Here is a 57,530-nt window from a genome sequence, read left to right on the forward strand (position 1 = left end):
AGACCACGGTCAGCGACATGTTCACCAAGAACGGCAAGATCGCCGCCAACGGCCGCATGTTCCACGACATGTATCTGGCCCAGGTGAAGACCCCGGCCGAGTCCAAGGGCCCCTGGGACTACTACAAGATCGTGAAGACGATCCCGGCCGAGCAGGCGTTCCTCGACCCGGCCAAGAGCGGTTGTTCGCTGGTGAAGTAAGGTTCTGAGACGGGCCCCCTCCCGGCCTCCCCCCGCTGACGCAGGGGGAGGAGATAAAGTCCTCCCCTGCGAAGCGGGGGAGGGTTGGGTGGGGGCCCACCCCAAGCACCCAATCAAAAAAACACAAGTCCGATACACAGGGAGGGACGGTCATGTTCGACTTGCTGGGGGTGCCGCCCCAGGTCCTGTTCGGCCAGCTTCTGCTCGGCCTCATCAACGGGTCCTTCTACGCGCTGCTCAGCCTTGGGCTGGCGGTCATCTTCGGCATGCTGAACGTCATCAACTTCGCCCATGGCGCGCTCTACATGATCGGCGCCTTCGTGGCGTGGCTGCTGCTGACGAAGCTCGGCCTCGGCTACTGGTGGGCGCTGGGCCTGTCGCCGCTGATCGTCGGGCTGCTGGGCGTGGTGCTGGAAAAAACCATGCTGTCGCGCCTCTACAAGCTCGACCATCTCTACGGCCTGCTGCTGACCTTCGGCCTCGCCCTGATCATGGAAGGCGCCTTCCGCCATTTCTACGGCGTGTCGGGCCAGCCCTATCCGATCCCGGACGCGCTCAAGGGCGGTCAGAATCTGGGCTTCATGTTCCTGCCCAACTACCGCGGCTGGGTCGTCGTCGCCTCTCTGATCGTCTGCTTCGGGACGTGGTTCGCCATCGAGCGGACGCGGCTCGGCGCCTACCTGCGCGCCGCCACCGAGAATCCGGTGCTGGTCCAGGCCTTCGGCATCAACGTGCCGGTGATGATCACCGCCACCTACGGCTTCGGTGTCGCGCTGGCCGGGCTGGCCGGCGTGCTGGCGGCACCCATTTATCAAGTGTCGCCCCTGATGGGCACCAACCTGATCATCGTCGTCTTCGCGGTGGTGGTGATCGGCGGCATGGGCTCCATCCTCGGCGCCATCGTCACCGGCCTGGGGCTCGGTCTGTTGGAGGGCCTGACCAAGGTCTTCTACCCCGAAGCCTCCAACATCGTGGTGTTCGTCGTGATGGCGATCGTCCTACTCATCAAGCCCGCGGGCCTCTTCGGACGGGAGCGCTGAGCCATGGCCACCCAAAGCAAGACGACCGGCATCAAGGCGGCCGACAGCCAGACGACCACCATCGCGCTGCGCCGACCGGGGCAGGACACCTCGCGGAACGCCATCATCCTCGGCATCGGCCTGCTGATCGCGTTGGCGGCGCCCTTCGTGCTGTACCCCGTCTTCGTGATGAAGGTGCTGTGCTTCGCGCTGTTCGCCTGCGCCTTCAACCTGCTGATCGGCTTCGCCGGTCTCCTGAGCTTCGGCCACGCCGCCTTCTTCGGCGGGGCGGCCTACATCACCGCCCATTCCGCCAAGGTCTGGGGGCTGGGGCCGGAGGTCAGCATCCTGCTTGGCATGGGCTTCTCCGCCCTGCTGGGCCTCGCCTTCGGCGCGCTGGCGATCCGCCGCCAGGGCATCTACTTCGCCATGATCACGCTGGCGCTGTCGCAGATGGTCTTCTTCATGGCCCTGCAGCTCAAGTTCACGGGCGGCGAGGACGGCATCCAGGCGGTGCCGCGCGGGATGCTGTTCGGTCTGATCGACCTGAACCAGCCGCTGTCCATGTACTACTTCGTGCTGGCGGTGTTCCTGGTCGGCTTCGCGGTGGTCTGGCGGGCGGTCCATTCGCCCTTCGGCCAGGTGCTGAAGGCGATCCGCGAGAACGAGCCGCGCGCCGTGTCGCTCGGCTACCGGACGGAGCGCTACAAGCTGCTGGCCTTCGTGCTGTCGGCGAGCCTCGCCGGTCTGGCCGGCGGGACCAAGGCGCTGGTCTTCCAGCTCGCTTCGCTGACCGACGTGACGTGGCAGATGTCGGGCGAGGTGGTGCTGATGACGCTGCTCGGCGGCATGGGCACGCTGCTCGGCCCCGTGGTGGGCGCGGCCATCGTCGTCACGCTGGAAAGCTATCTGGCGGCCACCAGCATGCCGGTTCCGGTGGTGATCGGCGCCATCTTCGTGGTTTGCGTGCTGGTCTTCCGCCGCGGCATCGTCGGCGAGCTTCAGGCCCGCTTCGGCCGCCGCTGAACGCAAAGAAACCGAACGGCATAAAAAGCCAAGAACCAGGAACCGCACGATGGATCAACCGCTCTCTGATCAGCCGCTGTGGACCCCGTCGGAGGCGCGCGTGGCCGCCTCCAACCTGACGGCCTTCCGGCAGGCCGCAAGCGCCCGCTTCGGGCTGCGGCTGGACGATTACGATGCGCTCTACGACTGGTCGGTCGCGGGCAAGGAGGATTTCTGGCGCTTCCTGTGGGAGTGGGCCGGACTCAAGGGCGATCTCGGCGGCGTGGCGCTGGCCGACGGCGACAGGATGCCCGGCGCCCGCTGGTTCCCCGAGGCCAGCCTGAACTACGCCGAGAACATGCTGGCCAACGCGCCGGAAGGCGAGGCCGTCGTCTTCTGGGCCGAGGACAAGGTCAAGCGCCGCTGGTCCGGCGCCGAACTGAAGGCCGAGGTGTCCCGCCTCCAGCAGGCGCTCAAGGCCGCCGGCGTCGGCAAGGGCGACCGCGTCGCCGCCGTCGTGCCGAACATGCCCGAAACGCTGGCGGCCATGCTCGCCACGGCCAGCCTGGGGGCCATCTGGTCCTCCTGCTCCCCCGACTTCGGCGCCCAGGGCATCACCGACCGCTTCGGCCAGATCGAGCCGACCGTCCTCTTCGCCCCGGACGGCTACTGGTACAACGGCAAGAGCCACGTCATCCGGGCCAAGATCGCCCAGGTGCTGACCGAGCTGCCCACCGTCAAGGCCGCCGTCATCATCCCCTACATCGACGAGATGCCGGACGTCTCGGCCATCCGCGGCGGCGTCACCTGGGGTGACTTCATCGCCCCCTTCGCAGCGACGGAGCCGAGCTTCGAGCGGGTGGCCTTCAACCATCCGCTGTTCATCCTCTATTCGTCGGGCACCACCGGCAAGCCCAAGTGCATCGTCCACGGCACCGGCGGCACGCTGCTCCAGCACGTCAAGGAGCACCGGCTGCACAGCGACGTGAAGCCGGGCGACCGGGTGTTCTACTACACCACCTGCGGCTGGATGATGTGGAACTGGCTGGTCTCCGGGCTGGCCGCCGGGGCGACGCTGCTGCTCTACGACGGCTCGCCCTTTGCGCCGGACGGCAACATCCTGTTCGACTACGCCGACGCCGAGGGCATGACCCTGTTCGGCACCTCGGCCAAGTTCATCCAGCAGGCCGAGAAGTCGGGGCTGGAGCCGATGCGCACGCACCGGCTGGACACGCTGCGCGCGCTGGCCTCGACCGGCTCGCCGCTGATGCCGGAGAACTTCGAATACGTCTACCGGGCGATCAAGACGGACATTCATCTGGCCTCGATCAGCGGCGGCACGGACATCGTGTCCTGCTTCGTGCTGGGCAACCCGACGGCCCCGGTGTGGGCGGGCGAGTTGCAGACGGCGGGGCTCGGCATGGCGGTCGCGGCCTTCGACGACGCCGGCCACGCGGTCAGTGGCGAAAAGGGCGAACTGGTCTGCACGCGGCCCTTCCCCTGCATGCCGGTGGGCTTCTGGGCCGACCCGGACGGGGCGAAGTACCGCGCGGCCTATTTCGAGCGCTTCCCCAACGTGTGGACGCACGGCGACTTCATCGAGCGCACGGTGCATGGCGGCTGGGTGATCTACGGGCGCTCCGACGCGGTGCTGAATCCCGGTGGCGTGCGCATCGGGACGGCGGAAATCTACCGGCAGGTCGAGCAGCTTCCGGAGATCCTGGAGGCGGTGTGCATCGGCCAGGAATGGGACGGCGACGTGCGCGTCATCCTGTTCGTGGTGCTGCGCGAGGGGCTGACCCTCGACAAGGCGCTGGAGGACACGATCCGCAAGCGCATCAAGGAGAACTGCTCGCCGCGGCACGTCCCGGCGCGCATCGTGGCGGTCAAGGACATCCCGCGCACGCGCTCGGGCAAGATCACCGAACTGGCGGTGCGCGACGCGGTGCACGGCCGCCCGATCAAGAACACCGAGGCGCTGGCCAACCCGATGGCGCTCGACGAGTTCCGCGAGCGCCCGGAACTGGAAGGCTGACCGGCGTCCAGCCCTCTCCCCGGGCGGGGGGAGGGCACCCGAACCAACAAGACAACAGAGGATAAGCCATGACCTTGACTCAGAAGGTCGCGGTGGTCACCGGCTCGACCAGCGGGATCGGCTTGGGCATCGCGCGGGCGCTGGCCGGAGCCGGGGCGGACGTGGTGCTGAACGGTTTCGGCGACGCGGCCGCCATCGAGGAGCTGCGCGCCGGTCTGGCGGCGGAGTTCGGCGTGCGCGTCGGCTATCACGGCGCCGACCTGTCGAAGCCGGCGGAGATCGCCGCGCTGATCGGCTATGCGGAGGAGACGTTCGGTTCCGTCGATGTGCTGGTGAACAACGCCGGTATCCAGCACGTCGCCCCGGTGGAGGACTTTCCGGCCGACCGCTGGGACGCGGTGATCGCGCTCAACCTGTCCGCCGTCTTCCACGGCATCCACCACGCCCTGCCGGGCATGAAACGGCGCGGCTGGGGACGCATCCTCAACATCGCCTCCGTGCACGGGCACGTCGCGTCGGTCAACAAATCGGCCTACGTCGCGGCCAAGCACGGCGTGGTCGGGCTGACCAAGACGGTGGCGCTGGAAACGGCGGGCACCGGCGTCACCTGCAACGCCATCTGTCCGGGCTGGGTGCTGACCCCGCTGGTGCAGAAGCAGATCGACGCGATCGCCTCGACCAAGAACATCCCGGAGCCGCAGGCGAAGGCGGAGCTGCTCGGCGCCAAGCAGCCCTCCGGCGCCTTCGTCACGCCGGACGAGCTGGGCGGGCTGGCGGTCTTCCTGTGCTCCGATTCGGCGGCGCAGATGACTGGCGCCAGCCTGCTGATGGACGGCGGCTGGACCGCGCAGTAAGGGCTTTGCTGCCCTCTCCCGCCTCGGGGCGGGAGAGGGGCTCATCATCACTTCTGGACGTTGGCGGCGGTCTGGCCGAAGAGGATCTTCTTGCCCTCGTCGGTGACCGACGGGCGCTTGGCCAGTTCCGCACCCTTCTCATAGGCGCGGACGGTCGCCGGGCGAGCCTGGATCGCTTCGAACCAGCGCTTCAGCTCGGGGAAGTCGGCGAGGTTCTGGCGCTGCCGCTCGTGCGGGACGACCCAGGGGTAGCAGGCCATGTCGGCGATGGTCAGCGCGTCCCCGGCGATGAAGGCGCGGCCGGCCAGACGCTTGTTCAGGACGCCGTAGAGACGGTTGGTTTCCTTCACATAGCGGTCGATGGCGTAGGGGATCTGTTCGGGCGCGTACTGCACGAAATGGTGGTTCTGCCCGGCCATCGGGCCGAGGCCACCCACCTGCCAGAACAGCCACTCCAGAACCGTCTTGCGGCCCCGCAGGTCGGCGGGCAGGAACTTGCCGGTCTTCTCCGCCAGATAAATCAGGATCGCGCCCGATTCGAAGACGGACACCGGCTCCCCACCATCGGCCGGAGCGCGGTCGACGATGGCCGGCATGCGGTTGTTGGGGGACATCGCCAGGAAGTCCGGCTTGAACTGGTCCCCGGCGGAGATGTCCACGGGATGGATTTTGTAATCCAGCCCGGCCTCTTCCAGGAACAGCGTGATCTTGTGCCCGTTGGGGGTCGGCCAATAGTGAAGGTCGATCATGGCGGTCCTTCCGGTTTGTCTCCAGCCCCGAAAAGTGATGGAGCGAGCGGTTTCCGGCAACCCGCGCCGTGCGCGGATCAGCCCTCCGGAAGGGGCAGGCGACGGACGCAACGTCGCGGCCCCCGAAATGTTGAATACGCTGAACCGACAATCAGCATGAGGACCGTCATGAGCGACGACCGGACTCCCGCCACCCAGCCCCAACCCAAGGAAGACCGGATCGACGAGGCCCAGGGGGGCACCGTCAAGCCGGACCAGGGTGGCGAGGCTGAGTTGACCGAGAAGGAGGAGCGCAAGCGCGGCGGCACCAATAAGTCCACGCCGGGGCCGATCTACGACGTGTAAGGCCGGCCCTTGACGACCGGCCTATTATGCCAACCGGTCACGAGACGAGCGCCAGGGTGGGGTCGGGTGGTATCGGCGTGGCGTCTTCCAGCGTCCGGGCCACCTCGTCCAACGGGGCGGCGACCACCAGCGGTTCGGAGCGTCCGGCGAAGGTGATTTCAGTCCGCTCCCCCTCGGTGCCGCGCAGGTAGAGAACGCCCGCGGCATTGATCAGGACCGGTGCCCCGGCGCGGTCGGTGAATTCGATGAACTTCATGCAGAACTCCCACGGAGGTTGCATCACGCTTGGACTGTCTCAAACACGCAAAGAGGGTGGCGGGTTCGCTTCTCCGGATGGCACTGCCCATTCGGTGCCCCGCGGGCTCGTTCCATTGCGCGCAATCAGCCCCTTGATTGATGCACCGCATCGACAAACATGGGCGCTGCGGGCCACGTCGGTCCGTGCCGTCCGCCAACAAGGAACAGATGCCGTGAAGTTGCTCGTCGTCGAAGACGACCCGTTGATCGGGCCCGCCATCAAGGCTGTGATGGAGAATGCCGGATACACGGTCGTCGGCCCTCTGCGCGACGCCGCCAAGGCGACGCGGCTGGGGGTCCGGGAACGGCCGGATCTTGCCCTGGTGGACGTCTATCTGGCCGGAGGTGAGAACGGGCTGACGCTTGCCCGCAAGCTGTGGGAGGAGCACAACATCCCCTCCCTGCTGATCACCGGTTTCGACCACCGCGGCGAGGAGGCGCGCGACTTCGCGGTCGGCCTGCTGCGCAAGCCGGTGATGCCCGACGCGCTGGTCGATGCGGTCGGGGCCGTCGGGGAAATCCTGGCGGGGTTGCGCCCGTCCTCCATCCCCCCGGCGCTGGAACTGTTCGGGCGGCCCGAACGCGTGCCCGCCGCAGTGCCGCAGCCGGCGCCGCAGACCGCACCCCAACCCGTGCAACAGCCCATGCGGCGGCAGGGCTGAAGCCCTGAGGCACCGCCCTGCCATTTTCGCATGCTTTAAACAGTGCCCTTAGACAATGACCGTTGGTCAGCGGTCCGGAGTCTCTTCCGGACCGCCCGATGCCGGGGCTTCCGCCGGCTGCGCGGAGTTCTGCGCAGGGGCCGCGGCGGATTGCCCGTCCTGCGGCTTGGTGTTTTCGGAGCCGTTGCTGGGGTCCAACTCGACCCACTGGCGATGATCGCTCATGACTTGTCTCCCGTCCGTCTGTGGTCGCGTCCCGTGGTGCAGGAATGGTCCGATGAGGCGCCTCTCGTTTCTCGATTGGGGGCTCGGTTCGGGCGCCTGTCCTTTGGAATAACGCGTGGCGAAGGGATTCGATCAATCCCGAGCGAAGAAATCGGGTATTTTGTGAGGCAGCCCTGTCCGGTGACCTTCTTCAGGAGCCCCCACGGGCCGGCTTTCAAAAGCCCTCGCGGGCCAGTGCCGGCTCGCCCCGCCGCAACAGCCGCCGGGCCAGCGACAGAGGGGCGCGCAGCAACTGCCGGGCGGCGGCACGGGGTCCGAGCGGCTTCTCGATCGCGTAGTATTTGCGGATCGTCTCCCGCACCTCCCAGACGCCGGTGAAGCCTCGGGGAATGACGAAGGCGTCACCCTGCCCATGCTCCTGCGGCGCACCGTCCCGGGGGGTGATGACCACCCGCCCGGCCAGAAGCACGCAGAACTCCTCATAGGGCCAGTCGGTCATGGCGATGGTGCCCGGCGTGCATTGCCACACCCCGCAGGCGAACCGCCCCCCGCCACTGTCGTAGAGGTTCAGGAAGCTCTCCTGAGGGGCGCCGGACAGCACGGTCCCGAAGACGGCGGGCTTGCCGGGATCGCTCCCGATCAGCCGCTGGTCGATGGGAACGAGCGCGCGGCGCGGCGGCGGGTTGCGGTCCATGGAACTCACCCCTCCCGCACCAGCAGGGCGACGGGGAAGTCCCGGAACAGGTCGGCGGCGGTCACCGCGTCGGCGGCCTCCAGCGTCCCGTCGGTCAGCGCGTTGCGCCAGCGTTGCCCGCGCGGCAGCGGGACGGAGGTGTCGCCCCAGTCCGGGGTCTCGCCCAGCGCCCCCACCAGACGCGGGGCGGCGACCACGACGGTCTCGTCGCCCAGCCGCCGGGCGAAGGCCACCACATGCTCCGCCCGCTCGCCCGTCGCTTCCAAAGGCAGGTACTCGCCCTTGGCGAAGAGGTCGGGCATGGCCCCCCGCAGGGCCAGGGCGCGCCGGGTCAGCGACAGCTTCACGGCACCGTCCTGCCAGCGGTTCAGCAGGCCGCCGATCGCCGCCCCCTCGACCTCGTCGAGCAGGCGGCGGCGGGCGTCGTAGTCCACCGGGCGCCGGTTGTCGGGATCGACGAGGCTGAAGTTCCACAGCTCGCAGCCCTGGTAGATGTCCGGCACGCCGGGGCTGGTCAGCTTCAGCAGGGTCTGGGTCAGCCCGTTGACCATGCCGATGCGGGCAAGCCGCGCCTGGAAGGGCAGGAAGGCGTCGAAGAAGGCGGTGCTGCGCGACACGTCCAGCGCGTCGTGGACGAAGCTGGTCATGGCGCTTTCGTAGGCCTCGTTGGGCGACGCCCAGGTGGTGTGCACCTTGGCCTCGCGCATCGACTTGGTCATGGCGTCGGTGAGGCGTTCCGCGAACTCCGTCATCGCCTGCGGGTCGAGGCCGGCGGGGTCCGCCCCGGTCAGTTCCGCCGGCCAAGCGCCGACGAGGAGTTGGTAGAACAGATACTCGTCGTTGCGGTCGGGCGGTGCGGTGCCCTCCACGTCGCCGCGGCGGGCGCGCAGCAGGCGGCTCCAGGTCTGGATCTGGCGCTCCCACTCCTCCGGCATCTCCGACAGGGCGTAGAGGCGGGCGCGGGTGTCCTCACCGCGCTTGGTGTCGTGGGTGGTGCTGCCCAGCATGGCGTGCGGCCAGCGGGCGGCGCGCTCGGCGTTGGCGTGGTGGAAGTTGGCGGTGCCGACCCCGAAATGCTCGGGATGCCCGCCCACCTCGTTCAGCGCGGCCAGCCGGTTGTAGCGGTAGAAGGCGGTGTCCTCCAGCCCCTTGGCCATCACCGGGCCGCTGTACTGCTGGAAGCGCATGGCGAAGCGCAGCACCTGCTGGCGGCTGTAGCCGCTGCGCGGCTGGGCCACCAGATCGGTGGTCAGCAGCCTGTGCAGGAAGTCGTAGGCGGAGCCGTCGGTGTTGGGGTCGGCCTTGCGCGCCTGGGTGATCGCCCAGTCGATGCTCCGCCGGTCCAGCTCGCTCACGCCGCGCCAGTCCACATAGGTGCGGTAGACCGGGAAGCGGGCAATGGTCTCCTTCAGCGCCTGATGCAGGATGTTGGCGGTGAAGTCGGCGGTGCGCGGGTTGGCGCGGGCGATGCGCGAGGCCTGCCGGGCCAGCACGTGAAGCTCGCTGGACATCTCACTGTCCATGATGCGGATCTTGCTCGTCCGCACCACCTCGTCGAAGCTCTCGCGCCGCCCGGTGAAGTCGGCGTAGAGGCGGGTGAAGGCCTCCTCCCCCCTAGGGTCGACGAACAGCCCGCCCATCAGGTTGGCGAACTCATAGCCGGTGGTGCCGTCGATCGGCCAGTCCTCGCGCAGCCGTTCGTGGCGGGCCAGGATTTTCTCGACCACCAGATAGAAGGGCCGCTCGGTCGCCTGGGCCAGCCGCTCGCAATAGCCCTTGGGGTCGTAGAGGCCGTCGATGTGGTCGATGCGCAGCCCGTCCAGCGTGCCGTCGTCGACCAGCTTGAAGGCCAGCCGGTGGGCGACGTCGAACAGCTCCCGCTCCTCCATGCGCAGGCCGGCGAGTTCGTTGATGTTGAAGAAGCGGCGGTAGTTGATGTCGTCCGCCGCCACCTTGAAATAGGCGGCGCGCCAGTTCTGGGCGGCGATTAGGTCGGTCAGGCGGCGCCAGCTCTCCGGCTCGCCCTCCTCGCCGCGGAAGCGCTTCAGCCGGCGCTCCACGGCCTCGGCGACGTCGAGCTTCTCGGAGACCAGGGCGGCCAGCTCCGCCTTGAGGGCGTTGGCGCGGCGGATCTGGTGCGGGCGCACCTGGTCGAGATGGCGGAGGGCGTCGCCGATGCGCTCCAGGTCCGGGTGGTCGTCGCCGAGGATCGTGCCGTAATCGGCGGGCCGGATGGGCAGCTTGTGGGTGCCGTAGGCCCAGACGGCGAAGCCACCGACCTCCTTGTCGAAGCGCAGCTCCAGCCCGCCGGATTCCAGCACCGCGCCGAACTGGTCGCCCAGCAGTGGCACCAGCACCTTGCCGTGCAGGTAGCGGCGGTCGGGCTCCCACTCGATGTCGAAATAGCCAGCGTAGGGGCTGTCCGGCCCCCATTCCAGCACGTCCAGCCACCAGCCGTTGTCCGACCCGCCAACACCCATGTGGTTCGGCACGAAGTCGAGGATCTGGCCCAGCCCGTTGCGCTTCAACGCCTCGACCATGGCGTGGAAGGACTCCTCGCTGCCCAGCTCCGGGTTCAGGGCGTTGTGGTCGACGATGTCGTAGCCGTGGGTGCTGCCCGGCCGCGCCTTCATGTAGGGCGAGGCGTAGAGGTGGCTGACCCCCAGCCGCGCCATGTAGTCGGCGATTCCGGCGGTGCGGTCGAAGCCGAACTCGGCGCGCAGCTGCACGCGGTAGGTGGCCAGGGGGATCGGCTTATCGGCGTCCGCCGCCATGGGTTGGTCTCCTGAATCAGGAACGGTGAAAGCCCCTCTCCCGACCCGGGAGAGGGAGGGGCCCGCCGCAGAGCGGCGGGAGGGGGAGGGTGCCGGCGACGGGCAAGGGGCTGTTCATCGGCTGTACCCTCACCCGGCCGCTCCGCGGCCACCCTCTCCCGGGGCGGGAGAGGGACGGGCGGCCACCGCGGCCGGCCGGGCGGCGGCCATGATGGCGGCGATGGCGCCGGCCTGCGGGCAGTCGGCCATGTCCTCCAGCGCGAGGCGCAGCTTGCGGCGCCAGTTGGGGTACTGGTCCACCGTGCCGGGCAGGTTCACCTGCTCCAGCTCGGCGGTCAGGTCGTCCATCTGGACCATGGCGATGGCCGAGCCGGTGCGGGCCAGGAAGGCGTGCACCGCGTGGCCCAACGCCTCGCCGTAGGGGCTGTCGGGGCCGAAGCTGGCGGGCAGCGGCAGGAAGGCGTCGGCCAGGGCCTCCAGCAGGCGGGCGCGTTCGGCCTTGCGGCGGTCGCGCTGGCGCTCCGCCTCGCCCTCCGCCGGGTACAGGCCGCGCTCCTCCTTCAGCGTGATGTCGTGCCCCTCCCACCAGCCGCGCAGCGTGGCGAGATCGTGGCTGCCCACCGTGGCGAGCGCCGTGTAGGGGTAGTCGTCGGAGCCGCGGAACCCGCCGTCCTCGGTCCATTCGAAGAACATCACCCGGTAACTCAGGACACCCGCCTCCGCCATGCGCTCGCGGAATCCCTCGGGCACGGTGCCCAGATCCTCGCCGACGACGAGGCAACGGTTGCGCTGGCTCTCCAGGGCCAGGATTCCGAGGAGGTCGTCCATCGGGTAGGCGACGTAGGCCCCTTCGGAGGGCGGATGCCCCTCCGGTATCCAGTAGACGTGCTGGAGCGCCATGGCGTGGTCGATGCGCAGCGCCCCGGCGTGGCGCATGTTGGCGCGCAGCAGCTCGATGAAGCGGGCGTAGCCACCCTCGCGCAGCGCGTGGGGGTGGAAGGGCGGCAGGCCCCAGTCCTGCCCGGCCGGGTTGAACAGGTCGGGCGGGGCGCCGACATGGGCCTGCGCCACCACCACATGCGGGTCGGCCCAGGTCTCCGCCCCGCCGCTGTCCGCCCCGACCGCGAGGTCGCGGAAGAAGCCGACGGCCATCCCGCGCTCCCGCGCCCGCTCCGCCGCCGCCTGCAACTGGCTGTCGGCCAGCCATTGCAGCCAGACGAAGAAGCCGATGCGCTCCCGCTGCTCCTCGGCGAAGCGGCGGACGGCGGGGGAGGTGGCGTCCCGATACTCTTCCGGCCAGCGGCGCCAGTCGGGCGTGCCGTCCTTGGCGAAACGCTCGCGCAGGGCCTGGAAGGTGCAGAAGCGGTCCAGCCCCTCGCCCAGCTCGGCCCGGAAGGCGGCGAGCGCCCGTCGCCGCTCCGCGCTGCCCTCGGTCTGGAAATGGGCGAACAGCCGTTCCAGGACCGGCAGCTTCAGCGCCGCCACGGCGGCGTAATCGACCAGCGGGGCGGCCCCCGCCGCCTGCACCGCGCCAAGGAAGCTCTCGTCCGCGATCCGATCGCGGGTCTCGGCGCAGCCCATCAGTTCCGGCACCGCCAGCACGTCGATGTAGAGCGGGTTGAGGAACAGCCGGCTCGCCGGGGAATAGGGGCTGGCCTGATCGGGTTGGTCGAGGAACAGGGCGTGCAGCGGGTTCAGCCCGACGATGCCCGCCCCGCGCGCCGCCGCCATCTCCGCGACGTTGACGAGGTCGCCGAAGTCGCCGATCCCCCAATCCCCGGCGCAGCGCAGGGCGTAGAGCTGTACCGACAGGCCCCAGATCCGTTCGCCCATCTGGAGCGGGGCGGGGAGGTGGCAGGTGGCGGGGGCGGCGATGACCGTCGTCTCCAGGCCGGGATGCTCCGCCCGCAGGCCGTCGACGTCCAGCCGCAGCTGGTGGTAGCCGGGCGCCGGAGCCGCGCCAAGGTCGAGGCGCCGCACCTCGAAGTGTTGCCCACCCACGCCCGCCTTGCGGACCAGCGGCAGGTCGCCGAAATCGGCCTCGCCGCTGCGGTCGCCCCCGTCCTCCAGCGTCAGGGTCCAGCGCAGCGTCCCGCTGCCTTCCGGCAGGGTTACGGTGACCGAGAAGGGCGGGCGGTCGATGCGCAGCACCGCCACCGGGGGCAGTGGGCGGGACAGCTCGCGCCGCTCCAGCGCCTCCAGCGCCTTCTCCGGGTCGTCGGCGTCGACCTCCATGGCGGCGAGCAGGGCGCGGATGGTGCCCTCCGACGCCTGCACGGTCTCGCCCGACGCGCCGGTGTAGTGCGTCTCGATCCCCATCCGCTCGCCGAGCCGGTCGAGCGCCGTCGTCTCCTCGATGGTCCACAGGACGGACACCGGCGCCATGGTTCCAGCGTCAAGGCCGTCGCCTTCGGTCCACAGGACACGGCCCACCGTCTCGCCCATGCCCGTCACCGGCGTGTCGGACAGGTTGGCGAGGAGATGCAGGCGGCTGCCGTCGCCCAGCCGCCAGGAGACGCGGATGCCCCGCCCGTCGATCACCTCGTGGCTGGACGCTCCGCCGGGCGCGTTCTCCAGCCGCGGCGCGATCTCCTTGCGGCGCACCGCCAGGATGCGGCGGTACCAGTCCAGCCACTCCCCGTGCTCACCCCGGTCGCGGTCGTCCCAGTCGAGCTTGGCCGACTGGAAGGTTTCCGGCGCGGTCGGGTCGGGGATGCGGTCGCGCACCGCAGGGTCCTGGAATTCGGGGAACTTGGCGAACTCCTCCCGCCGGCCGTTGCGCACGGCCTCGGCCAGCTCGTCGGCGAAGTCGCAGAAGAAGGGGAAGGGGCGATCGGACGCCCATTCCTCGCCCATGAACAGCATCGGGACGCCCGGCCCCAGCAGATAGAGCGAACTCGCCGCCCGCACCGCCTCGGGCCGCGCGAAGCGGGTGATGCGGTCCCCGAAGGCGCGGTTGCCGATCTGGTCGTGATTCTGGATGAAGGTGACGAAGGCGGTCGGCGGCAGATGCGCCGACGGCTCGCCGCGCGCCTCGCCGCCGCGGTAGGAGGAGGCGTGGCCCTGGAAGGCGAAGCCCTCGGCCATGGCGCGGGCCAGCTTCACCGCGTCGCCCGCGTAGTCGGCGTAATAGCCGGCGTCCTCGCCGGACGCCCAGACGTGCAGGCAGTGGTGCAGGTCGTCGTTCCACTGGGCGGTGTGCCAGCGCGGGTCGCCCTCCGGGTGGCGCTCCAGCAGGTGGGCTTCGTTCTCGTCGTTCTCCAGAACGAGATGGACGTGGCGGCGGCAGCGCACGGCGTCCTGCACGCGCTCGGCCAGCTCCTGAAGGAACAGCTTGTCGCTGTCGTCGAGGATGGCGTGGACCGCGTCGAAGCGCAGCCCGTCCATGTGGAACTCCTCGATCCAATAGAGCGCGTTGTGGATGAAGTAGTCGCGCACCGTGGCGTTGCGCGGCCCGTCCACATTGATGGCGTCGCCCCAGGGCGTCTTGTGGCGGTCGGTGAAGAAGGCCTTGGCGTAGGCGTGGAGGTAGTTCCCGTCCGGCCCGAAATGGTTGTAGACGACGTCGAGGAAGACCATCAGCCCCTTGGCGTGGGCGGCGTCGACCAGCGCCTTCAGGTCCTCCGGCCGGCCATAGGCGGCGTCCGGGGCGTAGGGCAGCACCCCGTCATAGCCCCAGTTGCGGGCGCCGGGAAAATCGGCCACCGGCAGCAGCTCGATGGCGGTGACGCCCAGCTCGACGAGGTGGTCGAGCTTGTCGATGGCGGCGCGGAAGGTGCCCTCCTCGGTGAAGGTGCCGACGTGAAGCTCGTACAGCACCGTCTCGTGCCAGGGGCGGCCGGTCCAGGCGGTGTCGGTCCAGCGGAAGACGGTGGGGTCGATCACCTCGCTCGGCCCGTGCACGTCCTCCGGCTGGTGGCGGGAGGCCGGGTCGGGCACGCGCAGCCCGTCCGGCAGCTCGAACTGGTAGCGGCTGCCCGCCTGAGCCTGGGCGGTGGACCATTCGAACCAGCCGTCGGCGCGCCGCACCATGGGCAGCAGGGCCTGGGTGTCCTCCAGCCACAGCGAGACCTGCTCGGTCCCCGGCGCCCACAGGGTGAAGCGGACGGAGCCGTCGGGCTGCACCTGCGCGCCGAAGGGCATGGCGTGGGCCCGCGCCTCGCCAATACGGGTGGCGCCGGGGGCGGCCAGACCGACCGGGCCGGACGCGCGGTCGGCCACCTCCGGCCCGGCGTCGGCGCCCAGGATGCCGATCGCCCCGGCCAGCGGGATGGCCAGCCAGTCCGGCCGGTTCGCCAGCTCGTAGCCGATCTCGTAGAGCGCCTTCTCCAGCAGGAAGAGTTTCAAAAGCTGCGTGGCGGTGGCCGCGTCGGTGGGCCAGCCCGGGCAATCGCCGATGGCCTCGCGGTAGCCGGCGACGAAGGCGGATGCGGCCTCGCCCTCCCACCAGTTCAGCCAGGCGGTGCGGGCGCCGCGCGCCGTCTCGTCCAGGTCGGCGGGCAGGGTGGCCCGCGCCCCGGCGGCGGCGTAGGTGATGGAGCGCAGCATCCCCGCCACGTCGCGCAGGATGCAGTGCTTGGCCCGCCGTTCGGCCAACGGGCGCATCGGCTCGCCCTCGAAATCGACGATGAACAGGTCGTCCTTGCCGGCCAGCACCTGCCCCAGATGATAGTCGCCGTGCACGCGCATGGCGTGGAAGGTGCCGCGCGGCGGCGTCAGCGTCTCGATCTGGCGCATCACCGTCGCCTCGCTGTCAGCCAGCGACGCGGCGTAGGGGGCGAGGTCGGCGTTCAGCCGCGGGGCGGCCTCGCGCAGCTGGCCCAGGACGCGGCGGGCGAGGGTGCGGACGCCGTCCGCCCAACCCGTCAGCATGGCGGGGGTCACCGGCTCCGGCGTGAAGGCGTCGCCGCCGCCGGGGGTGGCGAGGGCCCGATGCATCTCCGCGGTGCGGCGGCCCAGCCGGCGCATGAAGGTCATCAGCGCGACGTCGTCCGCCTTCTCGTCGTCGAAGCGCTTGACGCGCTCCGCCAGGGCGGCGGTGACGTGGCTCCAGGCTTCGCGGGCGTCGGGGACCAACTCCTGCAGGATGCACAGGGTGGCGGCCTCGCCGTCGCCCGTGCGCTCCACCCAGCCGAGCAGGGCGGGGGTGTTGCGGAAGTCGGCGACCTCGGTCAGGAAGCGCCCGACCTCCAATTCCGGGTGGGTGCCGGACTCCAGCTTGCGCAGCCCCTTCAGGATCGCCGAGTCGCCGACGCGGACGGAGGTGTTGGACTGCTCCACTCCGGCCCAGCGCAGCGTCGCGCCGTTGCCCAACGCGTCCTTCACGGCGTCGAGGGCGCGGCTTTGCCCGAAGCGCAGGCCCCCGCTCTCCCCGCCCTTGCGGATGCCGTCGAGCAGGGCGCGAACCACCTCCTCGTCGCCGTAGCCGTCGCGCAGGCTGCCCGTCCAGGGGAGCGCCTCGGGGCCGGCGATGGCGAAGGGATCGGCGGAATCGCTCTTGCCGCCGCGGTCGAGCACCAGGGGAAGCTGGTAGAGCTGCGGCTCGCGCCCCGAGGCCTCCACCCGCAGCAGGCAAAGCTGGGCGGAGCCGGAGGCGAGGGGCAAGGGCAGCGCATCGACGATGCGCACGCGGGGCGTGCCGGCGTCCTTGGCGGCGTACCAGCGCCGTCCGGTCAGGAAGCCGGGAAGCAGTTTGTCCTGAAGCAGGGACAGGGCCTCGCCCTCGATGGGGCCGGAAAAAGCGTTCGATTTGGGCGCTGTCGGCAAGACACGTCTCCCCTGTTGGGCGGCACGGCTCGCACAACAACCGGGGCGGTTCGGTGTTCCTCCCGCCTAACCGTAGGTGGCTAGCCGTCGGACATGCGCGGATGGTGGGGCAGGCGGCCCAGCCGGCCGATCCGTTCGGCCAGTTGCAGCGCCTCGACCACGTCGTCGAGCCGCCCGCACTGCATCAGCGTGTGGGCGTGGGTGTTGAGCGCGGCGACCACCGCGCGTTCGTCGGACACGCCGTCGGCCGGGCGCCCGTCGCGGTCGAGGATGACCGCGCCGAGCGCGGCCAACGCCTCCGCCGACAAATTCACGGCGTCGAGCATCGCCGCGTCGTCCTTCTCCGCGGCGTTCAGCACGGGTTCCAGCACCTCGGCGAGCAACCGGGGATTCATGAAGGCACGCTCCTGACGGCATCTGTGCTTTAGAACACTGAAAATGGCCTGTTGTGCCCCCGCCGCAAGCCGATGTCCCGTCAACTGAACGGGTGGTAGAAGGCGCGATGCATTCAAAAGCGGAGGCGGAGCGCCTATTCCCGAAATGCCCGGTGACGCCTTGTCGGCACCGGCCCGAAAGGGGAAGGGCGCAGAACAGGGAAAAGCCAGCAACCCGTCAAGGTTGCTGGCTTCATGATGGTGGAGCCAAGGAGGATCGAACTCCTGACCTCTACAATGCCATTGTAGCGCTCTCCCAGCTGAGCTATGGCCCCACTATAATATCAGACCAACACAAGAAGTGTTGGTGCGCTTGGAGGGACTCGAACCCCCACGGCCTTTCAGCCACTAGGACCTGAACCTAGCGCGTCTACCAATTCCGCCACAAGCGCATCGTCTGCTCTTTGTCCCGCATCCCTTGGGGCGACGCGGGAGCGCTGATATAGCCGTGCCGCCGTCGGCGCTCAAGCGAAATCTTTCGAGGCCATCATTTTTTCGGGGGAGAGCGTCCGCTCCCTTCGGTGCACTCCGAACACGCCGAACGCTACGACTTCCCCCCTTTCGCGCGGAGCGGGCGCCGTTGCTATCTTCAGCTTGCCCCAAGGGCGTGTGCCTCCCTGTTTTGCACCTCAAGGGCCCGCCGTTCAACCGGACGGCGGGCCGCTTTCTTATCCGGCGGCCGGGAGCCTTCTACAGCGGAAGACGCTCGCCCTCCGCACCGGTCATGCTGTCCGCCATCCGTTTGGACTGCTTCGCCATCGCGCGGTCGAGGACGCGGCGGAGCTGGCGCGGCGTCACCGGCTTGCGAATCACCTCCAGCCCGTGCGCGGCGGCGTCCGTCTCGCATTCCGGACCGGCTTCCCCGGTCAGGATCATGGCGGGCATGTCCCATCCAGCCATGGCGCGGACGCGCACCACCGCCTCCGTTCCGACGCGCCCTTCACGCAGGCGGTAGTCGACCAGCATCACGTCGGGCGTGCGGCCGTCCGCCTCGACCTTCGCCACGGCCTCGTCGGCGGAGCCGGCAATCAGCACCTCGTATCCCCATTCGCGGAACATATCGCGCAGCCCCAGCAGGACGATGGCGTCGTCGTCCACCAGCAGGGCGCGCGGGGCGTCGCGGCCGCCGGTGAAGAGGGAGGCGGTCGGCGGCGGCGGCGGCGGCGCCTCCACGGCGGCCAGAGGGACGGTGATGGCGAAGACGGAGCCGCGGCCCGGCTGGGATTTCACCTCCACGGGATGGTCGAGGATCGCCGACAGGCGTTGCACGATGGCGAGGCCGAGGCCGAGCCCGCGCGCCCGGTCCCGCTCCGGGTTGTTGATCTGGTGGAACTCCGCGAAGATCCGGGTCAGCTGGTCGGGCGGGATGCCGATTCCGGTGTCGCTGACCTCGATCCGCGCCAGACCGCCCGGTGCCGTGTCGTCCAGGGTCCGGACGGCGATCTGCACCGCCCCGCGCTCGGTGTACTTGACGGCGTTCTCCAGCAGATTGCGCACCATGCGGCCCAGCAGCACGCGGTCGCTGCGCACCGTCGCCGTGCGGTCCTGCACGATGCGGAAGGCCAGCTTCTTGCTCTCCAGGATCGGCGCGTAGGAGGCGGCGATCTCATCCAGCAGGCTGTTGAGGGCGAAGGGCTCCACGCGCGGATCGACCGCCCCGGCGTCCAGCCGCGAGACGTCCAGCAGGCTGTCCAGCAGCCCTTTCAGCGTGTCCAGGCCGCGCTCCAGCATGTCCAGGCTGCGCTGCCCCTGCTCGTCGCTGATGAAGCGGTGAAGGATGCCGGTGAACAGGAACATGGACTGCATCGGCTGACGCAGGTCATGGCTGGCCGCCGCGAGGAATTTCGATTTGGCGCGGTTGGCCTCGTCGGCCTCCTCCTTGGCGCGCTGGAGCGCCAGTTCCATCGCCTTGCGCTCGCCGACGTCGCGCAACGTGCAGATCGCCAGCGTCACCCGCCCATCGGGGGCACGAACCGGGGTGGCGCTCACCGACAGGGTCATGGCGGTGCCATCAGGCCGGGTGTAGGGGAAATCCTCCTGCTCCACCGTCTCGCCCTGCCGCAGGGCGCGGGACAGCGGGCAACGCCCATCGCCGAAGCAGGCGCCGCCGTTGCAGGCCCGCGTGCCGTCGCAGCCGCAGCCGGCGACGGGCGGCGGCGGTCCGCCGAGCAGGCGAAGCGCCGTGTCGTTGACCTTGACGATCCGCCCGCTCGGCGCCTCCGCCACCAGCAGCCCCGAGGGCAGATGGTCCAGAATGGCCGTCAGCAGGCTGCGCTCCGCCTCCAGTTGCCGGGTCAGGAGCGTGCGCTCGTCCTCCAGGCGCCGGCGGTCCGTGGCGTCCCGGAAGTAGAGGGCCAGACCCTTGCGCGAGGGAAAGGCACGGACGGCGAACCAGACGCCGCTGCGCAGCCCCTGCGTCTCGAACTCCACCGCTTCGCGGCTCTCCATGGCCTGCTGCAGGGTCCGGCCGGACTCGCCGGCCATCAGTTCCGCGAAGGCTTGGCGTCCGTTCCGGCCGATGGCCTCCCCGGAATCGGGCAGCAGGGTCCGTGCCCGCTCGTTGACGAAGACGATCCGCCAGGACCGGTCGAGTTCGGCCACGGCGTCCGTCGTGCTCTCCAGGACCGACGCCTTGTCGACCACGGTCTCCAGCATCCGTTCGCGCACGCGCAGGAATTGCCGCATGCCCCAGGCGGCGCCCAGGCAGGTCAGCAGGAGCACGCCGCCGAACAGAGCCAGCGAAAAGAGCATGGCGTCCCGGACCGGTTGCATCGCGGCGTCGCGGTCGATCCCGATGGCGATCATCGATTCGCGGGTGCCGGTGTCCAGGGGGGCGGACACCACCATCCGCTCCGTTCCGCCGGTGTCGAAGACGGCCGCCGACCGTGTTCCCCGCGCCGCGTGCATGGCCTGGAGCATGGCTGTGGGCAGGGGATGACCGATGGCGTCGGGCGTCTCCGGGAGGCGGGCCACCGCGTGGCCCTGGCGGTCGGCGATCACAATCTCCATGCCCGGAGGCAGGGGGCGGCTGCCCAAATTCTCTTCGAGCCAGCGGGCGTCGAGAAGCACCGTCACCACGCCGCCCGGCCCGCCGGCCGGCGCTGGGTAGGCCAGCCGGAAGGGCAGGATGGGGCGCCGGTTGGGATCGCGCAGCCCGTACTCCCCCGTCGTCAAGGCGCCGGTGGTCAGCGCGTTCTGGAAGGTGCGGATGCTGCCGAGATTGACGCCCAGCGAAACCGGATCGGTCGCGCACCACACCCGTCCTTCCCGGTCGGCCACCTCAACCGACAGATAGGCGGGATAGCGGGCGCGCAGCCGGTCCATGGTCGGCTGGCAGTCCGGCGCTCCGGCCTGCGGCACGCCGGACTCGACGATGGTCGCCAGCACCTGCCGCGCCTCCGCGGCGATGCGCTGCTGCTCGGCGTCCAACAGGTCGAGAAGGCGCAGGGTGTCGTTCCGCACCTCGTTCTCCCGATCCTGCCGCAAGCTGTGCTGCGTCATGAACTGGAGCGCCGCGAGCGGCACCACGGCCGCCACGAGCAAGAGAAACAGACGCAGATAATGGGGCATCGCCAAGAGAATCTGATGAAGGAGAGCCGCCACCCTTGCGCCCGGACAGGCCGAACCGGCGCAGGCGGCAGCCGGAACAGGGCCGTCGGCGGTGGATGTTCTTCAAACTCCACCAGGTGTTCATGCCACATGGGGGCAGAGATGCAACGACTAACGGGCCGGATAACTCCATTTTGCTTCGGAACCGGGGTGCTCCTCAACGGTGCCGAAGAAGGAAGCCGGCCAGCGCGCAGTGCAAGGTAGTCACGACGGCGCGCAGGGGCGTCGGATCATGACATCACCGTCACCAGAAAGGCGAGCGCGCTCACAACCATCAACGAATCGGACGTGACCATGCGCATCGCCTCTCCCACAGGCATCCCGTTTGGCACGCAGGCCTGAGCGCGATGCGTCTGGACTCCGCCATACGTAACCGCTCCGAGCAAAGCTGGGTCCCATGCGCAACGAAGAATTTTCATGGCGCCTCTCGCATTCGCGTAATATTTCTCTGTTGTAACAGGTGCCCCCACCACCGTCCTTCCGCGTGAGCCGACCATGCCGTGGAGCCGTACCCCCTCCTACCAGGCCATCACCTTGCTGCGCCGGCACAGCCGGGAATGCCGCGGGTTGGAAACCCGTGAGTATCTGGTCGCCGTCGAGCGCCGAATGGTCGAACTCATCGATCTGGAGCGGCGGGAGGCCCAGGACCGGGCGGCGGCGATCCATCAAGCGGCGGAGTGACCCGGGCATTCGTCATATTTCAAAACGGTAACGTAGTAAGCCGCTCCTGAAACACAACCGACACAGATCGGTGTTAAAGGCCAAAGTGTCGTTCATTGACACGAGGCCGTCGCGTTCATGGCTTTCCCGACCGAAATGGCCGGCAACGATGGTGCCGACGGCAGGGAGGGTTGCGACGTCGCCCTTTGCACCGTCCCCGCCGAGTCCATCCACAGCCGCATCCGCCGCGTCCATCAGCGCGCCACGGCGATGCTGAGCGATGCGTTGACCGATTTCAACCTGACGGCGCCGCAATGGGCGGCGCTGGCGGCCCTGCACCAGCATGGGCCGATGTCGCAGATCGAACTGGGCCGCAGCATCGCGATGGACCCCGCCACCATGCAGGGGGTGGTGGTGCGGCTGATCGACCGCGGCTATCTCCTGCGCAGCCCCGACAGCCTGGATCGCCGCCGCAACCTCGTCAGGCTGGCCGACAGCGGGCGCCGGGTGGTGGAGGCGGCCGGACCGGCCATCGCACGGGCGGAGGCCGAATTGACCGGGCGCCTGTCCGCGGACGAACGGCACCGGCTGGCCGATCTGCTGGCCCGCCTGGGTGCGTGAAACCGGGCGTTGCGGCTGAAACGGTGGGTGGGGCCAATGGTCCGGGTTAGCCCAAGTTATGCACATTCACCTGAACGCCGTGCTTGACTCTGCGAATGTTGCTTTTTTGTTTTTCCGGACCCGTTTGGAACCGTCAAAATCCACAAAAGCCGGGCAATTCCGCCATTTCAGCAGTGCCTGAAATTTAGGCAATTTGGTCAGGGCCGTGGATTCACGGCCATGCTCACAGGTTGCCCCCGGATTCGCTCACAGAGTTACCCACAGCTTCTGGGGATATCCCGATATTGCGGATAGAGTTGCCTGCCCGCAGCCCGTTCCGTCAGCCGATCACCCGCCATTGCCCGTCGGGGTCCAGACAGGCGGTTCCGACCAGCGTCGCGGGGCGTCCGCCGACGACGCCGGGCATCTGGAAATCGCGGCAATAGCGTCCGCCGGGGCCGAGATAGGTGGGTGAGGTCCGGGTGGCCAGCGGTGCTGCCGGAACGGGCTGGGGAACCGGTACATAGACCACGGGCGGATAGATTGCGGGCGGATAGATTGCGGGCGGCGGTGGAACATAGACGGGGGGCGGAAAGCCGAAGGCCAGCGGCAGCGAAATGCTGAAGCCGAAGAAATTCCCTCCATGCCAGCCGCCGGCGAACACCGGAGCCGGGATCATCAGAAGGACGGGCAGGAGCAGCGCGCACAGCCGCGCTGAAGCCGGGAAGGGGATCATGGCGCACCTCCGCCGCGGCGCGGGACGGGGCGCCGCCGTAAGAAAGATGGGTACGAAAAAAGGCGCCGTCGAGATGGCGCCTTTTCTACGTTTTCAGAAGCGTGGCCCTGCGCGACGCCGTCACATCGCCGTGCGGACGGCCTCGGCCCCGTTGCGCGTGTCGGCGGCGCGGGCCGGGGTGGTCGTGGAGGAGGACTGGGCGGGCGCCGGGGCCGGCTGCGGGGCGGCGGCCGGGGTCGGGCGGACGGGCTTCGGCTCGACCCGGCGCGGGGCCGAGACGGTTCCCGCGGCGGCGGGGGCTTGGCTGGCCGACGGAGCGGACGAGCTGGTCGGCACGTCGTCGTAGATGCCCGGATGCACCCGCACGGTGCCGTCCGTCTCCACCGTGGAGGTCCAGTAGACGAAGCGGACCGGGACGGCGTTGGGCAGGGAGACCGTCTTGGTCTTGCCGCTGTCGAGCTGCCGCTCGATCGCCGCGGAGTCGAGCTTGGCGGGGCGCAGCAGGGTCTCCGCGACCATCCGTGCATCGGCCAGCCGCACGCAGCCGGAGCTGGCGGCGCGCAGGTCGCGCTCGAACAGCCGCGGATCGTTGGTGCCGTGCAGGAAGATGCCGTCGCCGTTGGTCAGGTTGAAGCGGAAGCGGCCGAGGGCGTTGTCGTCGCCGGGCTTCTGGACGATGCGGATGCGCTCCGGCGTCACCTGCCACCAGTTGATGCTCTCCGGCACCACCTCGACCCCGTCCAGATAGACGACGGCGTCCTTGATGCCGGTGTTGCCCTTCTTGCGCAGCACCGGCAGCTTGTCCTCGACCAGAACGGTCGGCGGCACGGTCCAGGTGGGGTTGATCGTCACGCTGGTGACGCGGTCCTGGAGCAGCGGGGTTTGGCGCGACGGGCGGCCGACCACGGCGCGCATGGTGAAGTTCAGCTTGCCGCGCTCGATGTAGGACACGGTCTGGCTGGGCAGGTTGACCAGGATCACCGTGTCCGGGACCGACGCCTGGAAGGCGCGCATCGACGCCGTGGCGCCGCGCATCAGCTTGGCGGCCTCCTTGGGCGTGCGGTCGAGCGCCTGGCGCGTGACCTCGCCGACCTTGCCGTCCTGCATCAGCCCTTCGGAGAGCTGGAAGGCGCGGACCGCCACCTCCAGAGTGTCGTCGAAGGTCTCCGTCCACTGCTCCTGGTTCAGGAAGCCCAGTTCGATCAGCCGGGTGGACAGGCGGCCGACACGGTCGGCGGTGCGCGCCCGCACCTGGATGGTCAGGGCCGGGGGCGGGGGCAGCACCTCCACCACCGTGCCAGGCGTCGCCGTTCCGCTCAGCGCGTTGCCGGGCGTCGCCGACGGATCGGCCTGCGGGATCGGTTCGGTGGGCGGCGTCACGACGATCGTCGGCACCGCCCCGGCGGCGGGGGCGGTGCCCTCCGGCACGTCGGACGGGCGCATGGGGCCGGGGGCCACCACGTCGACCATGCCGCCGTCGCCCTTCTTCAGGACGGAGCCATAGCCGACGCGCGTTTGCTGCACGCGGGGCATGGCCTCCAGTTCGGTGGCGCGCTGATCGATCCGCGCGATCCAGGTTCCCACGACATCCCGGCCCGTGGAGGAGGTGCCCGTAGCGGTGGACGGCGCGGCCTGCGCGGGCAGGGCGAGCAGCCCGGCGAGGAGGCACGCCGCCACCCTCGCTCCGAGGGCAGGCCGGGCGCAGGTGCGAATGGTCGTCAGCATAATCGAAGCATCCCACGCGGCGATGAACAGACGGCTAACGAAAGGCCCTGTCCATACGTGAGGTCGCACGGACGACACGCGGGAACCAGCGCCCTTTCGGCATAAGACATCTGCCGTCCGCGGCGGCGCGGCACAAGTGACATCGCGCCCGATGAGGCTTCTGTGCCACAATGTGCACAGCGGCGTTGCCGCTGCGACACAGGCAATGGGAGAGGACCGTCCGGCTATTGGTAAATGGCCCCGCTCACGCAGGGACCGCAAAATCACACAAGGCGCCAGAGATTCGACACATTTTTTGTTAACCGCTTTCAGGGTACAGGAGGCGACCATCTCTCCATCCGGTCGCCATCATGCCGCGTTCGCCGTACGGTTTCGTCCTGCCGCTGCTTCTATCCCTGGCCGTCGCCACGCCTGTCGCCTTCGACCCTGCGGACGCCCTCGCCAAGGCGGCCCAGGAGACGGTGCGCAAGCAAGCGCCCAAGCCCACCGCAAAGACGGCCGCTCAGAAGGCCGCGTCCCCGACGACCGCGGCGAAGCCCGCCGCCGTCCGGACCGTGCACAAGGCAGCCGTCCACAAATCGGCCACCCACAAGGCCGCCACCCACAAGGCCGCCGTCCGCAAGGCCGCCGTCCACCGCACGGGCAAGGCGCGCCGCGCGGGCCGCGTCGCCGCCGGGGCCGCCGCCGGCACCGTGGCGGGCGCCGCCGTCTTCCGTCCGGTGCACGCCTACGTGCTGATGGACGCGCAGTCGGGCCGGGTTCTCGATTCGGAGAACGCCGACACGCTGACCTACCCGGCGTCGCTGACCAAGATGATGACCCTGCTCCTGACCTTCGAGGCGCTGGAGCGGGGCACGCTGCGGCTGGACCAGGAACTGCCGGTGTCGCGCCACGCCACCAACCAGAAGCCCTCGCGCCTGAACCTCGCCGTCGGTTCGACCATCCGGGTGGAGGACGCGATCCTCGCCTTGACGGTGAAGTCGGCCAACGACGTCGCCGTCGTGCTGGCGGAGGCCCTGGGCGGCAGCGAGGAGCAGTTCGCCGAGATGATGACGGCCAAGGCGCAGGCGCTGGGCATGACCAGCACCACCTTCCGCAACGCCTCCGGCCTGCCGCACAAGGAGCAGCGCACCACCGCCCGCGACATGGCCCGCCTGTCGCGCGCCGTCGTGGCTCGCCCGGCGCGGGAATACGCCTATTTCTCGCGCACGCGCTTCGACTGGAACGGCACGGTGGTCCCCGGCCACAACCGCCTGCTGGGCCGGGTCGAGGGCTACGACGGCATCAAGACGGGCTTCATCAATCTCAGCGGCTTCAATCTCGCCGGCAGCGCCAGCCGCAACGGCCAGCGTCTGGTCGCCGTCGTGCTGGGCGGCACCACCGCCGCCTCCCGCGACCGCGAGGTCGCCGAACTGCTGGAGCAGGGCTTCGGCGCCGCGCCGCCCAAGCAGACGGTGGCCGTCACCGACGTGAAGGCCGTCCGCTAAACATTTTTCAGGGGTCCGCCGGCCGCTTGCGGTCGGCATGGCCCAGGGGCTTGTCGGGAGCGATGTGGTCGCGCACCCGCTGCTTCAACTCGGTGATGTCGGGGAAGCGGCCCTCCTCCTTGCGCGACCAGACCACAGCCGCGCCGTGCCGCACCTCGAAGATTCCCCCTGTGCCGGGCATCAAGGTGACGCCACCCAGTTCGTCCTCGAAGGTGGTCAGAAGCTCCTGCGCCATCCAGGCGGCGCGCAGCATCCAGCGGCACTGGCGGCAATATTCGATCTGAAGGATGGGCCGGTCTGGGGCTTCGCTGGTCACGGTCCGCGCTCCTGTCGCTTGGGCTGTCGTCCGTAAGGGTGCTGCCGAACGGCCTGTCTTCCAAGCCCTTCGCGCGGCTCCGTTCGAAGAAGGGGCGTTGCGGCCTCCCCACAGAGCGGTATCGCCAAAGACGCTTTGCCTCGTGGCCCTCTCAAGCGCTTTGCTGGAGCCGGAAAAACGAGGTGGGGCATGTCGGTCTACACAGCCAAGCGTTTGTGGAGCGAGGAGACGGGCTGCGGATTCTGTATGCGGTCGGAAACCGGCGCCCTGTGGTGCCGTGGCCTCTGCCGTGACATCTCCCTCGCCGAGCTGGTCCACCGCGTCCACGCGGTCCGTGACAACGCCATGCGGCTGGAGGTGTCCTCCCTGCTGGTGACGAAACCGACGCCGCTGCGCGCCGTGCCCGGCGACGAGGATGCTCCCGCCGCCCGCGCCGCCCAACGCCGCGGCGCGGCGGTGGACAGCATGGTCAGCAGCCTGCACTGCCTGCGCAGGAGCGCCAACGCCGTGGCGCGCTCCGCCGAACGGCTGGAGGCCACCCGCAACGCGCTGGCCGTCGGCAAGGAGGAAACCGCCCCCGTCGACCCTCCCGCCGCGGGGCGTCCCCTTTCCCTGAGCCGCCTCTATCGGGTATGACGCTCAAGACCGTCCGGAACGCCACCGTCACGCGGCTGTCATGGTTCTGGCGTAAACAAGGGCCTTCGTCCGCATACCGGGGCACTCCAATGGGGTTCCGGACCGGCGGAGACGACCAGAGAGGGAAACGGGAGACATGAAGGCCAAGCGCACACACCTCGCCGCGGCGTTCGCCGCCATCGGGACGACCATCGCCGCCGGCGCGCTTCTGCTGGCCTTGCCTGCCCACGCCGCCGCCCAGGCCGCCACCGGCAAGCCGGCCGGCAAGCTGGTGCTCTACACCTCGCAGCTCGAAGCCGACGCGAAACAGACGGTGGACGCCTTCAAGGCCAAGAACCCCGGCGTCGAGGTCGAGTGGGTCCGCAGCGGCACGACCGAGCTGATGAACAAGCTCCGTGCCGAGATCGCCGCGGGCAGCCCGCAGGCCGACCTGCTGCTGATCGCCGACGCGGTGACCATGGAGTCGCTGAAGGCGGAGAAGCGCCTGCTGGCCTACAAGGACGCGCCGGTCCAGGGCTACCGCCCCGGCACCCACGATCCGGACGGCACGTGGTTCGCCACCAAGCTGATCACCACCGGCATCGCCTACAACACGGCGGCGCCGATGAAGCCCTCCTCCTGGCTCGACCTGCTGAAGCCGGAGGCCAAGGGCACCACCGTGATGCCCAGCCCCCTCTATTCCGGCGCCGCGGCCATCCACATGGCCGCCGTGAAGGAACAGCCGGACCTCGGCATGGCCTTCTACGAGAAGCTCCAGGCCAACGGCACCACCGCGGCCAAGGGCAACGGCGGCATCCTGAAGTCGGTGGCCAGCGGCGAGAAGCTGTACGGCGTCATCGTCGATTACCTGCCCATCCGCGAGCAGGCCAAGGGCGCCCCCGTCGCCTTCGTCTTCCCCAAGGAGGGCGTCAGCGCGGTGACCGAGCCGGTCGCCATCCTGAACACCAGCAAGAATCCCGACGCCGCCAAGGCCTTCATCGCCTTCCTGCTGAGCAAGGAGGGGCAGGAACTGGCTTCCCGCCAGGGCTTCCTGCCGGCGCTGCCGGGGGTGGCGCCGCCGGCCGGCTTCCCGGACACCTCCTTCATCTCGCTGATGCCCTATGACCCGGCCAAGGCCCTGAAGGACGACGAGGCCAACAAGAAGGACTTCGCCGACCTGTTCGGCGGATAAGAATGAGTCTTGCCACACTCAGCGACCGGCGGCCTTTCCGCGCCGCCGGTCGTTTTTCCGTTTCCGGGGCGCCGCTGCTGTTCGCGCTGGCCGGGCTGATCGTCCTGCTGCCGATCCTGCGGCTGGTGTGGGAGGTCGCCGGGCCGATGGCGGCGGGCGACCTGACGGCGATGAGCCGCGTGCTGACCTCCAAGATGACGTGGCGCGCCACCGGGAACAGCGTCGCCATCGCGGCCGGGGCCACGGTCGTGGCGGCGGCGCTCGGCGTGCCCTTCGCGCTGCTCTGCGGCATGACCGACCTCAGAGGCAAGACGGCGCTGGCCTTCTGCCTGATCCTGCCGCTGATGATCCCGGCGCAGATCGTCGCCTTGTCGTGGATTCACCTCGCCGGGTCGGGCAGCCCGCTGCTGAAGCCGCTGGGCCTCGCCCCGGCGCCGGGCACGCCGAATCCGGTCTATTCCTCCGCCGGGATGATCTTGGTGATGGGGATCGAGCACGCGCCGCTGGTCTTCCTGGCGCTGCGCGCCGCCCTGCGCGCCGTGCCGCGCGATCTGGTCGAGGCGGCGCAGGCGGCGGGCGCCCGGCGCGGGCGGGTGCTGCGCACCATTGTCCTGCCGCTCAGCCTGCCGGGGCTGGCCGCCGGGCTGGCCCTGTCCTTCGTCGCGGCGCTGGGCAATTTCGGGGTTCCGGCGCTGCTCGGCATCCCGGCGGGAATTCCGGTGCTGCCGACGCTGATCTACCGCCGGCTGGCGGGCTTCGGCCCGTCCGTCCTGCCGGAGGTCGCGGTGCTGGCTGTGCTGATCGGGGCCATCGCCTGCGTCGGCATCGCCGCGCAGATGGCCCTCCAGGCGCGGGTCGACGCGCGGGTGATCGGCGGCTCGGCGCCCGCGGCGGTGCTGCGGCTGGGCCGGGCGCGGCGCCCCTTGGAAATCCTCTGCTGGACGGTTGTCACGCTGATCCTGGCGGCGCCGCTGGCGGCGCTGGCCTCGACCAGCCTGATCCGCGTCTACGGCCTGCCGCTGGGGCCGGAGACGGCGACGCTGGCGCATTACGCGACGGTGCTGGGGCTCGATCAGGTGGGGCGGGCCTTCACCAACTCGTTCGTCCTGTCGGGGGTGGCGGCGCTGCTGCTGATCCTGCTGGCGATTCCGCTGGCCCATGCGATGGCCGGGCCGGGAAAGGGCGGGCGGCTGGTCCGCGCCGTCGGCGTGCTGATTGAGCTGCCGCACGCGGTGCCCGGCGTGGTGCTGGCCATCGGCTGCATCCTGGTCTTCCTGAAGCCGCTGCCGCTGCTGGGTGTCAGCCTCTACGGCACGCTGGGGATCATCCTGGCGGCCTATCTGGCGCGCTTCCTGTCGCTGGCCCTGCGCCCGGCCCAGGCCGCCTGCGCCGCGCTGGACCCGGCGATGGAGGAGGCGGCGCGCGCCTGCGGCGCCGGGCCCCTGCGCCGCCTGCGCACCATCGTGGCACCGCTGGTGGCGCCCGCGGCGGCGGCGGGCGGGGTGCTGGTGTTCCTGACGGCCTTCAACGAACTGACCGTGTCGATCCTGCTGTGGTCGCAGGGGCGGGAGACTCTGGGCGTCGTCGTCTACGCGCTGGAGGAGGGCGGCAGCCCGACGCTCGCCGCCGCGCTCAGCGTGGTGACCATCGCGGTGGTGGTGGCGGTGCTGCTGGCGGTCGGCTGGCTGGGCCGGCGGTTGCCGGCGGGGATCATTCCCTGGCGGGGCTGAGGCGTTCCTGAGACGGGCCCTCCGGCACCACCCACCCGTCGCGCACCGCGAGGCGCAGCGCTTCGCCCGGCGCGACCTGCGCGTCGCCGGACACCCGCAGCAGCAGGCGCACGCCCGGCGCGGCCTGCGGTTCGGCCTCCACCAGCACGAATCCGCCCTTGTAGGCGGCGCGCACAACGGTCGCGGCGATGGGGCCGTCCACCGCCGGCTCCAGATCCTCGGGCCGCAGGCAGACCAGCGCTGGCCCCTCCGGCTGCCCGGCGCGGCAGCGGACCAGCGCCTCCGCTCCGAACAGGCGCACCCGCATCCGGCCGTCGGTGGCCGGACCTGTCACCGCACCCTCCACCACCGCGCCCTGGCCGACGAAGCCGGCGACCATGCGTGTCGCCGGCTCGCGGTAAAGCGTGCGGGGCGCCGCCACCTGGGCCAGCCGCCCATGGTCGAGCACCGCGATGCGCGTCGCCAGCGCCATGGCCTCGGCCTGATCGTGGGTGACATAGACCATGGTGGCGCCGGTCTTGGCGTGGAAGTCGGCGAACTCCTCCTCCATCGCCGCGCGCAGATGCACGTCGAGGTTGGCGAGCGGCTCGTCCAGCAGCACCAGCTCCGGGCTCATCACGAGGCAGCGGGCCAGGGCGACGCGCTGCCGCTGGCCGCCCGACAGCTCGGCGGGGTGGCGCGCGTCGAAGCCCGACAGCCCCACCGTGTCGAGCGCGGCGCGCACCCGCTGCTCCCGCTCCGCACGGGGAACACGGGCGGTCTCCAGTGGGTAGGCGACGTTGCCGGCCACCGTCATGTGCGGCCACAGCGCGTAGGACTGGAAGACGAGGCCGATCCGCCGCTCCTCCGGCGGGACGTGGGTGCCGGGGCCGGACAGGGTGCGCCCGCCGACCGTGATGCGCCCGCCGTCCAGCCGCTCGAACCCGGCGACCATGCGCAGCAACGTGCTTTTCCCGCAGCCCGACGGGCCGAGCAGGGCGAGGAACTCCCCCGCCGCCACGTCGATGGTCACGCCGTCCACCGCGGGGGCGGGCGTCCCGGCATAGTGGCGGGAGGCGTCGTCGATCAGGAGAGCGGGCGTCTGAGTGGTCATGGCACCGGAAGTCGCGCTATTCAGGAAGGTGGCGAGGGATAGGCACAGTGCGGAACGGGGGCGTGATGTCAAGTGACGCTGCGATGACGGGGGCCATGACGGGGCGTGGACAGAAGGTCCGGCTGCGCGCCCTGTCGGGGCTGGGCAACAAGGGGCCGGCCTGCTTCCTGGCGATGATCGGCGGGGCGCGGCTGCTGCTCGACCTCGGCGAGGGGCCGGACGCCGGGCGCCTGCCGCCGCTGAGCGGGGCGGGGCGGGTGGACGCCATCCTGGTCACCCACACCCACGGCGACCATGCCGGCGCCCTGGGCCTGCGCCACCGGGTCGGCAGCCCGCCGGTCTACGCCACGACGCTCGCCGCCCGCCTCCTGCCGCCGCCCGTCGCGGCGCATCCCCTGCCGGTCTGCGGGACGGTGGAGATCCAGGGCGTGCCGGTGACCACCGGGCGGTCCGGCCACGCGCCGGGCGGGGTGTGGATCCATCTGGGCACGGAGGACGGCGGGATTCTCTACATGGGCGACCATTCCGACGAATCGGCCCTGTTCCCCTTTGACCCGCCGCCGCCGGCGCGGCGGGTGATCCTCGACGCCTCTTACGGGCTGGACGACACGCCGCAGGTGGAGCGGCTGGCCGCGCTGGAGCCCTTCCTGCACGCGGGCGGCGCGCTGTTCCCGGTGGCGGCGGACGGGCGCGGGCCGGAAATGGCCCTGTGGGCAATGGACCATGGCGTGGTCCCGGCCATCGACGACGCCCACCGCGCCGCCATCGCCCATTTGCTGGCGGAGGCCGACACCGCCCTGCGTCCCGGCGCGGAGGAACGCCTGCGCCGGCTGCTCGACCGCGCCAAGGCGCCGGGCGATCCGCGCGACGTGACCTTCGCCGCCGGTCCCAACGCCACCAGCGGCACCGCCGCCGAGTTGGTGGAGCGCTGGGCCGGATTGGACGGGCCGGACATCGTCTTCACCGGCTACCTCGCCGCGGGCACACCGTCGCGGACGCTGGTCGACGCGGGCCGTGCCCGCTACTTGCGCTGGAACGTCCACCCGACGCTGCGCCAGTTGACGGCGTTGGTGGCCGCGACCGGGGCGGAGCTGGTGCTGCCCGCCTTCGGCGACATCCGACACAAGGAGGGCTGGCGGGCCGCCTTCGCCCCGGCGATCCTGGAGGGGCTGGACGGTCCGGAGGGCTGAGCACGAGAGGATCGCGGCGGACATCCTGTTGGCATGGCTTGTCCCTTTGCCGACGGATGTTCATGGGCACGTTCGAGTTGCTGTCCATCCTGCTGACCCTGGCGGCGCTGTTCAGCTTCGCCAGCCGCGGCCTGCTCGGCCTGCCGGCGACGGCGGGGGTGTTTCTGCTGGCCTTCGGCTTCGCCTTCGCGACGGCGGTGGTCGGGACGCTGGTGCCGGCCATCGACATCCGCGCCTGGGAGGAGCGGCTGGTGACCAGCGCCCACCTGCCCGAAGCGCTGCTGGAGGGGGTGCTGGCCTTCCTGCTGTTCGCCGGGGCGGTGGAGCAGGACAGCCGCACGCTGTGGCGGCGGCGCTGGGCGGTAGCCTTGCTGGCGACGCTGGGCGTCGTGATCTCCGCGGGCGTGATGGGGGCGGGGATGTGGCTGGTCTTCGGCGCGGTGGGCCAGCCGGTGCCGCTGATCTGGTGTCTGGTGCTGGGGGCGGCGCTGGCGCCGACCGACCCGGTGGCGGTGCTGGCCGTGCTGCGCAAGGCGCCGCTGCCGGAAGGGCTGCGCACCGCCATCGCGGGGGAGAGCCTGTTCAACGACGGCATGGGGGTGGTGCTGTTCGCCCTCCTGCTCGGGCTGGCCACCGGGATCGACACCGACCTCACGGTGACGGGCGTCGCCTGGGACATCGTGAAGGAGGCGGGCGGCGGCGCCCTGCTCGGGCTGGCGACCGGCTCCCTGGCCTTCTGGGCGAAAAGCCGGGCGGACGATCCGGCGGTGGAACTGTCGATCTCGCTGGCCCTGGCGGCGGCGACCTACAGCCTCGCCCAGCGGCTCGGCCTGTCCGGCCCGATCGCGGTCGTGGTGGCGGGGCTGCTGATCGGGAACACCGCCAAGCACCATGTCTCATCGGAGCGGACGGGCTTCATCATGAAGGCCTTCTGGGCGATGGTGGACGCCATCCTGAACGCCATCCTGTTCATGCTGGTCGGGCTGGAGGCGGCGGTGGTGCTGTCCTGGCAGGCGCCGGTGATGGTCGCGGCGTTCCTGGCGCCCCTGCTGGCGCTGGTGGCCCGGCTGGCGAGCGTGCTGCCCGTCGTCGCCGTCCATCTGCGCAGCCAGCGCAAGGCGGCGGCGACCACCGTGCTGACCTGGGGCGGGGTGCGGGGTGGCATCGCGGTGGCGCTGGTCCTGTCGCTGCCCGACAACCCGCACCGCGACCTGCTGCTGGTCGCCTGCTACGCCGTCGTCGCCTTCACCATCATCGTGCAGAGCCTGACGCTCGGCCGGTTGGCCCGTCGCCTGTTCCCCGAGGGCTGACGGGGCATCCCGCGCAGGACAGGGATGCGCAGAACGGCCTTTCCTGTGGAAAGCATTCCATTATCTACTGAAGCCAATCAGGCAATCGCCTTTATCAACGTTACATTCTTGTTGTTTTGGAGTGTCGGGATGACGGACACGACTCTGGGCCGGGCGGCGGGTTCGGTCACGCTTCTGCCGGGGATCGACTGGCGGGTGGTCACCGTGGCGCTGCTCGCCCTGGCGGGCGGCGGCCTGTGGATCGGCGACGCCGTGTCGGGACGGCAGGCGGCGCTCTATCTGGTCGGCGGCGCCCTGGGCCTCGTGCTCTACCACGCGCTGTTCGGCTTCACCTCCGCCTTCCGCGTCTTCATCGCGGACCGGCGCGGGGCGGGCTTGCGGGCGCAGATGATCATGCTCGCCGTGGCTTGCGCGCTGTTCTTCCCGGTGCTGGCGGCGGGGACGCTGTTCGGCATGCCGGTCAAGGGGCTGGTGGCGCCGGTCGGCTTGTCGGTGGTGGCTGGCGCCTTCCTGTTCGGCATCGGCATGCAGTTGGGCGGCGGCTGCGCCTCGGGCACGCTGTTCACGGTGGGCGGCGGCAGCACGCGCATGGTCGTGACGCTGGCCTTCTTCATCGTCGGCTCGGTGCTGGGCGCCTATCACCTGCCCTGGTGGCAGGCGCAATGGACCGCCGCTCCGGTGTCGGTGGTCGCCGCCTGGGGCTGGCCGGCGGCGCTGGCGGTCAACCTCGTCCTCTTCGCCGCGGTCTATGCCGGCACCCTCGCGCTGGAGAAGCGGCGCCACGGCCGCCTGATCGAGGGCGCTCCGGCCAAGACCGAGGGGCTGCGGCGCTTCCTGCGCGGTCCCTGGCCGCTGGTCTGGGGAGCGGTCGCGCTGGCCGTGCTGAACTTCGCGACGCTGGCGCTGGCCGGGCGCCCGTGGGGCATCACCTCGGCCTTCGCGCTGTGGGGCAGCAAGGGGCTGGCGGCGCTGGGCGTGGACGTCGCCTCCTGGCCCTTCTGGCAGGCGCCGGCCCAGGCCAGGGCGTTGCAGGAGAGCGTGCTGGCCGACGTCACGTCGGTGATGGATTTCGGCATCATCCTGGGTGCGCTGCTCGCCGCCGGTCTGGCCGGCAAGTTCGCCCCGGTGTGGACGCTGCCGCTGCGGTCGCTGGTGGCGGCGGTGGTCGGCGGACTGCTGCTCGGCTACGGCTCGCGCCTCGCCTACGGCTGCAACATCGGCGCCTATTTCAGCGGGATCGCGTCGGGCAGTTTGCACGGCTGGGTGTGGATCGTCGCGGCGTTGGCCGGCAACTATCTGGGCACCGCGCTGCGCCCGTTCTTCGGCCTGGAGGTCGAGCGCACGCAGCGCCAAACCGCTTGCTGACAGATCAACGGTACTCCGGCCGCCGGGCCAGCCCTTCCTTGAGATGCTGGATCAGCAGCCGCACTTTGGGCGACAGGTGGCGCTGCGGCGGGTAGACGGCCCAGACGGCGGTGTTGGGCGGGCGGTGGGCCTCCAGCAGGGAGACCAGCCGCCCCGCCGTCAGATGCTCCACCACATAGTAGTCGGGCAACTGGCACAGCCCGAAGCCACGCAGCGCGGCGTCCAGCACCGCCATGCCGCTGTTGCAGCGCCAGCGCCCCTGCGGCCGGAAGAGCCACTCCGGGCCGCCGTCTTCCAGCGATCCGGCGTCGAAGGTCCAGCCGTCCGCGGTGCCTGTCAGGCAGTCGTGCTCGGCAAGGTCGGCCAGCCGGCGCGGCGTCCCGCGCCGCTCCAGATAGGACGGGGCGGCGCACAAATGCATGACCCGCGGCGCGATCCGCGTGGCGACGAGGCTGGAATCCATCAGCCGCCCCAGCCGCACCGCCAGATCCACCCCCTCATGCACCAGATCCAGACGGCGGTTCGTCAACTCGATCTCGACGCGGAGCTGCGGGTGGCGCTCCAGGAAATCGTTCACCAGCGGGACGACGAACCGCTCGCCGTAGGCCACCGCGCAGGTCAGGCGCAGCAGGCCCTTGGGCTCCGCCTGGAGGTCGCTGACGGCGAGCAGCGCCTCGTCCCGCTCCTCGATCAGGCGGCGGCACTGGGCGAGCAGGGAGCGGCCGGCCTCGGTCAGCGTCACGCTGCGGGTGGTGCGGTAGAACAGGCGGGCCTGCAGCCGGTCCTCCAGCCGCGCCACCTGCCGGCTGACCTGCGAGGAGGAGATGCGCAGCCGCTCCGCCGCGCGGGAGAAGCCGCCGCACTCGGCGACCGCCACGAATTCGTCGATGCCATCCCAGCGGCTCACCCGTCAGACCCCCGATTCCGCGCCGATTATCCCCATACGGCAACAATCCTCTCCAACATTGCAGCGTTGTCAACGCGCGCGGAATGCTAACGTCGATTATCCAAGAAACGCGAACGCATGGAGACGGTGGGATGGTGAAGTCACGCGCGGCGGTGGCCTGGGAAGCGAAGCGCCCCCTGGAGATCGAAGAGGTCGAGGTCGCGGCGCCCAGGCAGGGCGAGGTTCTGGTGCGCATCGTCGCCACCGGCGTCTGCCACACCGACGCCTACACCCTGTCGGGCATGGATTCGGAAGGCGTGTTCCCGGCCATCCTGGGCCATGAGGGCGCCGGCATCGTGGAAGAGGTCGGGCCGGGCGTCACTTCCGTCCAGGTCGGCGACCACGTGATCCCGCTCTACACGCCGGAATGCGGCAAGTGCAAATTCTGCCTGTCCGGCAAGACCAACCTCTGCCAGGCGATCCGCGCCACCCAGGGCAAGGGCCTGATGCCGGACGGCACCAGCCGCTTCACGGCGAAGGGCCAGCCGGTGTTCCACTACATGGGCACCTCCACCTTCTCCGAATACACGGTGCTGCCGGATATCGCGGTCGCCAAGATCAACAAGGCCGCCCCGCTGGAGAAGGTCTGCCTGCTCGGCTGCGGCGTGACCACCGGCATGGGCGCGGTGCGCAACACCGCGAAGGTCGAGCCGGGCTCGACGGTCGCCATCTTCGGCCTGGGCGGCATCGGCCTGTCGGCGATCATCGGCGCCGTCATGGCCAAGGCATCGCGCATCATCGGCATCGACATCAACCCCGACAAGTTCGAGATCGCCAAGCAGCTCGGCGCCACCGACGTGGTGAACCCGCAGGACTACGATCGCCCAATCCAAGAGGTTCTGGTCGAGATGACCGACGGCGGCGTCGATTACAGCTTCGAGTGCATCGGCAACGTCAAGGTGATGCGCGCCGCCCTGGAGTGCTGCCACAAGGGTTGGGGCGAGTCGGTGATCATCGGCGTCGCCGGGGCCGGGGAAGAGATCAGCACCCGCCCGTTCCAGCTCGTCACCGGGCGCGTCTGGCGCGGCTCCGCCTTCGGCGGCGTGCGCGGCCGCTCGGAGCTGCCGGATTACGTGGAGCGCTACCTGAAGGGCGAGTTCGAGCTGGACACCTTCATCACCCACACCATGGGGCTGGAGGACATCAACCACGCCTTCGACCTGATGCACGAGGGCAAGAGCATCCGGTCCGTCATCCTCTACAACCCGTGAGGACCGGATGGAGTCGCAACTGACCCAGATCGCGGCGAACCGCTGCTTCGGCGGTTGGCACAAGCGCTTCCGGCACCGCTCCGCGGTGCTGGACTGCGACATGGTCTTCGCCATCTATCTGCCGCCGCAGGCCGAATCGGGCAGGGTGCCGGTATTCTACTGGCTGTCCGGCCTGACCTGCACGGACGAGAACTTCATGCAGAAGGCCGGCGCCATGCGGATGGCGGCGGAGCTCGGCATCGCCATCGTGGCGCCGGACACCAGCCCGCGCGGCCCCGACGTGCCCGGCGACCCGGACGGCGCCTGGGACTTCGGGCTGGGCGCCGGCTTCTACGTCAACGCGACGCGGGAGCCTTGGGCGAAGCACTACCGCATGCACGACTATGTGGTGCGGGAGTTGCCGGCGCTGGTCGAGGCCGAACTTCCGGTGACCGACCGGCGTTCGATCGCCGGCCATTCCATGGGCGGGCATGGCGCGCTGGTCTGCGCGCTGCGCAATCCCGGCCGCTACCGCGCCGTGTCGGCCTTCGCGCCGATCGGCAACCCGGCGAGCGTGCCCTGGGGCGAGAAGGCGTTCGAGCGCTTCTTCGGCACCGACTACGCGGCGTGGCTGGAGTGGGACAGCTGCGCCTTGCTGGGCCGCGCCACGGAGAAGCTGCCGATCCTGGTGGACCAGGGCGACGCCGACAGCTTCCTGGAGAAGCAGCTGAAGCCGGAGAACCTGCAGCGGGCGGCGGAGGCGGCGGGCCACCCGCTGACCCTGCGGATGCAGCCGGGCTACGACCACAGCTATTTCTTCATCGCCAGCTTCATCGACGACCATCTGCGCCACCACGCGGCGGCACTGCTGGCGGACTGACGCGTTTTGTCCCGCCATACGGCCCACCCGTTCCCGGAATGGGCCGTATGACGGGACAGGACACCCATACGTATCGACAAGCCTCCTACCCAAAGGCATGATTTCGTTACGACGCGAAATAATGGGAGGTTGTCGTGAAGTTCATATCCAAGACCCGCCGTCTGGCCTTCGCCGCCGTCGCGGGTGCGGTCGCCGTCGGCGCCACCATCGCCGTGGCGCAGACGCCGGCCTTCTTCCGCATCGGCACGGGCGGCACCGCCGGCACCTACTATCCGGTCGGCGGCCTGATCGCCAACGTCATCTCCGGGACCAACGGCGGCGTGCCCGGTCTGGTGGCCACCGCCGTGGCTTCCAACGGCTCCGTCGCCAACATCAACGCGATCAACGGCGGCTCGTCCGAGTCGGGCTTCTCGCAGTCGGACGTCGCCTATTGGGCCCACAGCGGCACCGGTCTGTTCGAGGGCAAGGGCAAGGTGGAGGACCTGCGCGTCATCGCCACGCTCTATCCGGAAACCATTCATCTGGTCGCTCGCAAGGACGCCAACATCAAGTCGGTCGCCGACCTGAAGGGCAAGCGGGTGTCGCTGGACGAGCCGGGCTCGGGCACGCTGGTCGACGCGCGCATCGTGCTCGGCGCCTTCGGCCTGACCGAAAAGGACGTGAAGGCGGAGTATCTGAAGCCGGGTCCGGCCGGCGACCGCCTGCGCGACGGCGCGCTGGACGCCTACTTCTTCGTCGGCGGCTACCCGACCGGCGCCATCTCCGAACTCGCGACCTCGTCGGGCATCTCGCTGGTTCCGATCACCGGGCCGGAAGTCGACAAGATGCTGGGCCAGTACCAGTTCTTCGCCAAGGACACGGTTCCGGCCAGCACCTACAAGGACGTTCCGGAGACGGCGACCATCTCCGTCAACGCCCAGTGGCTGACCAGCGCCAAGCAGCCGGACGATCTCGTCTACAACATCGTCAAGACGCTCTACAACGAGAAGAGCCGCGCCGCGCTCGACGCCGGCCACGCCAAGGGCAAGCTCGTCACGCTGAAGAACGCCACCTCGGGCCTCGGCATCCCGCTGCATCCGGGTGCGGAGAAGTTCTACAAGGAACAGGGCGTCCTGAAGTAAGGCGCCTCTGAACACGATGCACCGGGCGGGGCCGTTCCGGCATGGCGCGGCCCTTTCCCGTCCCCGTCCCTGGGGTCAGTCCCTCCTTCCCTTCTAGGGTTGGAGGGTTTTCGGGTTTGAGGGGTCATGAAGCAAGCCCCCGGTCCCGCCCGATTCATTCTGGAGCATCCATGACCGATACCCATCGCGACCCGCCGCCCGACATCCGGCTGGAGTCCGCGTCCATGGAACTCGACGAGGCCAAGGCGCGGGAGCTGGAGGAGAAGTTCGACTCCGAAATCCGCTTCCGGCCGCTGTCGCCGCTGGCGGGACATCTGGTCGGCGGCCTGCTGATTATTCTGTCGCTGTTCCACTACTACACCGCGGGGTTCGGCCTGCTGGGGGAGATGGAGCACCGCGGCATCCATCTGTCCTTCGTGCTGGGCCTCGTCTTCCTGGTCTTCCCCTTCACCAAGCGCGGCTATGGCGAACCGGTGATGGGCACCCTGCTGCGCCCGCTCGGCATCGGCCTTCAGGATTGGGCGCTGGCCATCGGCGCGGTCGTCGCGGTGATGCATGTCCCGCTGATCCCGCTCGACGATCTGGCCTTCCGCGTCGGCAACCCGACGACCACCGACGTGATCCTCGGCTCCATCCTGATCATCGTGCTGCTGGAGGCGACCCGCCGGTCGGTCGGCTGGCCGCTGCCGATCATCGCGTCGATCTTCATGCTCTACGCGATCTGGGGACCGCAGATGCCCGGGCTGCTGAAGCATCCCGGCGCCACGGTGTCGCAGCTCGTCGACCACCTGTACCTGACGACGCAGGGTATTTACGGCATCGCGCTCGGCGTGGTGGCGACCTACGTCTTCCATTTCGTGCTGTTCGGCGTCTTCGCCACGCGCATCGGGCTGGGTCAGCTCTTCCTCGATTGCGCGGCCTGGGTGGCCGGGCGCTACGCGGGCGGTCCGGCGAAGGTCGCCATCTTCGGCTCGGCGCTGTTCGGCATGATCTCCGGCTCGTCGGTCGCCAACACGGTGACGGTGGGCTCGCTGACCATCCCGGCGATGAAGCGGCTGGGCTACAAACCGCATTTCGCCGCCGCCGTGGAATCGACGGCCTCGACCGGCGGCCAGATCACCCCGCCGATCATGGGCGCCGCCGCCTTCCTGATGATCGAGTTCCTGGGCCTGCCCTACACGACCATCATCCTGGCGGCCATCGTCCCGGCCTTCATGCATTTCTTCGGCGTGCTGGTGCAGGTGCATCTGGAGGCCAAGCGCAACGGCCTGCGCGGCCTGCGCCCCGACGAGATGCCGGACCTGAAGGAAGCCTTCCGCCGCGACTGGCCGACGGTCATCCCGCTGGTGGTGCTGATCGGCATCCTGATCGCCGGCTACACCCCCTATCTGGCGGCCTTCTGGGGCATCACCCTGTGCATCGCGGTCGGCCTGCTGAACCCGCGCAAGCGCATGACCATCCGGGAGGTTCTGGACGGCTTGCGCGATGGCGCCAAATACGCGCTGGCGGTCGGCGCCGCCGCCGCGTCCGTGGGCATCATCGTCGGCGTGGTCACGCTGACCGGCGTCGGCTTCAAGATCTCCTACATCGTCACCTCCACCGCCGGCGAGATGGCCGGGGTGCTCGGCGCCTTCCTGCCGGGCTGGCTGGCCGACGTGAAGGGGCTGACGCTGCTGTTCACGCTGGTCATGACGGGCATCGTCTGCATCCTGATGGGTTGCGGCATCCCGACGACGGCCAACTACATCATCATGGCGACCATCGCCGCGCCGGCGCTGGGGCTGCTGGGCGTGGCGCCGATCGTCGCGCACTTCTTCGTCTTCTATTACGGCGTGCTGGCCGACATCACGCCACCGGTCGCGCTGGCCGCCTACGCCGCGGCTGGCATGGCGGGGGCCGACCCCTTCAAGACCGGCAACACGGCCTTCCGGCTGGGGCTGGCGAAGGCGCTGGTGCCCTTCGTCTTCGTCTTTTCGCCGTCGCTCCTTCTGGTGGCGCCGGGCTTCACCTGGCCGGACTTCCTCATCGCCTTCTTCGGTTGCATCGTCGGCATCGTCTGCCTGGGCGCCACGCTCACCGGCTGGCTGCTGACCACCATGCGGACCTGGGAACGGGTGCTGCTGGGGTTTGCCGCCATCCTGCTGGTCGCGCCGGAGCTGTATTCGTCGCTGCTGGGGCTGGCGCTGATCGTGCCCGTCCTGCTCCGCCAGATGTCGGCCCGGCGTCTGACGTCTGCGCCAGCCTGAGCCCTGAAGCCGCCTGACAAGAACAACCGGTCTCTTCGAGAGGACCCGATCATGAACATTCCCCATCCCTACCTGATGTTCCTGGGCGATGTGCAGGACCAGCTCGGCGCCAAGACGGCGCAGGGCATCGTGGACTGGCGGCGCGACTGGTGCCTCGGCCAGATCCGGCTGGAGGGCTGCAAGGCCGACCTCGGCATCCCCGACATGACCATCGCGGAGGCGGCGGGGCAGGGCGCCCGCACGCTGGTGGTCGGCGTGGTGAACGCCGGCGGCGTCCTGCCGGAGCATTGGACGAGCGTCATCGTCCAGGCCATCGAGGCCGGCATGGACGTGGCGAGCGGCCTGCACACCCGATTGGAAAGCATCCCGGCCATCGCCGACGCGGCGGCGCGTCATGGCCGCCAGCTCTTCAACGTGCGCCATTCCGACGAGCGCTTCGCCACCGGCAAGGGGACCAAGCGTCCGGGCCGGCGGCTGCTGACCGTGGGCACCGACTGCTCCGTCGGGAAGAAATACACGGCGCTGGCGCTGGAGAAGGAGATGCGCGCCCGCGGCATGGACGCGGATTTCCGCGCCACCGGCCAGACCGGCGTCTTCATCTCCGGGCGCGGGGTCGCCATCGACGCGGTGGTGGCGGACTTCATCTCCGGCGCGGTCGAATGGATCGCTCCGGCGGCCGATCCGGCCCATTGGGACCTGATCGAGGGGCAGGGCTCGCTCTACCACCCGTCCTTCGCGGGCGTGTCGCTGGGGCTGCTGCACGGCGCCCAGCCGGACGCCTTCGTCGTCTGCCACGAGCCGACCCGGACCACCATGCGCGGCGTGCAGCACCCGCTGCCGTCGATCCAGGAGGTCATCGACCTGACGATCCGCTGCGGGCGGCTGACCAACCCGGCCATCCGGCCGGTCGGAATCGCCATCAACACCAAGGCTTACGGCGAGGATGAGGCACGCGCCTGCCTGGAGGCGGCGGCCAAGGCCCATGGCCTTCCGGCCAGTGATCCTATCCGGTTCGGCGTAGCCGAAATTATTGACCGTCTGACGGAAGAATTTGCCACTGAGTAACGTTAATAGGGGATGATCATGGTGCCGATGGGCGGCACGAAGCACAGCCGCCCATCGTCCTATGAATGATCGCCCGCCATCCCATTCAGCCGAGTTGGATCGCGGGTCCGGCCTTCCCACTTGGACATGATGAGCAGCCGCACTCCCGCCACCCAATACGCCGCCCTTCCTTTCCGCCTTCGCAACGGCCGGCCGGAAATCCTGCTGGTCACGTCGCGGGAAACCAAGCGGTGGATCATCCCCAAGGGGTGGGCGGAGGAGGGCGTGAAGCCCTGCGCCATGGCGGCGCGGGAGGCCTACGAGGAAGCCGGCGTGCGGGGCACCGTCGATCACCGGCCCTTCGGCAACTTCCGCTACATGAAGCGGCTGAGCGTCAACAAGTCGGTGCTGTGCGCGGTGACCGTCTTCCTGCTGGAAGTCGACGAGGTGCTGGACGAGTGGCCCGAGAAGGGCCAGCGCGAGCGCCGTTGGCTGACGCCGTCCCAGGCCGCCTTGGCCGTTGGGGAAAGCGGCCTCGTGGAGATGCTGCTGCGGCTGGGCATCCCGCCGGACTGAACCCGTCCGGCGCAGCTCACCGCTCGGGAGCGGATGTTCCTGGTGCCTCCTCGGTGGCCCGACGGTACCCTCCGGACGGCGCGGTGTCCGTTCCGGAATGGGGATGGACAGGCTGCTCTTCCGTGCTTGGGGAAGGATGCTGGTTGACGGCCAGCGGCCCGCTGAACAGGCCGCGGATCACCGTGTAGAACACCGGGGTGAAGATCAGGCCGAACAGGGTGACCCCCAGCATCCCCATGAACACCGCGGTGCCCAGCGACTGGCGCATCTCCGCCCCCGCCCCTTGCGCGATCATCAGCGGCACGACGCCCAGGATGAAGGCGAAGGACGTCATCAGGATCGGGCGAAGCCGGGTGCGCGCCGCCGCGACCGCGGCCTCGAAGCGGTCCTTGCCCTCGAACAGCTCGTTCTGGCGGGCGAACTCGACGATGAGGATGGCGTTCTTGGCGGCCAGCCCGACCAGCACGACGAACCCCACCTGCGCCAGGATGTCCACCGCCAGCCCGCGCATCAGCAGGCCGGTCACCGAGGCCAGCAGGCACATCGGCACGATCAGGATGACCGACAGCGGCATCGCCCAGCTCTCGTACTGCGCCGCCAGCACCAGGAAGACGAAGACGACGGACAGCCCGAACACCAGCAGGCCGGTGTTGCCCGCGGCCTTCTCCTGATAGGCCAGCTCGGTCCATTCGAAGCCGAAGCCGTCGGGCAGGGTGTCGGCCGCCGCCTTCTCCATCGCCGCCAGCGCGTAGCCGGTGGAGAAGCCGGGCAGCGTGTTCCCCTGAAGCTCCGCCGCCGGATAGAGGTTGTAGCGGGCGACGCGGTAAGGGCCGGTGATGTTCTGGAATTCCGCCACCGCGCCGATCGGGACCATGTCGCCCTGCGCGTTGCGGGTCTTCAGGTTGGCGATGTCGCGCGGGGTCTGGCGGAACCGCCCGTCGGCCTGCGCGGTCACCCGGTAGGTGCGGCCCAGCAGGTTGAACTCGTTGACGAAGGCGGAGCCGACGTAGATCTGCAGCGCCTCGAACACCTGATCGGCGGTGACGCCCAGCATTTCCGCGCGCTGGCGGTCGATGTCGGCGAAGACCTTCGGCGTCTTGGTGTTGAACAGCGAGAACACGCCGACGAGGCCCGGGATGCGGTTCGCCGCGGCGGACAGCTCGTTCACCGCCTCCTCCAGCGCGGGCAGGCCGCGGCCCCGCTTGTCCTCGACCATCATCTTGAAGCCGCCGGAATTGCCGATGCCGCGCACCGGCGGCGGCGGGATGGTGATGATGAAGGCGTCCTCGATGGCGCCCAGCCGGGTCCGCAGGTCGCCCAGCACGGACTCCGCGGTCTGGCCCTTCGGGATGCGGTCCGCGAAGGGGGCAAGGGTGACGAAGATCGCCCCGGCGTTCGGCGCGTTGGTGAAGGTGGCGCCGTCGAAGCCGGCGAAGGGCACGGCGTGGATCACCCCCGGCGTCTTCAGCAGCGTGTCGACCGCGGTGCGCACCACCTCGTCCGTGCGGGCCAGCGACGAGCCGGGCGGCAACTGCACCACCGTGATGAGATAGCCCTGGTCCTGGTTCGGGATGAATCCGGTCGGCGCCCGGCTGAACTGCCACGCCGTCAGGGCGAGCAGCACCCCGTAGACCGCCAGCACGATCACCGGCAGCCGCACCAGCCGCCCGGTCAGCCCGGCATAGCCGTTGGACAGCCGGTCGAAGCCGCGGTTGAAGCCGCGGAAGAAGGCGTGGACCGGGCGCGTCAGCGGCGACGGCTTGGGCGGGTGCTCCTCGTGCGGCTTGAACAGCAGCGCGCACAGCGCCGGGCTGAGGGTCAGCGACACCAGGCAGGAGATCACCGTGGCGGTCGCGATGGTCACCGCGAACTGGCGGAAGAACTGGCCGGAGATGCCGCTGACCAGGGCGGCCGGGATGAACACGGCGGTGAGCACCAGGGCGATGGCGATCAGCGCGCCGCCGACCTCGTTCATCGTCTCGTGCGCGGCATCCTTGGGCTTCATGCCCTGGCGGATGAAGCGCTCCACATTCTCCACCACGACGATGGCGTCGTCCACGACGATGCCGATCGCCAGCACCAGCCCGAACAGCGACAGCGTGTTCAGCGAATAGCCCAGCGCCGCCAGCACCGTGAAGGTGCCGATCAGCGAGACGGGGATCGCGGCGATCGGAACGATGGAGGCGCGCCACGTCTGAAGGAACAGGATGACGACGACGACGACCAGCGCCACCGCCTCGAAGATCGTCTTGTAGACCTCCTCCACCGACTGCGCGATGAACTCCGTCGGGTTGTAGACCACGTCGTAGCGCATCCCGCTGGGAAAGCCCTTGGACAGGTCCGCCATGGTCTCCAGGATGCGGTCGGCGGTCTCCAGCGCGTTGGAGCCCGGCCGTTGGAAGATGACCAGCGGCACCGCCTGCTGGCGGTCCAGATAGGCGTTGAGGTTGTAGTCCTGCGCGCCCAGCTCGACGCGCGCCACGTCGCGCAGGCGGGTGACCGCGGAGCCCTCGGTCTTGACGATGATGTTGCCGAACTCGCGGGGGTCGGACAGGCGGCCCAGCGTCTCGACGTTGAGCTGGAAGGCGCCGGGGGTCGGCACCGGCGGCTGGTTGATGACGCCGCCCGACACCTGGACGTTCTGCGCCTGGATCGCCCGCACCACGTCGCCCGCGGTCAGGCCGCGCGCCGCCACCCGGTCGGGGTCGAGCCAGACGCGCATGGCGTAGTCGCGGGCGCCGAACACCTGGATGTCGCCCACCCCGTCCAGGCGCGCCAGCACGTCCTTGATCTGCAGAAGCGCGTAGTTGGACATGTAGAGCTGGTCGCGCGATCCGTCCGGCGAGTTCAGGTGGATCACCATCAGCATGTCGGGCGAGTTCTTGCGCACGGTCACGCCGATGCGCCGCACGTCCTCCGGCAGGCGGGGCTCGGCCACGGCGAGGCGATTCTGCACCAGCACCTGCGCGGTGTCCAGGTCGGTGCCCAGCTTGAAGGTGATGGTGAGCTGAAGGCGCCCGTCGCTGGTCGCCTGCGAGGCCATGTAGAGCATGTCCTCGACGCCGTTGACCTCCTGCTCGATGGGAGCGGACACGGTGTCGGCGACCACCTGCGCCGACGCGCCGGGATAGGTCGCGTTGACCACGATGGTCGGCGGTGCGATCTCCGGATATTGCGCGACCGGCAGGGTCAGATAGGCGAAGACCCCGATCAGCGTGATGAAGATGGACAGGACCGCCGCGAAGATCGGCCGGTTGATGAAGAAGTGCGAGATGTTCATGGTCCCGGCTCCGCTCAACCGGCCGGCGGTTTCGGCGGCTCGATCCGTCCGGCTTGCGGGGTCACCTTGGCGCCCGGCCGGGCCCGGACGAGGCCGTTGATGATGACCTTGTCCGTCTCCTCCAGCCCGGAGCGCACGACGCGCAACCCGTCCTCGATGGGGCCGAGGCGCACGGGCTTCGGCACCACCGTGCCGTCGTCGGCGACCGTCAGGACGATCTTGTTGGCCTGGTCGCTGACCACGGCCTGATCGGGAATCAGCGTGGCGGTGTAGCGGTCGGACCCCGGCAGGCGCAGCCGCCCGAACTGGCCGGGCGTCAGCAGCAGCGACGGGTTGGGAAAGACGGCGCGGGCACGGATGGTGCCGGCGCCGGGGCTGACCTGATTGTCGATGAAGTTCAGCGTGCCCTTCAAGGGCCAGCTCTGCTCGTCGAACAGGCGGCCTTCGACCTCGACGCCGCCGTCGCGTTGCGATTTCAGCGCGCCGCGCGCCGCCGCCCGCTGGTAGGCGAGATAGTCGGACTCGCTCATGTCGAAGGTGAAGTAGATCGGATCGAGCGAGACGATGGTGGTCAGCAGGGTTGCCGTGCCGCTGTCCCCGCCGACGACGAGGTTGCCGACGCTGACCTCGCGCCGGCTGATGCGGCCGGCGATCGGGGCGGCGATGCGGGTGAAGTTCAGGTTCAGCTCCGCCGTCCGGACGGCGGCCTTCGCCACCTCGACCCCGGCGGCGTCGACGCGGACCTGCTGCTGGCGCTCGTCGAACACGCTGGCCGCGACGTTGTCGCTGCGCCGCAGCTCCGACGCGCGGGCGAGCTGGCGGTTCGACAGGTCCAGCTTGGCTTCGGCCTGCTGCTGCTCGGCCCGCGCCGAGGCCAGGGCCGCCTCGAACGGCCGCGGATCGATGACGAACAGCGGATCGCCCTGTTTGACGAGCTGGCCGTCCTGGAACGCGATGGAGTCGAGATAGCCGCTGACCCGCGCTCGGATTTCCACAAAGTCCACCGCCTGGAACTGGCCGGTGAACTCGTCCCATTCGACGATTTCCTTGCGCAGCGGCGGGCTGACCGTCACCGGCGGCGGAGCGGACTGGGGATTCTGGGCGGTGTCGGCGGCATGGGCGCGGCGGCCGGATGGGCCGGCCATTCCCAGGCCACCGACCGCCGCGATAGCGATAAGGAGCATCGCCGGACCGGCCTTCATCCAGGATGCGGCTTTGCTTGTCCCCACCACCATCATGGCCGCCTTCGCTCCCGCTTCAGGAACATCGATGGTTGCATGGATCGGCGGAGTTCCACAGCGCGCGAAAGCTGCGGCTGCCACCCGTTATAAAAGAGAACGGAAAGGCTGATCGGCGAGCCCGGACGGGATCAAACAGGGATGGGGGTGGCGGCGAGGCTTGTGTTGACGTCGTGGACCAGCGTGTGCTCGCCGCCCAGGTTGTCGCGGATGGCCCGACGATCACCTCCGGGGCGTCGGTCGCCAGATCTTTCATCGTCTCGGCGCAGAAGGCGTTCAGCGGCATGGCGCGCGGTTGCGCCTTCTGATGCGTGATCAGGGCCGAGGTCAGGCCGGAAGGGCCGGCGCCTTGGGGAAGTCGAGGTCGGTTTCGATCAGGTTGTTGGCGTAGTTGGTCAGGATGCTGCCGACGGTGTTGGCCAGCACCTCCAGGATGATGGCGTCGTCCAGCCCGGCGGTCCGAACGGCCTCGAGCACCACCGTCGGGACGCGCCCACGGTTGTCCAGGATGGACCGGGTCAGCGTCACGATGGCGTTCGAGCGCGGGTCCTCCGGTTGGCCGGCGCGCGCCGCCAGCACCTCCGTCTCGCTCAGCCCGACGGCTTTGCCGCTCAGGCTGTGGGCGGAAAGGCAGTAGTCACAGCCGTTCGCCTGCGCGACCGCCAGCGCGATGCGCTCCCGATCCTTGGCGGACAAGGCGCCTCCGGCCAGGGCGCCGGTGACGGCGAGATAGCTGCCGAGCGCCGCGGGGGACTGCGCCAGGGTGGCCAGCACGTTCGGCACCTTGCCGATCTTCGCCTTGATGGCGGCGAGTTGCGGGGCGACGGCGGCGGGCGGGTTGCTGCGGTCGACGGGAATGATGCGGGCCATGGGGGCTGTCTTTCCAATTCGGTGAGGCGACCCGATGCCGCCTCGACATGGGCGGAGAATAGCCGTACGATCAGCAATAGATCGTCCGGGTTTTTTTGCAGATCGTCCGAGAAGCCCGCCATGAACCAGCCGGACCGTTTGGCTGCCGCCTTGCAGCGTGTGCGCATCACCGCGCGGGTGTTCCACGCCGGCGGCTTCTGCGGGACGGGCGCCGTGCTGGGTGAGCGCGCCGGTGGTCATCTTCACCTGCTGCGGGGCGGCCGTCTCGGTCTGGAGAGCGGTCATGGGCAACTCATCGACGTGATCGGGCCTGCAGCCATCCTCCTGCCACGGGCACACCGTCACCACCTCACCACCCACCTCGATGAACGCGGCGATGCGGACACGGTCGATCTCGTCTGCGCCGACATCGACCTTGGTGGCCTGCGCAACCCGTTGGAGCATGGACTGCCCGACGTCATGGTTGTTCCGCTCGATCAGGCGCAGCCCCTGGCCGCGGTGTTGGAGTTGCTGTTCGGCGAAGCGGCGGGGCAGGGCTGCGGCCGTCAGGTCGTCCTGGATCGGCTGGCGGAGGTCGCGATCGTCCATGTGCTGCGCCATGCCATTGAACGGGCGGACGGCCGCACGGGATTGCTGGCCGGATTGGCCCATCCCGCGCTGTCCCGCGCGCTGGTCCGGCTGCATGAGCAACCGTCGGCGGCCTGGACCCTGGAACGCATGGCGGACGAGGCCGGCATGTCGCGCAGTGTCTTCGCGGAAACCTTCGCCGGGGTGGTGGGCATGACGCCGGGCCTCTATCTGCGGAACTGGCGCCTTCAGTTGGCGAGAGCCCGGCTGCGCGAGGGGGCGACGCTGAAGCAGGCGGCTCGCGACGTCGGCTACGCCAGCCATGCCGCGCTGTCGCGGGCCCTGTCGGCGAGCGTGTCGTAGAGAGCCGCTCCGCGGGTGGGGCGTCTCGGATGCGAGACACGGCGAAGCCGTCTGGTTTCAGGGTGGCGCGCCGCATGGCGGCCTGGGCTTTCGGCTCGCTCGACCAATATTGACGTCATCAGTTTACCATCAGCCGCGATGGTCCAATGCCGAAGCTGTTCCGCCGCCGGTCGCTTGCCCACATGGCCAGTGCCGTTTTGATCGCGTGTTCCGCTTCGGTGGGTTCGGGCGCTGATCCTGGCAAGGCCGATCCAAGGGGACTGATCATCCTCATGAGGCACGCGGAGGCGCCGGGAGTCGGCGACCCGCCGAATTTTCAACTCCGCGACTGTGCGACCCAGCGCAACCTCGACGCGAACGGCCGCGAGCAGGCCCGGCGGGTCGGTGATCGGCTGCGCAGTCTCGCGGTTGTCGAGGCCATGGTCTATTCAAGCCAATGGTGTCGATGCCTGGAAACGGCGCGGCTTCTTGAGGTCGGGGCGGTGCGGGAACTTCCGGTGCTCAACTCCTTCTTCGAGCGGCGTGAGGAGCAGGATGCGCAGATGGCCTCGTTGCGCCGCTTTCTGGCGGGACTGCCGGCCGATGGTGCGCCGGTCGTGCTGGTGACGCATCAGGTGGTTGTGACCGCGCTGACCGGCGTCTACCCGGCGTCCGGAGAATCGGTTCTCCTGCGGGCAAACGGGACGGACAAGCCGACCATCGAGGAGCGCATCGAGACCGACGGCTCCAGATAGACGGTTGGCGCATAGAAGCCCTCGGGACACGGCGTCAGCACCGTGACCGTGCGCCTGGGCAACATCGGGTGGACCCAGGCGCCATCCGGGCGCGCTACGCGCTCCAGGCCGGCCAGGAATGCCCCTGTTACTCCGCCGCCATGGCCAGGGGGGTGTAGGAGAATTCCTGCGGTTTTGGCGTGGCCTCCCTAAAGTATTCCAGTACGTAGACCCGTACGGCGCTGGACAGGTTGCTGGCATCCACAGCCTCCACCCGCTCGGCGAGGCGATTGCACAGTTCGCCCACGGTCAGGCTTTCTCTCTGCGCGATTTCCTCCAGCCCCTCCCAGAAGGCGGCCTCCAGCCGCATGCTGGTGCGCTTTCCGGCGACATAGATGTTTCTGAGCTTCTTCGATGACATGGCAGGACCATTGCGCGACAGGTTGCACTCTTATGTGTGAAGCGTCGCGGAGTCCGAGCCGAAAAACATGTGATGAACTTCACATAAATCGCAGAGGACCATGCCGCGGCGCCACAATGACACAGCGGGGCGGCTACCGGTTCAATTGCAGAAGCCGCTCTTACAGGCGACCCTCTTGGGCTCGGATTCGCCCCGCCTCAGCGCCGGGCGTCGCATCGGCCACACGTCTGGTTGCTCCTCATTTCGCACCGGCCAGTGCCGCCCCCTGTTCCGATGATCGGATATCCAACAGTTCCCCTCCATGCCAAGCTGAACGGCGGGCCGAAGGGCATGTCGTCGTGGCCGATCTCCTTTGGTACCGGATCGAAGCCCCAGCCGGGCTGCAAGCGGACGGAGCCGGCTATGATCACGCTGTACACCTACCCCCACCTTTATGGCTTGGCGGACAACAACCCCTACGGCCTCAAGGTTGTGGCGTTTCTGCGCCTGTGTGGACTGTCCTATCGGCAAGAGCATGTCATCGACGCCCATGACGCCCCCCGCGGGCAATTGCCGTATATCCTGGATGGCAGCACTGTGGTCGGAGACAGCGATCTCATCATCGCGCACCTGATCCGACAACACCGCCTGCCGATCGACGATGACCTCAGTGAGGCCGAACGACGCATTGATCATATGATCCGGCGCACACTCGACGACTTGTATTGGGTAATGTCCTACTCACGGTGGTCCGATGTACGGTTCTGGCCCTTGTTTCGGGACCGGTTGCTCAACACGCATCCAGACATCACCGAGGCATTGCTTGAGGCGGCACGGCAGTACAACCTGAAACGCTACCATTTCCAGGGCATCGGCCGTTACGATACCGACCAGATCTACAACCGCGGTCTCACTGACCTGGACGTCATCGCGGGCACCTTGGCGGACCGGCCTTTCCTGTTCGGCGCCACTCCACACAGCATCGACACGGCGCTGATGGGCTTCCTGCCCAACATTTACCGGTACGAGATCGACACGCCGTTGCGCGCGTTTGTCGCGGCACAGCCCAACCTGACCGATTTCTGCCGGCGCACGGCTCCCTTGGTGAGTTTGGCACCATCCGCATAGTGAGTGTTTGCGGCTGGCGAGACCGTACGGGAACCAGCATCACCTCGGCCTCGCCGTTTGATGAGGGAGGCAGTCCGTGCCATTCACTCGTGCTTTGGCCTATGCGGTCTACACGCTGTGGGTTTCGGTTTGTGCCTTCGCCCCAGAGCTCCTTTGGCAAGGGTTCTTGCTGATGCGCGGCCATTTTGGCGCCGCGGAGCTGTTTTCCGCGCTGTTCATCGGCACGCTCTTTGCCTTTTTCGTGGAACCGCTGGTGGAACGGCTCAAGGCCGGGCGGTGGCGTTTGGCGCACGCGCCATCCGGTGGAATGCTGCTTGGCGTTCTGGTGTCGCTGGTCTTTGGGATTGTCGTCGTGTGCATCCACGAAGCGATGATTGCCTATCTCGGTGCTGAGCACGCAGGTGACGAAGCCAAGCGAGCCAGTTTGGCAAGAGCGATCGACAGCGCCTGCGAGTGGGCTTCCATTCCAGCAGCGATCACGGCCGCCTGGTTCGCCGTGGGGACGTCTCGCCGGCTTGCTCTACCGGCGACGGGCTTCGCGTGCGTCTGGATTGTCATCATCGGCCACTTCTATGGGTGGGGGTGGCCGATCGTGATGACGAGCGCCGTGCCGGGCTTTCTGATCGCGTTGCTTGGCAGCAGAATCGTGCTTCGCCAATGGGATGCGAGCACCATTCCGGCGTTGGCGCAGCTCACGGCGTGGGTGGCAGGGAGCTGGATGCTGCTGGCCTGGGGAATTCAGGCGGGCTCCGCAATGATCGACAGCCCAGGCTTGCAGCTTTACACGCCGGAGGCGTTCTACGAGGATATTCGCTTCTACCTTGGCTGGTGCCTGGGGCTTTTGGTCGCTCCCAACCCGGTGCCGGACCATGCGTCGCAGACCGGTCACGCAACCTGAACCGACCAGCGGCTTGCGGTCCAACTCGGACTTCAGGATATCCGCATCGTGCGCAAGCTGATCAATTCGCATCGGAACCGGTTGGCTGGCTTGGGCCGGATCGTGAACGTCGCCGCTGGCGGAGGGGGAAGATTCGGCTGCAGCGCAGCTGGGCGCTTGATTCGCTCAACGTCGCCCCTCAGGCCCAGATAACCCGAAACCGGGCTTCCCCGTGTGCACAGGGTGTGCACAAGAAATTTCCGTACAGAATTGGAAAGTGAGAATTCCGAGGGGGTTCTATTACCTTCTGTGCACAGTCTGGTGCGCACGAAAAAGGACCCCAACCAACTCAAAAAAAGAAAACAAAATCAGTTGGTTAAGGTGGCTGGGGCGCCAGGATTCGAACCTGGGAATGGCGGTACCAAAAACCGCTGCCTTACCGCTTGGCGACGCCCCAACCGAACGGCGCAATCCGCGCCGGAAGGGTCGGGACCATAATCGGAAACCCGACCCGATTGCAACAGCTTCGTTGACCCTTACCGCCCCTCGCGACGCCACGCCATCAACAGGGCCCCCAGCGCCAGCGCCAGCACCGCGGCCACCGGCAGCAACGGCACCTCCGACACGCCCGTCACCGTGAAATCGCCGTTGGCGCGAAGGCCGATCCAGTCGTCGCCGCTCTGCGCCCGGTCGGGGCGGGTGCGGCGCACGTCGATGCCGGGGCGCACGTCGCCCTCGGTGTCGGAAATCCAATGCACGCCGCCGCCGGTCTCCTCGGCGACGCCCGACAGGCGGTCGCCGGTGGAGCGCACGTCGGCCAGTTCCGGCGGGTTGACGGCGCCCACCACGGCCAGGGCCGTGCGCTCGCCGTCGGTGATGCGGTAGATGCCCGGCTCGCCGGCGACCACGGTGGCGCTGGCGCGGCCCGTGCGATCCTCGGTCATCTCCAGCGTCCGGGTCTCGTCGGAGGGCGTGGTGAGGGTGATGCTGCGCGGGTCGGGCTCCAGGGAGCGGCGCTCCACCGTGATGCGGTTGCCGTCCACATGGGCGCGCAGGTCGTTCTCCTCCAGCTCCGGCTCCTTCATCAGCCAGTGGGCGAGGCGGCGCAGAAGCTCGGCCTGGGGGCCGCCACCCTCGAAGCCGCGGCTCCACAACCACATCTGGTCGGACGCCAGTTGCGCCACCCGGCCCTTGCCGACGCGGTCGAGAATCAGCAGCGGGCGGTCGTCGGCCCCGTTCATCACCACCGCGCCATTGCCCGGCACGACCTCCACCTGATGGAACCAGCGGCCCCAGCTCGGCTCGCCGTCCGGGTGGTCGCCGGGCAGGCCGGCGGTCACCGGGTGGCGGCGGCCGACCTCCGTCACGGTCGGCTTGAAGGGGCGGTCGATGGCTTGGCCGGTCGGCTCCGCCGGCATCACCTGGCCCAGCGGGGTGCGGAACAGCGACAGCGGCGTGGCGTAGCCCTGGCCGGACGCCTCCAGCAGAGCGCCGCCCTTCTGGACGTACTCGGCGATGTTCTCCAGATACATCTGCGGCAGCACGCCGCGCCGGCGATAGCGGTCGAAGATGATCAGGTCGAACTCGTCCAGCTTGATCTCGAACAGCTCGCGGATCGGGAAGGCGATCAGCGACAGCTCGCGGATTGGCGTGCCGTCCTGCTTCTCCGGCGGGCGCAGGATGGTGAAGTGGACGAGGTCGACCGACGGATCGGCCTTCAGCAGGTTGCGCCACGTCCGCTCGCCCGCGTGCGGCTCGCCGGACACCAGCAGGACGCGCAGGCGGTCGCGCACACCGTTCACCACCACGGCGGTGCGGTTGTTGGCGAGCGTCAGCTCCTGCCGCGCCGCCTCGACCTCCATCTCCAGCACGTTCTGGCCGCCGTGGTTGACCGGCAGCTCCATGTGGAAGTCCTGGCCCACCGGTACGCGGATGGTGCGCGGCGGCCCGCCGTCCTGACGCAGAGTCACCGCCGCATCGGCCGATTGGCGGCGCGGCATGTCGTCCACCCGGATGGTCAGTTCCACCGGTTTGCCGACGAGGCCGTAGGCCGGGGCCTGGACGATGGCCAGACGGCGGTCGCCCTCGTCGCGGTTGCCGGTCAGCAGCGTGTGCAGCGGGCCGATCTCGGCCAGCCGGGCGAGGTTCTCCGGAACGTCGTGGACCTGCCCGTCGGTGATCAGCACCGCCCCGGCCATGCGGCGGCGCGGCACGTCAGCCATGGCGCGGTTCAGCGCGTCGAACAGGTGCGTCTCGTTGATGGCGGAGGCGCCGGACTCCGCGTCGCCGGCGCGGACCACCCGCAGCTCCAGGTCGTCGAAGGTCTTCAGCCGCTCGGTCAGGCGCTCCAGCTCGGCCTCGGCGCGGGCGCGGCGGTCGCCGATGTTCTGGCTGGGCGAGGCGTCGAGCACGACGACGGCCACGTCCTTGATCGGCTCCCGCTTCTCCTGCACCAGCGACGGGTTGATCAGCGCCAGCGCCAGCACCGCCACCGCCAGGGCGCGCAGCCAGACGCCGCGCGCCCGGCGGAAGACGGCCAGGGCCAGGATCGCCAGCGCCGCCACGAACAGCGGCACCAGGAAGACCCAGGGCAGCAGCGGCGCCAGAGCGATGGAGGTTCCGTCAAGCAGGGTCACTGGCCGAGCCTCTCAAGGATCGCGGGCACATGGACCTGATCGGCCTTGTAGTTGCCGGTCAGCGCGTACATGACGAGGTTGACGCCGAAGCGGTAGGCCATCTCGCGTTGCCGCTCCCCGCCGGGGACGACCGCGTACAGGGGCTGGCCGTTGCGGTTCGCCGCCCAGGCGGCGGCCCAGTCGTTGCCGCCGATCAGCACGGGGGACACGCCGTCGTTGGCACGGCCCTCGCGCGCCTCGATCCACAGATTGCCGCCGTTGTATCGGCCGGGGAAATCGTTCAGCAGGTAGAAGGACTTGGTCAGCACATGGTCGGGCGGCACCAGGGCCAGCGGCGGGATGTCCAGTCCCTGCACCATGCCCTGGAGCGCCTGGTTGCCCCCAACGGCGCCCGCCGACTGGTCGCGCGTATCGAACAGGATGGTGCCGCCGCTGCGCATGTACTCGTTCAGCCGGGCGCGGGCGTGGTCGCTCAGCGCGCGCTGGCCGCCGGACACCGGCCAGTAGAGCAGGGGGTAGAAGGCCAGCTCGTCGCTTTCCGGATCGACGCCCACCGCCCCGGCGGCCTCAACCGCGGTGCGGCGGGTCAGCACGTCCACGAGGCTTTCCAGCCCGGCGCGTGAGGTGTCGTCCACCGTGCCGTCCCCGGTGCGCACATAGGCGAGGTAGGTTTCCGCCGTCACCTTGGTCGATTGCGCGTCGTCGGCGCGGGCGGGGGTCCAGGGCGCCGCGGCCATGGGGAGCGCCGCGCCCAGCGTCAGCAGGACCGCGGCGGCGGCCCCGGCGCGGCGGCGCTTGCCACCTCCCTTGCCACCGAAACGCCAGCCGCCGAGCAGGCCGCGCAGCATGAGGGCGATCAGCAGGTCGATCATGGCGAGCGACAGGGCGATGCCGAGCAGCGCCGGCTTCAGCGCCACCTCGCCCCGCGTGCCATAGGGGCCGCGGGCGACCCCGCCGGGCATGGCGCCCAGAGGCTCGATCCGCGTCAGCGTGGCGGTCAGGTTCAGGGCGCGGCGGGACTCCTCGGTGCCGTAGAAGCCCGGCGGGTGGCGCGGGCCGAGCACGTCGGCACCGGCGTCCCCGGCGATGGGGAAGGCGGCGGCCGGCGGCGGCACCAGCCGGCCGAAGCCGTCCAGCACCTCCAGCGGCTCCAGCGTGCCACCATGGGCGCCCCCGGCGACGCCCCCGCTCAGCGTCACCAGACGGCGCAGCATGTCGACGAACAGGCCGGACATCGGCAGGTTGGACCATTCCGGGCTGGCGGTGGTGTGGACGAGCACGATGTAGCCGTCTCCGCGCTTTTCCGAGGTGACCAGGGGGGTGCCGTCCTGGAGCCGCGCCCAGGTGCGGTCGGCGAGGTCCAGCGCCGGTTCGGCCAGCACCTGCCGCGAGACAGCCACGTCGTCGGGGATGTGCAGGCCGACGAAGGGACTGCGGCCGTCGAAGGGCTGGAGCTTCGCCGGCTCCGACCAGGACAGGGCGCCGCCCAGGGCGCGGTCGCCCAGCCGCAGGCGCACCGGCACCAGACGGTCGGGATTCTGGGCCAGCCGCGGCCCGGCGAAGCGCAGCAGCACACCACCCTTGCGCACCCAGTCCTCGATGGTCTGGGCCTCCTGCCCGGTCAGGGCGCCGATGTCCGACAGCACCAGCACGGCGAGGTCGCGCTTCAGAAGCTCGTCCGGCTCGCCGCGGCGCACCTCGTTGTAGGGGGCCAGCGCCCGTTCCAGATAGTGCAGGTCGGACAGCAGCGGCTGGTTCTCGCCGTTGGCGCGGCCCGAGGCCAGCCCGACCGGGCGGCGACGCCAGCGCTCGTCGAGCAGGACGGTCGCCCCGGCGGTGGTGTCGTTCTCCACGCGCAGGCTGGCCGCGTCGTTGCGCAGCTCCGCCGGCACCTCGAAGCGCACCTCGCGCGTGAGCTGCCCGGCGTCGAAGGCGACGGGCTGGCGGGTCAGCAGGCGGCCGTCGGCGCCGGACAGGCGCACGGTGACGCTTTCCGGACGCGAGGCGTCGGCGCGCACCACGCGGGCGGACAGACCGGCGCCCTCCGACGAGGGGGGAAGCAGCAGGTGGGGCGGCTTTTCCGCGGAATCGTCGAGGATTTCCAGGGAGCCCATGCGCTGCAGCGTCTCGGCGAGGCCGCGGGCGGTGCGGTCGCCGATGCCGTCCGACATCCAGACGGTGTGGGCGGAGCCGCGCGCGGCGAGACCGCGCACCGCCTCCAGCGCACCGGCGCGGTCGGTCGGCCAGGGGTGCGGCTCCAGCGCCTGGATCAGGCGGCGGGCTTCCGAGGCGGGCAGGGGCGGGCTGGCCTTCACCGCCTCGCCCCCGGCGGGCCGGGCGGTCGGCAGCAGGACGACCGGGCGGTTCTGCCGCTCCGCCTGGGACACCAGCTCCTCCATGGCGGCGCGGCGGCTCGTCCAGTCGCGGCCCGACGCCCAGCCGTTGTCGACCAGAAGCAGCAGCGGCCCGCTGCCCGGCAGGGCGGCGCGCGGATTCAGCAGCGGCCCGGCCAGCGCCAGGATCAGCAGCGCGGCGACGATCAGGCGCAGGATCAACAGCCACAGCGGAGTGCGGGCGGGAGTCTCCTCCCGCGCCGTCAGATCGCGCAGCAGCCGGATGGCGGGAAAGCGCACCACCCGCGGGGCCGGCGGCGTGACGCGCAGCAGCCACCACAGCACCGGCAGGACGGCCAGGGCGGCCAGCACCCACGGAACGGCAAAGGCGATCGGTCCGAAACCCAGCATCGGCGTCTACGCTGTTGGAGGATG

Annotated in this window: 46 protein-coding genes and 3 tRNA genes (1 of these 49 running past the window's edge); 27 read left to right on the forward strand and 22 right to left on the reverse strand. The window is 69.5% G+C overall.

Translation table 11 applies throughout. The features are described 5' to 3' along the window. The 5 genes from DS837_RS23935 to DS837_RS23955 form a co-directional block, all read left to right on the forward strand. A protein-coding gene (locus DS837_RS23935; protein WP_149167026.1) for an ABC transporter substrate-binding protein crosses the window boundary here: on the forward strand, positions 1–200 show its 3' portion. Its footprint begins 1,003 nt before the window's first position; the window shows 200 of its 1,203 coding nt (coding positions 1,004–1,203); its start codon lies off the left edge, out of view; its stop codon occupies positions 198–200. Positions 201–352: 152 nt separating this feature from the next. Further along, positions 353–1,240: a branched-chain amino acid ABC transporter permease gene (locus DS837_RS23940; protein ID WP_059399141.1), complete on the forward strand. Its 888-nt coding sequence runs from the start codon at positions 353–355 to the stop codon at positions 1,238–1,240. A 3-nt stretch (positions 1,241–1,243) separates the two neighbouring features. Continuing rightward, a complete protein-coding gene (locus tag DS837_RS23945) occupies positions 1,244–2,245 on the forward strand; it encodes a branched-chain amino acid ABC transporter permease (RefSeq protein WP_149167027.1) in 1,002 nt (333 codons plus the stop codon). A 49-nt stretch (positions 2,246–2,294) separates the two neighbouring features. Continuing rightward, entirely contained in the window at positions 2,295–4,259 is a 1,965-nt protein-coding gene (locus DS837_RS23950; RefSeq protein ID WP_149167028.1) for an acetoacetate--CoA ligase, read from the forward strand. Positions 4,260–4,327: 68 nt separating this feature from the next. Beyond that, positions 4,328–5,113: a 3-hydroxybutyrate dehydrogenase gene (locus DS837_RS23955; protein WP_149167029.1), complete on the forward strand. Its 786-nt coding sequence runs from the start codon at positions 4,328–4,330 to the stop codon at positions 5,111–5,113. A 47-nt stretch (positions 5,114–5,160) separates the two neighbouring features. Here DS837_RS23955 and DS837_RS23960 read toward each other — a convergent pair whose 3' ends face one another. After that, entirely contained in the window at positions 5,161–5,862 is a 702-nt protein-coding gene (locus tag DS837_RS23960; RefSeq protein WP_149167030.1) for a glutathione binding-like protein, read from the reverse strand. A 168-nt stretch (positions 5,863–6,030) separates the two neighbouring features. Here DS837_RS23960 and DS837_RS32170 point away from each other — a divergent pair, with 168 nt between their 5' ends. Then, on the forward strand, positions 6,031–6,207 hold the full coding sequence (locus DS837_RS32170) for a hypothetical protein (protein ID WP_170295961.1): 177 nt from the start codon (positions 6,031–6,033) through the stop codon (positions 6,205–6,207). A gap of 37 nt (positions 6,208–6,244) precedes the next feature. On the opposite strand, the gene DS837_RS23965 is transcribed toward DS837_RS32170, so the two are convergent. Further along, positions 6,245–6,463 carry a hypothetical protein gene (locus tag DS837_RS23965; protein ID WP_035683641.1) on the reverse strand — a complete coding sequence of 73 codons (219 nt, stop codon included), beginning with the start codon at positions 6,461–6,463 and terminating at the stop codon, positions 6,245–6,247. 214 nt (positions 6,464–6,677) lie between these two features. Here DS837_RS23965 and DS837_RS23970 point away from each other — a divergent pair, with 214 nt between their 5' ends. Next, positions 6,678–7,166 (forward strand): response regulator, encoded by a 489-nt coding sequence (locus DS837_RS23970; RefSeq protein ID WP_149167031.1) that lies wholly within the window; start codon positions 6,678–6,680, stop codon positions 7,164–7,166. A gap of 66 nt (positions 7,167–7,232) precedes the next feature. On the opposite strand, the gene DS837_RS32175 is transcribed toward DS837_RS23970, so the two are convergent. From DS837_RS32175 to DS837_RS24005, 8 genes are all read right to left on the reverse strand, one after another. After that, the gene (locus DS837_RS32175; protein ID WP_170295962.1) at positions 7,233–7,391 is read right to left on the reverse strand and encodes a hypothetical protein; all 159 of its coding nucleotides are present in this window, start codon (positions 7,389–7,391) and stop codon (positions 7,233–7,235) included. 214 nt (positions 7,392–7,605) lie between these two features. Beyond that, positions 7,606–8,085: a cupin domain-containing protein gene (locus tag DS837_RS23975; protein WP_247890100.1), complete on the reverse strand. Its 480-nt coding sequence runs from the start codon at positions 8,083–8,085 to the stop codon at positions 7,606–7,608. A gap of 5 nt (positions 8,086–8,090) precedes the next feature. Next, positions 8,091–10,859 (reverse strand): malto-oligosyltrehalose synthase, encoded by a 2,769-nt coding sequence (gene treY, locus DS837_RS23980; RefSeq protein WP_149167033.1) that lies wholly within the window; start codon positions 10,857–10,859, stop codon positions 8,091–8,093. Positions 10,860–10,988: 129 nt separating this feature from the next. Further along, a complete protein-coding gene (gene treZ, locus DS837_RS23985) occupies positions 10,989–16,625 on the reverse strand; it encodes a malto-oligosyltrehalose trehalohydrolase (protein WP_149167034.1) in 5,637 nt (1,878 codons plus the stop codon). An 80-nt stretch (positions 16,626–16,705) separates the two neighbouring features. Beyond that, on the reverse strand, positions 16,706–17,020 hold the full coding sequence (locus DS837_RS23990) for a hypothetical protein (RefSeq protein WP_035677092.1): 315 nt from the start codon (positions 17,018–17,020) through the stop codon (positions 16,706–16,708). Positions 17,021–17,258: 238 nt separating this feature from the next. After that, positions 17,259–17,334, reverse strand: a tRNA-Ala gene (locus DS837_RS23995). A gap of 30 nt (positions 17,335–17,364) precedes the next feature. Beyond that, a tRNA-Leu gene (locus tag DS837_RS24000) sits at positions 17,365–17,451 on the reverse strand. A gap of 298 nt (positions 17,452–17,749) precedes the next feature. Next, positions 17,750–20,629 carry a hybrid sensor histidine kinase/response regulator gene (locus DS837_RS24005; RefSeq protein WP_149167035.1) on the reverse strand — a complete coding sequence of 960 codons (2,880 nt, stop codon included), beginning with the start codon at positions 20,627–20,629 and terminating at the stop codon, positions 17,750–17,752. A 534-nt stretch (positions 20,630–21,163) separates the two neighbouring features. Between DS837_RS24005 and DS837_RS24010 the strand changes: the two genes are divergently transcribed. Both DS837_RS24010 and DS837_RS32180 read left to right on the forward strand, forming a co-directional pair. Continuing rightward, the gene (locus DS837_RS24010; protein ID WP_149167036.1) at positions 21,164–21,349 is read left to right on the forward strand and encodes a hypothetical protein; all 186 of its coding nucleotides are present in this window, start codon (positions 21,164–21,166) and stop codon (positions 21,347–21,349) included. Between the two features lie 117 nt (positions 21,350–21,466). Then, on the forward strand, positions 21,467–21,949 hold the full coding sequence (locus tag DS837_RS32180; protein WP_170295963.1) for a MarR family winged helix-turn-helix transcriptional regulator: 483 nt from the start codon (positions 21,467–21,469) through the stop codon (positions 21,947–21,949). A 319-nt stretch (positions 21,950–22,268) separates the two neighbouring features. Here the strand turns inward: DS837_RS32180 and DS837_RS24020 are convergent, their stop codons facing one another. Then, entirely contained in the window at positions 22,269–22,664 is a 396-nt protein-coding gene (locus DS837_RS24020) for a hypothetical protein (protein WP_149167037.1), read from the reverse strand. Between the two features lie 120 nt (positions 22,665–22,784). Then, entirely contained in the window at positions 22,785–24,389 is a 1,605-nt protein-coding gene (locus DS837_RS24025; RefSeq protein WP_149167038.1) for a L,D-transpeptidase family protein, read from the reverse strand. A gap of 350 nt (positions 24,390–24,739) precedes the next feature. Between DS837_RS24025 and DS837_RS24030 the strand changes: the two genes are divergently transcribed. After that, complete coding sequence (locus tag DS837_RS24030) at positions 24,740–25,876, forward strand: D-alanyl-D-alanine carboxypeptidase family protein (RefSeq protein ID WP_149167039.1); 1,137 nt, start codon at positions 24,740–24,742, stop codon at positions 25,874–25,876. A 7-nt stretch (positions 25,877–25,883) separates the two neighbouring features. On the opposite strand, the gene DS837_RS24035 is transcribed toward DS837_RS24030, so the two are convergent. After that, a complete protein-coding gene (locus tag DS837_RS24035; protein WP_149167040.1) occupies positions 25,884–26,192 on the reverse strand; it encodes an Rdx family protein in 309 nt (102 codons plus the stop codon). Positions 26,193–26,381: 189 nt separating this feature from the next. On the opposite strand from DS837_RS24035, the gene DS837_RS24040 reads away from it, so the two are divergent. The 3 genes from DS837_RS24040 (at position 26,382) to DS837_RS24050 (ending at position 29,729) form a co-directional block, all read left to right on the forward strand. Beyond that, entirely contained in the window at positions 26,382–26,828 is a 447-nt protein-coding gene (locus DS837_RS24040) for a hypothetical protein (RefSeq protein ID WP_149167041.1), read from the forward strand. A gap of 136 nt (positions 26,829–26,964) precedes the next feature. Continuing rightward, entirely contained in the window at positions 26,965–27,999 is a 1,035-nt protein-coding gene (locus DS837_RS24045; RefSeq protein ID WP_149167042.1) for an ABC transporter substrate-binding protein, read from the forward strand. A 2-nt stretch (positions 28,000–28,001) separates the two neighbouring features. Next, on the forward strand, positions 28,002–29,729 hold the full coding sequence (locus DS837_RS24050) for an ABC transporter permease (RefSeq protein ID WP_149167043.1): 1,728 nt from the start codon (positions 28,002–28,004) through the stop codon (positions 29,727–29,729). Here DS837_RS24050 and DS837_RS24055 read toward each other — a convergent pair. Beyond that, a complete protein-coding gene (locus DS837_RS24055) occupies positions 29,710–30,822 on the reverse strand; it encodes an ABC transporter ATP-binding protein (RefSeq protein ID WP_149167044.1) in 1,113 nt (370 codons plus the stop codon). The genes DS837_RS24050 and DS837_RS24055 overlap by 20 nt on opposite strands. 65 nt (positions 30,823–30,887) lie before the next feature. Between DS837_RS24055 and DS837_RS24060 the strand changes: the two genes are divergently transcribed. The 3 genes from DS837_RS24060 (at position 30,888) to DS837_RS24070 (ending at position 34,687) form a co-directional block, all read left to right on the forward strand. Then, a complete protein-coding gene (locus DS837_RS24060) occupies positions 30,888–32,012 on the forward strand; it encodes an MBL fold metallo-hydrolase (protein WP_247890101.1) in 1,125 nt (374 codons plus the stop codon). A gap of 62 nt (positions 32,013–32,074) precedes the next feature. After that, on the forward strand, positions 32,075–33,322 hold the full coding sequence (locus DS837_RS24065; protein WP_149167045.1) for a cation:proton antiporter: 1,248 nt from the start codon (positions 32,075–32,077) through the stop codon (positions 33,320–33,322). A 129-nt stretch (positions 33,323–33,451) separates the two neighbouring features. After that, positions 33,452–34,687: a YeeE/YedE family protein gene (locus DS837_RS24070; protein WP_149167046.1), complete on the forward strand. Its 1,236-nt coding sequence runs from the start codon at positions 33,452–33,454 to the stop codon at positions 34,685–34,687. 4 nt (positions 34,688–34,691) lie between these two features. On the opposite strand, the gene DS837_RS24075 is transcribed toward DS837_RS24070, so the two are convergent. Continuing rightward, the gene (locus tag DS837_RS24075) at positions 34,692–35,594 is read right to left on the reverse strand and encodes a LysR family transcriptional regulator (protein ID WP_149167047.1); all 903 of its coding nucleotides are present in this window, start codon (positions 35,592–35,594) and stop codon (positions 34,692–34,694) included. Between the two features lie 134 nt (positions 35,595–35,728). On the opposite strand from DS837_RS24075, the gene DS837_RS24080 reads away from it, so the two are divergent. From DS837_RS24080 to DS837_RS24105, 6 genes are all read left to right on the forward strand, one after another. Then, a complete protein-coding gene (locus tag DS837_RS24080; protein WP_211102402.1) occupies positions 35,729–36,844 on the forward strand; it encodes an S-(hydroxymethyl)glutathione dehydrogenase/class III alcohol dehydrogenase in 1,116 nt (371 codons plus the stop codon). A 7-nt stretch (positions 36,845–36,851) separates the two neighbouring features. Continuing rightward, positions 36,852–37,703 (forward strand): S-formylglutathione hydrolase, encoded by an 852-nt coding sequence (fghA, locus tag DS837_RS24085; RefSeq protein ID WP_149167049.1) that lies wholly within the window; start codon positions 36,852–36,854, stop codon positions 37,701–37,703. Positions 37,704–37,837: 134 nt separating this feature from the next. Continuing rightward, complete coding sequence (locus tag DS837_RS24090) at positions 37,838–38,824, forward strand: TAXI family TRAP transporter solute-binding subunit (protein ID WP_149167050.1); 987 nt, start codon at positions 37,838–37,840, stop codon at positions 38,822–38,824. Positions 38,825–38,994: 170 nt separating this feature from the next. Then, positions 38,995–41,070, forward strand: a complete 2,076-nt coding sequence (locus DS837_RS24095; protein ID WP_149167051.1) for a TRAP transporter permease — start codon at positions 38,995–38,997, stop codon at positions 41,068–41,070. Between the two features lie 51 nt (positions 41,071–41,121). Beyond that, entirely contained in the window at positions 41,122–42,135 is a 1,014-nt protein-coding gene (gene dgcN, locus DS837_RS24100; RefSeq protein WP_149167052.1) for an N-acetyltransferase DgcN, read from the forward strand. Positions 42,136–42,264: 129 nt separating this feature from the next. After that, on the forward strand, positions 42,265–42,690 hold the full coding sequence (locus DS837_RS24105) for an NUDIX hydrolase (RefSeq protein ID WP_094304876.1): 426 nt from the start codon (positions 42,265–42,267) through the stop codon (positions 42,688–42,690). 16 nt (positions 42,691–42,706) lie between these two features. Here the strand turns inward: DS837_RS24105 and DS837_RS24110 are convergent, their stop codons facing one another. Then, positions 42,707–45,970: an efflux RND transporter permease subunit gene (locus tag DS837_RS24110; RefSeq protein WP_149167053.1), complete on the reverse strand. Its 3,264-nt coding sequence runs from the start codon at positions 45,968–45,970 to the stop codon at positions 42,707–42,709. Between the two features lie 14 nt (positions 45,971–45,984). Then, a complete protein-coding gene (locus tag DS837_RS24115; protein ID WP_247890102.1) occupies positions 45,985–47,115 on the reverse strand; it encodes an efflux RND transporter periplasmic adaptor subunit in 1,131 nt (376 codons plus the stop codon). Between the two features lie 278 nt (positions 47,116–47,393). On the opposite strand from DS837_RS24115, the gene DS837_RS33145 reads away from it, so the two are divergent. Next, positions 47,394–47,516 (forward strand): hypothetical protein, encoded by a 123-nt coding sequence (locus DS837_RS33145; protein WP_282187585.1) that lies wholly within the window; start codon positions 47,394–47,396, stop codon positions 47,514–47,516. A gap of 19 nt (positions 47,517–47,535) precedes the next feature. On the opposite strand, the gene DS837_RS24125 is transcribed toward DS837_RS33145, so the two are convergent. Beyond that, positions 47,536–48,078, reverse strand: a complete 543-nt coding sequence (locus DS837_RS24125) for a carboxymuconolactone decarboxylase family protein (protein ID WP_149167055.1) — start codon at positions 48,076–48,078, stop codon at positions 47,536–47,538. 120 nt (positions 48,079–48,198) lie between these two features. On the opposite strand from DS837_RS24125, the gene DS837_RS24130 reads away from it, so the two are divergent. Together DS837_RS24130 and DS837_RS24135 are read left to right on the forward strand one after the other, a co-directional pair. Further along, positions 48,199–49,008, forward strand: coding sequence for an AraC family transcriptional regulator (locus tag DS837_RS24130; RefSeq protein ID WP_149167056.1), 810 nt, complete (start codon positions 48,199–48,201; stop codon positions 49,006–49,008). Positions 49,009–49,154: 146 nt separating this feature from the next. Beyond that, positions 49,155–49,742, forward strand: coding sequence for a histidine phosphatase family protein (locus tag DS837_RS24135; protein ID WP_149167057.1), 588 nt, complete (start codon positions 49,155–49,157; stop codon positions 49,740–49,742). Positions 49,743–49,869: 127 nt separating this feature from the next. On the opposite strand, the gene DS837_RS24140 is transcribed toward DS837_RS24135, so the two are convergent. Continuing rightward, the gene (locus DS837_RS24140) at positions 49,870–50,142 is read right to left on the reverse strand and encodes a ribbon-helix-helix domain-containing protein (RefSeq protein ID WP_149167058.1); all 273 of its coding nucleotides are present in this window, start codon (positions 50,140–50,142) and stop codon (positions 49,870–49,872) included. Positions 50,143–50,544: 402 nt separating this feature from the next. Between DS837_RS24140 and DS837_RS24145 the strand changes: the two genes are divergently transcribed. Both DS837_RS24145 and DS837_RS24150 read left to right on the forward strand, forming a co-directional pair. Continuing rightward, entirely contained in the window at positions 50,545–51,249 is a 705-nt protein-coding gene (locus tag DS837_RS24145; protein ID WP_149167059.1) for a glutathione S-transferase family protein, read from the forward strand. Positions 51,250–51,325: 76 nt separating this feature from the next. After that, positions 51,326–52,147 carry a hypothetical protein gene (locus tag DS837_RS24150; protein WP_149167060.1) on the forward strand — a complete coding sequence of 274 codons (822 nt, stop codon included), beginning with the start codon at positions 51,326–51,328 and terminating at the stop codon, positions 52,145–52,147. 361 nt (positions 52,148–52,508) lie between these two features. On the opposite strand, the gene DS837_RS24155 is transcribed toward DS837_RS24150, so the two are convergent. The 3 genes from DS837_RS24155 to DS837_RS24165 all read right to left on the reverse strand — a co-directional run bounded on the left by DS837_RS24155 (position 52,509) and on the right by DS837_RS24165 (position 57,506). Further along, positions 52,509–52,583, reverse strand: a tRNA-Gln gene (locus DS837_RS24155). Between the two features lie 79 nt (positions 52,584–52,662). Beyond that, positions 52,663–54,762, reverse strand: a complete 2,100-nt coding sequence (locus tag DS837_RS24160) for a glutamine amidotransferase (protein WP_149167061.1) — start codon at positions 54,760–54,762, stop codon at positions 52,663–52,665. Further along, positions 54,759–57,506 carry a DUF4159 domain-containing protein gene (locus tag DS837_RS24165; protein WP_149167062.1) on the reverse strand — a complete coding sequence of 916 codons (2,748 nt, stop codon included), beginning with the start codon at positions 57,504–57,506 and terminating at the stop codon, positions 54,759–54,761. The genes DS837_RS24160 and DS837_RS24165 overlap by 4 nt, the downstream gene beginning before the upstream one ends. Between the last annotated feature and the right edge of the window lie 24 nt (positions 57,507–57,530).

The organism is Azospirillum brasilense, assembly GCF_008365405.1.
GTDB classification, from domain to species: domain Bacteria; phylum Pseudomonadota; class Alphaproteobacteria; order Azospirillales; family Azospirillaceae; genus Azospirillum; species Azospirillum brasilense_D.

Coding starts and splice junctions, on each gene's coding strand:
- DS837_RS23940 (WP_059399141.1), top strand. CDS start 353: ATGTTCGACTTGCTGGGGGTGCCGCCCCAGGTCCTGTTCGGCCAGCTT.
- DS837_RS23945 (WP_149167027.1), top strand. CDS start 1,244: ATGGCCACCCAAAGCAAGACGACCGGCATCAAGGCGGCCGACAGCCAG.
- DS837_RS23950 (WP_149167028.1), top strand. CDS start 2,295: ATGGATCAACCGCTCTCTGATCAGCCGCTGTGGACCCCGTCGGAGGCG.
- DS837_RS23955 (WP_149167029.1), top strand. CDS start 4,328: ATGACCTTGACTCAGAAGGTCGCGGTGGTCACCGGCTCGACCAGCGGG.
- DS837_RS23960 (WP_149167030.1), bottom strand. CDS start 5,862: ATGATCGACCTTCACTATTGGCCGACCCCCAACGGGCACAAGATCACG.
- DS837_RS32170 (WP_170295961.1), top strand. CDS start 6,031: ATGAGCGACGACCGGACTCCCGCCACCCAGCCCCAACCCAAGGAAGAC.
- DS837_RS23965 (WP_035683641.1), bottom strand. CDS start 6,463: ATGAAGTTCATCGAATTCACCGACCGCGCCGGGGCACCGGTCCTGATC.
- DS837_RS32175 (WP_170295962.1), bottom strand. CDS start 7,391: ATGAGCGATCATCGCCAGTGGGTCGAGTTGGACCCCAGCAACGGCTCC.
- DS837_RS23975 (WP_247890100.1), bottom strand. CDS start 8,085: ATGGACCGCAACCCGCCGCCGCGCCGCGCGCTCGTTCCCATCGACCAG.
- treY (WP_149167033.1), bottom strand. CDS start 10,859: ATGGCGGCGGACGCCGATAAGCCGATCCCCCTGGCCACCTACCGCGTG.
- DS837_RS23990 (WP_035677092.1), bottom strand. CDS start 17,020: ATGAATCCCCGGTTGCTCGCCGAGGTGCTGGAACCCGTGCTGAACGCC.
- DS837_RS24005 (WP_149167035.1), bottom strand. CDS start 20,629: ATGCCCCATTATCTGCGTCTGTTTCTCTTGCTCGTGGCGGCCGTGGTG.
- DS837_RS24010 (WP_149167036.1), top strand. CDS start 21,164: ATGCCGTGGAGCCGTACCCCCTCCTACCAGGCCATCACCTTGCTGCGC.
- DS837_RS32180 (WP_170295963.1), top strand. CDS start 21,467: ATGGCTTTCCCGACCGAAATGGCCGGCAACGATGGTGCCGACGGCAGG.
- DS837_RS24020 (WP_149167037.1), bottom strand. CDS start 22,664: ATGATCCCCTTCCCGGCTTCAGCGCGGCTGTGCGCGCTGCTCCTGCCC.
- DS837_RS24025 (WP_149167038.1), bottom strand. CDS start 24,389: ATGCTGACGACCATTCGCACCTGCGCCCGGCCTGCCCTCGGAGCGAGG.
- DS837_RS24030 (WP_149167039.1), top strand. CDS start 24,740: ATGCCGCGTTCGCCGTACGGTTTCGTCCTGCCGCTGCTTCTATCCCTG.
- DS837_RS24040 (WP_149167041.1), top strand. CDS start 26,382: ATGTCGGTCTACACAGCCAAGCGTTTGTGGAGCGAGGAGACGGGCTGC.
- DS837_RS24045 (WP_149167042.1), top strand. CDS start 26,965: ATGAAGGCCAAGCGCACACACCTCGCCGCGGCGTTCGCCGCCATCGGG.
- DS837_RS24050 (WP_149167043.1), top strand. CDS start 28,002: ATGAGTCTTGCCACACTCAGCGACCGGCGGCCTTTCCGCGCCGCCGGT.
- DS837_RS24055 (WP_149167044.1), bottom strand. CDS start 30,822: ATGACCACTCAGACGCCCGCTCTCCTGATCGACGACGCCTCCCGCCAC.
- DS837_RS24060 (WP_247890101.1), top strand. CDS start 30,888: ATGTCAAGTGACGCTGCGATGACGGGGGCCATGACGGGGCGTGGACAG.
- DS837_RS24065 (WP_149167045.1), top strand. CDS start 32,075: ATGGGCACGTTCGAGTTGCTGTCCATCCTGCTGACCCTGGCGGCGCTG.
- DS837_RS24070 (WP_149167046.1), top strand. CDS start 33,452: ATGACGGACACGACTCTGGGCCGGGCGGCGGGTTCGGTCACGCTTCTG.
- fghA (WP_149167049.1), top strand. CDS start 36,852: ATGGAGTCGCAACTGACCCAGATCGCGGCGAACCGCTGCTTCGGCGGT.
- DS837_RS24095 (WP_149167051.1), top strand. CDS start 38,995: ATGACCGATACCCATCGCGACCCGCCGCCCGACATCCGGCTGGAGTCC.
- dgcN (WP_149167052.1), top strand. CDS start 41,122: ATGAACATTCCCCATCCCTACCTGATGTTCCTGGGCGATGTGCAGGAC.
- DS837_RS24105 (WP_094304876.1), top strand. CDS start 42,265: ATGAGCAGCCGCACTCCCGCCACCCAATACGCCGCCCTTCCTTTCCGC.
- DS837_RS24110 (WP_149167053.1), bottom strand. CDS start 45,970: ATGAACATCTCGCACTTCTTCATCAACCGGCCGATCTTCGCGGCGGTC.
- DS837_RS24115 (WP_247890102.1), bottom strand. CDS start 47,115: ATGGCCGGCCCATCCGGCCGCCGCGCCCATGCCGCCGACACCGCCCAG.
- DS837_RS24125 (WP_149167055.1), bottom strand. CDS start 48,078: ATGGCCCGCATCATTCCCGTCGACCGCAGCAACCCGCCCGCCGCCGTC.
- DS837_RS24130 (WP_149167056.1), top strand. CDS start 48,199: ATGAACCAGCCGGACCGTTTGGCTGCCGCCTTGCAGCGTGTGCGCATC.
- DS837_RS24135 (WP_149167057.1), top strand. CDS start 49,155: ATGCCGAAGCTGTTCCGCCGCCGGTCGCTTGCCCACATGGCCAGTGCC.
- DS837_RS24140 (WP_149167058.1), bottom strand. CDS start 50,142: ATGTCATCGAAGAAGCTCAGAAACATCTATGTCGCCGGAAAGCGCACC.
- DS837_RS24145 (WP_149167059.1), top strand. CDS start 50,545: ATGATCACGCTGTACACCTACCCCCACCTTTATGGCTTGGCGGACAAC.
- DS837_RS24165 (WP_149167062.1), bottom strand. CDS start 57,506: ATGCTGGGTTTCGGACCGATCGCCTTTGCCGTTCCGTGGGTGCTGGCC.